At 50.3% G+C, this 57671-nt stretch carries 52 protein-coding genes and 1 riboswitch; of the genes, 13 read left to right on the top strand and 39 right to left on the bottom strand.

The window, feature by feature from the left end:
• Window positions 1-18: 18 nt before the first annotated feature.
• The 6 genes from ABGT74_RS08805 to ABGT74_RS08780 form a co-directional block, all read right to left on the bottom strand.
• Window positions 19-303 carry a co-chaperone GroES gene (locus tag ABGT74_RS08805; RefSeq protein ID WP_110436870.1) on the bottom strand — a complete coding sequence of 95 codons (285 nt, stop codon included), beginning with the start codon at window positions 301-303 and terminating at the stop codon, window positions 19-21.
• Window positions 304-477: 174 nt separating this feature from the next.
• Window positions 478-1617, bottom strand: coding sequence for a class I SAM-dependent RNA methyltransferase (locus ABGT74_RS08800; protein ID WP_346705228.1), 1140 nt, complete (start codon window positions 1615-1617; stop codon window positions 478-480).
• Window positions 1618-1726: 109 nt separating this feature from the next.
• Window positions 1727-3289 (bottom strand): oligosaccharide flippase family protein, encoded by a 1563-nt coding sequence (locus ABGT74_RS08795; protein ID WP_346705227.1) that lies wholly within the window; start codon window positions 3287-3289, stop codon window positions 1727-1729.
• A 93-nt stretch (window positions 3290-3382) separates the two neighbouring features.
• Window positions 3383-4525, bottom strand: a complete 1143-nt coding sequence (gene tgt / locus ABGT74_RS08790; RefSeq protein WP_346705226.1) for a tRNA guanosine(34) transglycosylase Tgt — start codon at window positions 4523-4525, stop codon at window positions 3383-3385.
• Between the two features lie 48 nt (window positions 4526-4573).
• Window positions 4574-5599: a tRNA preQ1(34) S-adenosylmethionine ribosyltransferase-isomerase QueA gene (gene queA / locus ABGT74_RS08785; RefSeq protein WP_346705237.1), complete on the bottom strand. Its 1026-nt coding sequence runs from the start codon at window positions 5597-5599 to the stop codon at window positions 4574-4576.
• A gap of 62 nt (window positions 5600-5661) precedes the next feature.
• A complete protein-coding gene (locus tag ABGT74_RS08780; protein WP_346705225.1) occupies window positions 5662-7299 on the bottom strand; it encodes a SpoIID/LytB domain-containing protein in 1638 nt (545 codons plus the stop codon).
• Between the two features lie 138 nt (window positions 7300-7437).
• A riboswitch (Lysine riboswitch) is annotated at window positions 7438-7620 on the top strand.
• A gap of 135 nt (window positions 7621-7755) precedes the next feature.
• Here ABGT74_RS08780 and asd point away from each other — a divergent pair.
• Genes asd through dapB form a run of 3 tightly spaced genes read left to right on the top strand, consistent with a single transcriptional unit; the run spans window position 7756 to window position 10541 of the window.
• Entirely contained in the window at window positions 7756-8838 is a 1083-nt protein-coding gene (asd, locus tag ABGT74_RS08775; protein WP_346705224.1) for an aspartate-semialdehyde dehydrogenase, read from the top strand.
• A gap of 14 nt (window positions 8839-8852) precedes the next feature.
• Window positions 8853-9743, top strand: a complete 891-nt coding sequence (gene dapA, locus ABGT74_RS08770; protein ID WP_297282601.1) for a 4-hydroxy-tetrahydrodipicolinate synthase — start codon at window positions 8853-8855, stop codon at window positions 9741-9743.
• A gap of 30 nt (window positions 9744-9773) precedes the next feature.
• On the top strand, window positions 9774-10541 hold the full coding sequence (dapB, locus tag ABGT74_RS08765; RefSeq protein ID WP_297282600.1) for a 4-hydroxy-tetrahydrodipicolinate reductase: 768 nt from the start codon (window positions 9774-9776) through the stop codon (window positions 10539-10541).
• Between the two features lie 57 nt (window positions 10542-10598).
• Here the strand turns inward: dapB and ABGT74_RS08760 are convergent, their stop codons facing one another.
• Complete coding sequence (locus tag ABGT74_RS08760) at window positions 10599-11621, bottom strand: tyrosine recombinase XerC (RefSeq protein ID WP_346705223.1); 1023 nt, start codon at window positions 11619-11621, stop codon at window positions 10599-10601.
• Window positions 11622-11753: 132 nt separating this feature from the next.
• Here ABGT74_RS08760 and ABGT74_RS08755 point away from each other — a divergent pair, with 132 nt between their 5' ends.
• Window positions 11754-12278: an O-acetyl-ADP-ribose deacetylase gene (locus ABGT74_RS08755; protein ID WP_346705222.1), complete on the top strand. Its 525-nt coding sequence runs from the start codon at window positions 11754-11756 to the stop codon at window positions 12276-12278.
• Window positions 12271-13269 (top strand): WYL domain-containing protein, encoded by a 999-nt coding sequence (locus ABGT74_RS08750; protein WP_346705221.1) that lies wholly within the window; start codon window positions 12271-12273, stop codon window positions 13267-13269. The genes ABGT74_RS08755 and ABGT74_RS08750 overlap by 8 nt, the downstream gene beginning before the upstream one ends.
• Window positions 13270-13499: 230 nt before the next feature.
• On the opposite strand, the gene ABGT74_RS08745 is transcribed toward ABGT74_RS08750, so the two are convergent.
• From ABGT74_RS08745 to metF, 3 genes are read right to left on the bottom strand one after another with little or no spacing between them, the layout of a single operon-like run.
• Window positions 13500-15872 (bottom strand): homocysteine S-methyltransferase family protein, encoded by a 2373-nt coding sequence (locus tag ABGT74_RS08745; RefSeq protein WP_346705220.1) that lies wholly within the window; start codon window positions 15870-15872, stop codon window positions 13500-13502.
• A gap of 2 nt (window positions 15873-15874) precedes the next feature.
• Window positions 15875-16522, bottom strand: coding sequence for a vitamin B12 dependent-methionine synthase activation domain-containing protein (locus ABGT74_RS08740; protein ID WP_297282595.1), 648 nt, complete (start codon window positions 16520-16522; stop codon window positions 15875-15877).
• Window positions 16519-17379, bottom strand: a complete 861-nt coding sequence (metF, locus tag ABGT74_RS08735) for a methylenetetrahydrofolate reductase [NAD(P)H] (RefSeq protein WP_297282594.1) — start codon at window positions 17377-17379, stop codon at window positions 16519-16521. The genes ABGT74_RS08740 and metF overlap by 4 nt, the downstream gene beginning before the upstream one ends.
• A 102-nt stretch (window positions 17380-17481) precedes the next feature.
• On the opposite strand from metF, the gene ABGT74_RS08730 reads away from it, so the two are divergent.
• Entirely contained in the window at window positions 17482-18390 is a 909-nt protein-coding gene (locus ABGT74_RS08730) for a radical SAM protein (protein WP_346705219.1), read from the top strand.
• Complete coding sequence (gene thiD / locus ABGT74_RS08725) at window positions 18387-19169, top strand: bifunctional hydroxymethylpyrimidine kinase/phosphomethylpyrimidine kinase (RefSeq protein WP_297282592.1); 783 nt, start codon at window positions 18387-18389, stop codon at window positions 19167-19169. Before ABGT74_RS08730 ends, thiD begins: the two co-directional genes overlap by 4 nt.
• A 123-nt stretch (window positions 19170-19292) precedes the next feature.
• On the opposite strand, the gene ABGT74_RS08720 is transcribed toward thiD, so the two are convergent.
• The 9 genes from ABGT74_RS08720 to proS all read right to left on the bottom strand — a co-directional run bounded on the left by ABGT74_RS08720 (window position 19293) and on the right by proS (window position 30123).
• Window positions 19293-21569 carry an S-layer homology domain-containing protein gene (locus tag ABGT74_RS08720; RefSeq protein ID WP_346705218.1) on the bottom strand — a complete coding sequence of 759 codons (2277 nt, stop codon included), beginning with the start codon at window positions 21567-21569 and terminating at the stop codon, window positions 19293-19295.
• A 13-nt stretch (window positions 21570-21582) separates the two neighbouring features.
• Window positions 21583-22833, bottom strand: a complete 1251-nt coding sequence (locus ABGT74_RS08715; protein WP_346705217.1) for an ABC transporter permease — start codon at window positions 22831-22833, stop codon at window positions 21583-21585.
• Entirely contained in the window at window positions 22830-23588 is a 759-nt protein-coding gene (locus ABGT74_RS08710; RefSeq protein ID WP_346705216.1) for an ABC transporter ATP-binding protein, read from the bottom strand. Before ABGT74_RS08710 ends, ABGT74_RS08715 begins: the two co-directional genes overlap by 4 nt.
• A gap of 10 nt (window positions 23589-23598) precedes the next feature.
• Window positions 23599-25533, bottom strand: a complete 1935-nt coding sequence (locus ABGT74_RS08705; RefSeq protein ID WP_346705215.1) for an HlyD family efflux transporter periplasmic adaptor subunit — start codon at window positions 25531-25533, stop codon at window positions 23599-23601.
• A 101-nt stretch (window positions 25534-25634) separates the two neighbouring features.
• Window positions 25635-26147 (bottom strand): hypothetical protein, encoded by a 513-nt coding sequence (locus ABGT74_RS08700; RefSeq protein WP_297282587.1) that lies wholly within the window; start codon window positions 26145-26147, stop codon window positions 25635-25637.
• A 127-nt stretch (window positions 26148-26274) separates the two neighbouring features.
• Complete coding sequence (locus ABGT74_RS08695) at window positions 26275-27186, bottom strand: SPFH domain-containing protein (RefSeq protein ID WP_297282586.1); 912 nt, start codon at window positions 27184-27186, stop codon at window positions 26275-26277.
• 27 nt (window positions 27187-27213) lie between these two features.
• Entirely contained in the window at window positions 27214-27657 is a 444-nt protein-coding gene (locus tag ABGT74_RS08690; protein WP_297282585.1) for an NfeD family protein, read from the bottom strand.
• Between the two features lie 125 nt (window positions 27658-27782).
• A complete protein-coding gene (locus ABGT74_RS08685) occupies window positions 27783-28649 on the bottom strand; it encodes a mechanosensitive ion channel family protein (protein WP_297282584.1) in 867 nt (288 codons plus the stop codon).
• 34 nt (window positions 28650-28683) lie between these two features.
• On the bottom strand, window positions 28684-30123 hold the full coding sequence (proS, locus tag ABGT74_RS08680) for a proline--tRNA ligase (RefSeq protein ID WP_297282583.1): 1440 nt from the start codon (window positions 30121-30123) through the stop codon (window positions 28684-28686).
• A gap of 77 nt (window positions 30124-30200) precedes the next feature.
• On the opposite strand from proS, the gene ABGT74_RS08675 reads away from it, so the two are divergent.
• Window positions 30201-30494, top strand: coding sequence for a carboxypeptidase-like regulatory domain-containing protein (locus ABGT74_RS08675; RefSeq protein ID WP_346705214.1), 294 nt, complete (start codon window positions 30201-30203; stop codon window positions 30492-30494).
• A gap of 3 nt (window positions 30495-30497) precedes the next feature.
• Here the strand turns inward: ABGT74_RS08675 and ABGT74_RS08670 are convergent, their stop codons facing one another.
• The 12 genes from ABGT74_RS08670 to ABGT74_RS08615 form a co-directional block, all read right to left on the bottom strand.
• Window positions 30498-32315, bottom strand: a complete 1818-nt coding sequence (locus ABGT74_RS08670) for an S-layer homology domain-containing protein (protein ID WP_346705213.1) — start codon at window positions 32313-32315, stop codon at window positions 30498-30500.
• 60 nt (window positions 32316-32375) lie between these two features.
• Entirely contained in the window at window positions 32376-34130 is a 1755-nt protein-coding gene (gene thrS, locus ABGT74_RS08665) for a threonine--tRNA ligase (protein WP_346705212.1), read from the bottom strand.
• Between the two features lie 341 nt (window positions 34131-34471).
• Window positions 34472-36208 (bottom strand): serpin family protein, encoded by a 1737-nt coding sequence (locus ABGT74_RS08660; RefSeq protein WP_346705211.1) that lies wholly within the window; start codon window positions 36206-36208, stop codon window positions 34472-34474.
• 95 nt (window positions 36209-36303) lie between these two features.
• Entirely contained in the window at window positions 36304-36840 is a 537-nt protein-coding gene (locus tag ABGT74_RS08655; RefSeq protein WP_346705210.1) for a YcxB family protein, read from the bottom strand.
• 83 nt (window positions 36841-36923) lie between these two features.
• Window positions 36924-38231 (bottom strand): MATE family efflux transporter, encoded by a 1308-nt coding sequence (locus ABGT74_RS08650; RefSeq protein WP_346705236.1) that lies wholly within the window; start codon window positions 38229-38231, stop codon window positions 36924-36926.
• Between the two features lie 162 nt (window positions 38232-38393).
• A complete protein-coding gene (argF, locus tag ABGT74_RS08645; protein WP_297282576.1) occupies window positions 38394-39308 on the bottom strand; it encodes an ornithine carbamoyltransferase in 915 nt (304 codons plus the stop codon).
• The gene (locus ABGT74_RS08640) at window positions 39309-40490 is read right to left on the bottom strand and encodes an aspartate aminotransferase family protein (protein ID WP_346705209.1); all 1182 of its coding nucleotides are present in this window, start codon (window positions 40488-40490) and stop codon (window positions 39309-39311) included.
• Between the two features lie 16 nt (window positions 40491-40506).
• Entirely contained in the window at window positions 40507-41379 is an 873-nt protein-coding gene (argB, locus tag ABGT74_RS08635; RefSeq protein WP_297282574.1) for an acetylglutamate kinase, read from the bottom strand.
• Window positions 41380-41409: 30 nt separating this feature from the next.
• Window positions 41410-42618, bottom strand: coding sequence for a bifunctional glutamate N-acetyltransferase/amino-acid acetyltransferase ArgJ (gene argJ / locus ABGT74_RS08630; protein WP_346705208.1), 1209 nt, complete (start codon window positions 42616-42618; stop codon window positions 41410-41412).
• Window positions 42619-42651: 33 nt separating this feature from the next.
• Window positions 42652-43572, bottom strand: a complete 921-nt coding sequence (gene argC, locus ABGT74_RS08625; protein ID WP_297282572.1) for an N-acetyl-gamma-glutamyl-phosphate reductase — start codon at window positions 43570-43572, stop codon at window positions 42652-42654.
• Complete coding sequence (gene argH / locus ABGT74_RS08620; RefSeq protein ID WP_346705207.1) at window positions 43562-44956, bottom strand: argininosuccinate lyase; 1395 nt, start codon at window positions 44954-44956, stop codon at window positions 43562-43564. The genes argC and argH overlap by 11 nt, the downstream gene beginning before the upstream one ends.
• Before the next feature lie 66 nt (window positions 44957-45022).
• Window positions 45023-46276: an argininosuccinate synthase gene (locus ABGT74_RS08615; protein WP_346705206.1), complete on the bottom strand. Its 1254-nt coding sequence runs from the start codon at window positions 46274-46276 to the stop codon at window positions 45023-45025.
• A gap of 251 nt (window positions 46277-46527) precedes the next feature.
• On the opposite strand from ABGT74_RS08615, the gene ABGT74_RS08610 reads away from it, so the two are divergent.
• Complete coding sequence (locus ABGT74_RS08610) at window positions 46528-47970, top strand: nicotinate phosphoribosyltransferase (protein ID WP_346705205.1); 1443 nt, start codon at window positions 46528-46530, stop codon at window positions 47968-47970.
• A 46-nt stretch (window positions 47971-48016) separates the two neighbouring features.
• Here ABGT74_RS08610 and ABGT74_RS08605 read toward each other — a convergent pair whose 3' ends face one another.
• Window positions 48017-48508, bottom strand: a complete 492-nt coding sequence (locus ABGT74_RS08605) for a small multi-drug export protein (protein WP_297282568.1) — start codon at window positions 48506-48508, stop codon at window positions 48017-48019.
• Window positions 48509-48664: 156 nt separating this feature from the next.
• Here ABGT74_RS08605 and ABGT74_RS08600 point away from each other — a divergent pair, with 156 nt between their 5' ends.
• Entirely contained in the window at window positions 48665-49015 is a 351-nt protein-coding gene (locus tag ABGT74_RS08600; RefSeq protein WP_297282567.1) for a helix-turn-helix transcriptional regulator, read from the top strand.
• Window positions 49002-49325 (top strand): permease prefix domain 1-containing protein, encoded by a 324-nt coding sequence (locus tag ABGT74_RS08595; RefSeq protein WP_346705204.1) that lies wholly within the window; start codon window positions 49002-49004, stop codon window positions 49323-49325. The genes ABGT74_RS08600 and ABGT74_RS08595 overlap by 14 nt, the downstream gene beginning before the upstream one ends.
• 36 nt (window positions 49326-49361) lie before the next feature.
• On the opposite strand, the gene ABGT74_RS08590 is transcribed toward ABGT74_RS08595, so the two are convergent.
• The 3 genes from ABGT74_RS08590 to cls are packed head-to-tail and all read right to left on the bottom strand — an operon-like array spanning window position 49362 to window position 52158.
• Entirely contained in the window at window positions 49362-49820 is a 459-nt protein-coding gene (locus ABGT74_RS08590) for a threonine/serine exporter family protein (RefSeq protein ID WP_297282565.1), read from the bottom strand.
• Window positions 49817-50578 (bottom strand): threonine/serine exporter family protein, encoded by a 762-nt coding sequence (locus ABGT74_RS08585; RefSeq protein ID WP_346705203.1) that lies wholly within the window; start codon window positions 50576-50578, stop codon window positions 49817-49819. Before ABGT74_RS08585 ends, ABGT74_RS08590 begins: the two co-directional genes overlap by 4 nt.
• A 53-nt stretch (window positions 50579-50631) precedes the next feature.
• On the bottom strand, window positions 50632-52158 hold the full coding sequence (cls, locus tag ABGT74_RS08580) for a cardiolipin synthase (protein ID WP_346705202.1): 1527 nt from the start codon (window positions 52156-52158) through the stop codon (window positions 50632-50634).
• 147 nt (window positions 52159-52305) lie between these two features.
• Between cls and ABGT74_RS08575 the strand changes: the two genes are divergently transcribed.
• Window positions 52306-53502 carry a M24 family metallopeptidase gene (locus tag ABGT74_RS08575; protein ID WP_346705200.1) on the top strand — a complete coding sequence of 399 codons (1197 nt, stop codon included), beginning with the start codon at window positions 52306-52308 and terminating at the stop codon, window positions 53500-53502.
• Window positions 53503-53529: 27 nt separating this feature from the next.
• The gene (locus ABGT74_RS08570; RefSeq protein ID WP_297283872.1) at window positions 53530-54399 is read left to right on the top strand and encodes a DegV family protein; all 870 of its coding nucleotides are present in this window, start codon (window positions 53530-53532) and stop codon (window positions 54397-54399) included.
• 108 nt (window positions 54400-54507) lie between these two features.
• Here the strand turns inward: ABGT74_RS08570 and ABGT74_RS08565 are convergent, their stop codons facing one another.
• From ABGT74_RS08565 to tenA, 4 genes are all read right to left on the bottom strand, one after another.
• A complete protein-coding gene (locus ABGT74_RS08565) occupies window positions 54508-55530 on the bottom strand; it encodes an ABC transporter substrate-binding protein (protein WP_297283871.1) in 1023 nt (340 codons plus the stop codon).
• Window positions 55531-55550: 20 nt separating this feature from the next.
• Entirely contained in the window at window positions 55551-56300 is a 750-nt protein-coding gene (locus ABGT74_RS08560) for an ABC transporter permease (protein ID WP_297283870.1), read from the bottom strand.
• A complete protein-coding gene (locus tag ABGT74_RS08555) occupies window positions 56297-57052 on the bottom strand; it encodes an ABC transporter ATP-binding protein (protein ID WP_297283869.1) in 756 nt (251 codons plus the stop codon). Before ABGT74_RS08555 ends, ABGT74_RS08560 begins: the two co-directional genes overlap by 4 nt.
• The coding region (gene tenA, locus ABGT74_RS08550; protein WP_346705199.1) for a thiaminase II at window positions 57053-57671 on the bottom strand (619 nt) is incomplete at its 5' end.

The following is a 57671-nucleotide window of genomic DNA, read 5'->3' as shown; positions in this document are numbered from 1 at the left end:
CTCCTGAATTACTGGTTCTTACTCAACAATTGCAAGGATATCGCTCTGACGAACGATGATATACTTCTCGCCGTCCAGCTTTACCTCAGTACCGGTGTACTTGCCGGTGATGACCTTCTGGCCCTTCTGGACTTCCATCTTGATTTCCTTGCCATCTACCACGCCACCCGGGCCGACCTCAATAATCTCCGCAACCTGCGGCTTTTCCTGCGCAGATGCCGTCAGAATGATACCGCTGGCAGTGGTTTCCTCTGCTTCTACCATCTTGATCACAACACGATCGCAAAGGGGTTTGAGTTTCATAACGGATGCCTCCTATGAAAAATAAAAATTAACAAAGTCATGGTTTAGCACTCATTAAACCAGAGTGCTAACTTGACTATTATATTACATCAACTCATACCAGTTGGCAAGAGGTTTCTTGGAAAAAGCATCAAAAATTTTATGAATTTTTTGTGAATTCACTTTGCAATATCGTTATCGATTAGCATTGTCCCGTTTCGAGTGCTTAAAATACATATGCAACTCACATTTAATCATGCCGTTATAAAGTTTCCTTCGTTTATCGGCCTTTTTGCCAAAGCAACGTTCAAAAAGCGGATCCGAGCTGAGAATATATTGTTTGATGGGTGATTTTTGCATTGCAGCCCCCATTTTTTGATACAATTCCTCCGCTTCCTGCAAATCCAGCAACCGTTCGCCATACGGTGGATTGGCGATAATCACACCGCTTTGTGCGTAATCCCGCTTTGTCGCATCTGCCTGCTCAAAAAACACCGTATTGGCAACGCCTGCTTTGCGTGCATTTTCCATTGATAACTGCACACAAGCCGGATCAATATCGCTGCCGACAATGTCAAACCGCGCGCCGCCATCCGCCATGCCGAGGGCATCTTCTCGTGCCTGACGCCAAACAGAGGCATCAAAGCAATGCCATTTTTCCGCATCAAATGCGCGCATCAAACCAGGTGCGCGCCGCTGAGCAATCATTGCCGCTTCGATCGCTATGGTACCCGATCCACAAAACGGATCGAGGAACGGCTCTCTCCCGCGCCAGCGCGCGAGCTTCACCAACGCAGCCGCCAGTGTCTCCCGCAGCGGCGCTGCATTACTGTTCGCACGATAGCCGCGCTTGTGCAACCCACTGCCCGAAGTGTCCAGATACAGTTCTGCGGTATCACGCATAATGGCAAACTGAATCTGATATTTTGCGCCGCTTTCCTCAAACCAGTTCTGATGGTAATGCGCCTCCAGACGGGATGCCACTGCTTTTTTAATAATTTTCTGACAATCCGGTACCGAATGCAGCGCCGAATTCAAACTATGCCCCTTCACTGGAAAAGCACCGTCTTTGGGAATAAACTGTTCCCATGGCAAAGCACGCACTCCTTCAAACAGTTGATCGAAGGTTTTTGCCGGAAACGCCCCCAACCGGATCAACACACGCTCGGCGCAGCGCAAATTGAGATTTGCCCATGCTAAGATTGTTTCGTCACCCTCGAACAACACTCGACCATTTTCAGCATGCACCTCGCTCAGTTTGCCACCAAAACGCAATTCATCTGCCACAATGCCTTCCAGCCCAAATAACGTCGGGCAACACATGGTCAGTTCCATGTCATGCACTCCCCTCTTCTCCTGCAAAAAGGCTCCTGCCGGAATCGCGGGCAGGAGCCGTCATATCGTGTGTTTATCTTATCTGTTTCATACACATTTGTCAAGCTGTTTACCACATGTGCAAGCGCGGTAAATATGGTTTTTCGATTCGTTTGGATAAGTAATGCAGAAGCCGAATTCCCATCAGACGCAGCACAATGATGTAAAGAAGCCCAACACAAATCACTGTACACGCCAGCATGGTAATATCGGAAGAGCAAATCTGTGAAAATAGCTGATAAAAAATGCGCGTCCAGAAAAACAATGCTGTACCGCAAAAGAGCGGAACGCCGAAGCGTCGAAGCGGTTGCAGAGAAAAACCTACTTTTCGGTACAGAATGATAAAATTCAGGATAAATGCTATCAGTCCAGTCATCAACATGGCAATCAGATAGCCGTAGATCCCCAGCCAAGGCAACGCACACCATCGGTACATCAGAATTACCTGGCACAACTCCGCCCCTACCGAAACCACTACATTCCAATGCTGCAAGCCAATCGCATTGAGCAAGCTGCCGGATGCCATTTGATAATAGCAAATCACTGCGGTCGCTCCTAACAGTGAAACATAGGGTGCACTCAGCGATTGCCCGAAAAACAGCATACTAAGTTTTGGCGCAAGCGGAATCAAAACCGCTGTTGCCGGTACGGCAATCAGCCCTACTGTCGTGATAGCCCTACCTACCAATGCCTGCACCCGTTTGTTATTTTCTGTGGCTTGCGCGGCTGTCACCGCAGGCAGCAATGCTGTACAAACCGAACTGACCAACGCAATAGGCAAAAGCAATAACGGCATTGCCATGCCGGACAGAACACCCAACGCAGATAACGCCTGTTCGTAATTCATGCCGGCAACCATCAGCCGTTTCGGTAACAGAATCGATCCTGCTGAACTGATTGCATTGCCCAAAAGCGCCGATGCTGAAACCGGAAGTGCAATAAAGAAAAATTGACGCACAGTTTCATAATCCAGCCGCACATGATGAATACCCGGTGTCTTCCAATTTCGAAAGAGCAAACTCAAAAAAGCAGCGCTGAATACCTCGCTGACTACCATGCCAACAAAAATCAACATGGCAATGGTGCCGTAGTCATCGCCCTCATACTGATAAAGCAAAAACCATACCGTGGCAATGCGAATCAGTTGCTCGCAAACCTCGGAAGTCGCTGCATATTGCATCCGCTCCAAGCCAATAAACAGCGATTTAAAAATATTCTCTATACCAGTTAGTGCAAGACAAAGCATCATAAACGGAAAGGCGCGCGCGCAGCGGGCATCGCCCAAGATACCACCTGCGATCCAGTTGCCTCCCAACAGCAAACAAGCACCGCAGAACAAGCAGGCGGAAAAGAAAACCACAAATGCCAACCGCAGAACCATATTAATCTTACTTCGTTCTCCTCGTGCTTCGCTTGCTGCGCTCAAGCGGGAACACGCCATTGTGATGCCAGATAAGCAGCCCGCATTGCATACCAAGTAAACGGAATGCACTAACCGGTAAACACCAAGTCCTTCCGCGCCGGCATAATGACTAAGCAAGACACGATAGAGAAATCCCAGTACTTGCAGCACGATATTTCCACAGGCCAAAACGCCCGCCGCATATAGAATCGTTTTTTTCTGAATTCGCACGGCAAAACCCCATTTCAAAACAAAGTATGCCATGAACAGAAGAAATATGAATGCAAAAGCCGGACTCACATAAGGAATCCGGCTTATACCCTATTAAATTCGTTTGCTCATTTTCTCACTATATTCAGCACGGAAATCAGCAAACGTGCCGTTATCCAGCGCATCACGAATTTCCTGCATCAAATGATTATAGAACCAAAGGTTGTGCATTACCAGCAGCCGCTGCGACAGCATTTCTCCGCTCTTTAGCAGATGGCGAAGATAAGCGCGCGAAAACCTGCGGCAGGTCGGACACTGGCAGCCCTCCTCGATCGGGCGCTCATCCGTCTGATATTTGGCATTCATGATATTGAGAATGCCATTATGCGTAAATAAATGTCCATGCCGCGCATTTCTCGTCGGCATGACACAGTCGAAAAAGTCCACACCTCTGGCAACGCCTTCGATAATGTTGGAAGGCGTACCAACGCCCATCAAATAGCGCGGTTTATTTGCCGGTGCATACGGCAGCACAACATCCAGAATGTGATACATCACCTGTGTGCTCTCGCCAACCGCCAAGCCGCCAATCGCATAACCCGGCAAATCCAATTCCGCGATCTGTTGCATATGCTCAATACGCAAATCATCATAGGTTCCGCCTTGATTGATACCAAACAGCATTTGATGCGGATTGATCGTATCCGGTAAGCTATTCAGGCGATCCAATTCCGCTTTGCAGCGTCGAAGCCAACGCGTTGTGCGGTCAATTGAATTTTTCACATATTCTCGCGGCGCCGGATTTTCAATACACTCATCAAAGGCCATTGCAATATCCGAACCAAGATTGGATTGGATGCGCATGCTCTCTTCCGGCCCCATGAAAATCTTGCGACCATCCACATGCGAATGAAAGGTTACACCTTCCTCTTTTATCTTACGCAGTGTCGCAAGCGAAAACACCTGAAATCCGCCGGAATCCGTGAGCATCGGCCCATCCCAACGCATAAAGCGATGCAGCCCTCCCATTTGCTTTACGATCTGATCACCCGGGCGCACGTGCAAATGATACGTGTTTGACAACTCAATCTGACAGCCCAGTTCTTTCAGGTCAAACGCATCGACTGCACCCTTGATGGCACCAGCGGTTCCGACATTCTGGAACACTGGGGTCTGCACCGTACCGTGCGCGGTACAGAACACGCCTCTTCTGGCGTTTCCTTCGGTTTTTAACAACTCAAATGTTCCGATTTGCATAATTCCCTCTTTGTTTTGGCGTAACTCCATTCATCAGTTTTCCTTATCTTAAAAAATCATCATCGAATCGCCGAACGAGAAAAAGCGGTACTCTTCCTCAATTGCCTGCCGATATGCTTCCATAATCATTTCACGAGTGGCAAAGGCTGAAATCAGCATCATCAACGTGCTCTCAGGCAGATGGAAATTGGTGATCAAATGGTCCACCGCTTTAAAACGATACCCAGGATAGATAAAAATATCCGTCCAGCCCGATTGCGGCCGTACCGTTCCATTTTCATCTGCAATTGTTTCCAAGGTTCGGCAAGCCGTCGTCCCTACCGCCCAAATCTTTCCACCATTTTTTCGCGTGCTGTTGATCTGTTCAGCTGTTTGTTCATCCATGATATAGTATTCCGAGTGCATCACATGATCTGTAATTTCCTCTTCCTTGACCGGACGGAACGTGCCAAGACCCACATGCAGCGTGACAAATGCAAGCTTGACCCCTTTCTCACGCAGGTTTTCCAACAGTTCCGGCGTAAAATGCAGTCCTGCGGTCGGTGCAGCGGCAGAACCAGGCGTTTTAGAGTAAACCGTTTGATATCGTTCCGGATCGTCCAATTTTTCCTTGATATAAGGCGGCAAAGGCATGGTGCCAAGCTGATCCAGAATTTCCAAAAAGATTCCGTCATAATGAAAACGGATCAGCCGATTGCCGTCTGGCTGTACCGACTCCACCGTAGCAGTCAGCAATCCGTCCCCAAAAATCAATTCAACACCCTCACGTGTTTTTCGTCCTGGACGAGTCAGACACTCCCAGAGACCGTCCCCCTTGTCGGTCAACAACAAAACTTCTATCGGCGTTGTCTTACCGACAGCGTGCCCCATCAAACGCGCTGGAATAACACGGGAATTGTTGAACACCATGCAGTCCCCCGGCTGAACATACTCCAACATGTCTCGGAAATGTCGATGCGTCACCGAGCCATCTGCACGGTCCAGCACCAATAGTCTTGATGCATCCCGCTGCTCTAGCGGATGCTGTGCAATCAAGCGCTCCGGCAGATCAAAATAAAAATCGCTTTTTTTCATTGCAAAAGCATGGGCACCCATATTGAGCACCCATGCCATACGCCTCCTTTACGGCAGGTTAATCAACCGGCGATTGAAATGCCGGTATAATAGAATTTGAGAATTTCTTCATAGGTAAAGCCTTGCTGCGCCATCGCGTACGCACCCCACTGGCTCATACCAACGCTATGTCCCCAGCCGGTACCGGTAAAGGTATAGCTGACAGGTGGGACAGCAGGGGTTGTGGGTGTTTCCGGCACAACCGGGCCTTCCGGATCCTCTGAGGACGATGGAGCGGAATCAATGACGACCGTCTGCTTGTCCGAATCATAATCCACACCAAACCCTAACGCACTTCCTACATCACGCAACTTATAATAGTTATTGCCATTGACCAGATAGCCTGTCAGAGATATCGTTTTGCCATCCAGAACAATCGTTGCGCTTGACGGCATGCAGCTTTTGATCTGCGCAGACACCGAATCTGCCATCTCGCCGCCTACAGCCTGATACGCCGTGCCACTGATCAGTTCGATGCGGTTCGCATCCGAATCCCACGAAACATTAAACTGGCTGTCTGTACCATTCAATATGTAAGCGATATCACGCAGCTTGTAATAGTTATTATTTTCAATGTTGTATCCCTGAGGCGCGACCGATTTTCCATCCAAAGTCACCTTATGAGTGGACGGACTGATTTTCAGGCTTGCACTCTGCGGCAGCGCAGCAGAAGCTGATTTAGCCGCATTCGGCGTGATGGTATAGCGGATGCTATCCAATCCAAAAACAGTGCGTACGTTGTCGCGCTGAATCGTCACTGTTTTCCCATCCGTATCGGTCACCGTAACCTCGTTGACATTATCCGTGTCCGTGCGCTTCGTTACCTCAACATTGGCAATCGCACCAATCGAATAGCCGGCATTCACCAGTTTTTGGCGAACCTCATCAGCCGTCAGCGTAACACTCCAAGAGCTGTCATAGGTTTCATAAGGATCTTCCTTACCTTGCAAGTACGGATAATCGCCGCCCCAAACATTGGCCGCATCCTCCGTAGCGCCGCCGTCCGAAGAGAAGAAATAACCAATAACCAGTTCGCCGTTGTAAGTTAAATATTCGCCGCGCGTCGCGTCGACCGCTGCGTCCGAAGCAGCCGTAGCAAGATTGGTCCCAAGATACACCTGACAGTTTGTAGTATTACACAAATCATACCCAGCACTCGTATGCTTATGTGTACCCAGCGCAAAGGAGCGTGCACAAACAGCCTGTGCCTTCTGCGCTTCTGCCGGCCAATCTGCGCTAATCTCGTATGGCAGAACGCCCTTCACATAATCCTCCAGACCGACATAATTTATAACCGTAAGGTTATTGCCGGAGGCGCGACGATAGACAAAATCACCGTTCCATTTATAGCCCTTAAACCAAGTCAGCGCGCTATTCGGACGGATTGCGAGATGATCCGCTCCCTGTGCCGACGTGTACAGCACCTTCCCGGTTGCCGTATCGCTCACCTGAAAAGCATCATTCACCAGTTGAATGGTCAGCTGCGAAGAAGAAATCGATGTGCTGCCGGAAAATGTCGTCCCCTGCATCTGTCCGATGGTATATCCTGTGGGCTCTCCCGATACATTTTCCAGTTTGGGATCTGCAAAGCTACTTGCACCGTTGATCGTCAGTCCGACGCGCAGTATAACATTGGTGTCAACCGCAGATGCCGGAACCACACATAAGACTCCAAATGATATGATAATGCAAAGCAACAAGGAAACGATCCTTTTCATTGTTTCAACTCCTTCTAAATTTTTGTGCGTTCTATTGACAAATAAATTGCCTTACCTTACAATAAAAACGAAAAGTTTGTTTTCACAGATAGAGGCGCGGTTTTCATCAGTATCGTCTGGGAGGGTCCGTAAACCCGTTTAAGCAGCCGAGAAAGGGTCTTCCGCCGAAGCCAGTTCTTGTTGCGGCAAGGCTGTGCTGGACGTTCCGGAGAATATCCCTGCGTCTGTCATCAGCAGAAATGCCGGTGGAGAGCTATCCTGTTTAGAAAGCCGTGGCCCGTCCACTCTTTCTATTATAGTATAGATCATACCGGTTTTTCAACCGGTATTTTTCTTTGTTTCCCCCGAGTTGGGAAAAAATCAATTTGTTAGTAAATCTTTTGGAAGGATTTGATGAAAATGAATCACTACAAGGTAGGTATTGTGGGTGCAACTGGTATGGTTGGGCAGCGTTTTTCGCTGCTTTTGGAAAACCATCCCTGGTTTGAGGTGGTCGCACTCGCTGCTTCCGCACGCAACCGCGGTAAAACCTATGCCGAGGCCTGTGAGGGCCGCTGGAAGATGGCTGTTCCCATGCCAGAGAAGTATAAAGACATGGTGATTTACGACGCGACAGCCGATGCTGAGGAAATCGCATCCAAGGTTGACTTCATTTTCTGTGCAGTGGATATGAAAAAGGATGAGATCCGTGCACTTGAGGAAAAATATGCAAAGCTCGAATGCCCGGTTTGCTCCAATAACTCTGCGCACCGCATGACGCCCGATGTGCCCATGATTATTCCGGAAATCAATGCCGATCACGCAAAGATCATTCCGGCACAGCGCAAGCGTTTGGGTACCAAGCGTGGTTTTATCGCTGTCAAATCCAACTGCTCGATTCAAAGCTATGTCCCGGCGCTGTCCGCGCTGCTCGACTTTGAACCGACCGAGGTTGCCGTCTGCACCTATCAGGCAATTTCGGGCGCGGGCAAAACTTTTGAGACCTGGCCGGAGATGGTTGATAATGTCATCCCGTACATTGGCGGCGAAGAGGAAAAGAGCGAAAAAGAACCGATGAAGGTATGGGGCCATATCGACGGCGACCATATCGAACCCGCTACCTCTCCTGTTATTACATCCCAGTGTCTGCGTGTTGCCTGCTCTGATGGTCACATGGCGGCTGCATTCGTGAAGTTCAAGAACAAGCCGTCTAAGGAGAAAATGATTGCACGTTGGCGCAGCTATGAGGGCCGCGCACAGGAGCTCAAGCTCCCCTCTGCGCCCGAGCATTTCCTGACCTATTTTGAAGAGGATAATCGTCCGCAGACTAAGCTTGACCGTGATCTGGAGGGCGGTATGGGTGTTTCCATCGGCCGCCTGCGTGAAGATGTCCTGTATGACTACAAATTTGTCAGCCTGTCGCACAACACGCTGCGCGGCGCAGCCGGCGGTGCTGTCCTGATGGCAGAATTGCTTTGTGCTGAAGGCTATATGGACCGATAAAGGAGGCTGTTTCCATGAAGAATCCTATTTTCACCGGTGCCGGCGTTGCCATTATTACACCGTTCAAGGCTACCGGAGAGGTCAATTATGAAGAGTTTGGTCGTATCATTGATTATCAGATCGACCACGGCACAGATGCGATCATCGTTTGCGGAACCACCGGCGAATCCTCCACACTGCATGACAAAGAACACCGTGAAGCCGTTGCATGGTGCTGCGAATATGTCAACCACCGCATCCCTGTCGTTGCCGGTGTTGGTTCAAACGATACGGACTATGCCATTCAGCTGACCAAGTTTGCCAAGGAATGCGGCGCAGACGGCGGTCTTTCTGTCACCCCGTATTACAACAAAACCACGCAGCGAGGCCTGATCGCACACTATACTGCCATTGCAGACAGCTGCGATCTGCCGATTATCCTGTACAATGTTCCCAGCCGTACTGGTGTATGCTTCACCGCCGACACGCTGTATGAACTATCCAAGCACCCGAACATCAACGGCCTGAAGGCCGCGTCGGGCAACTTCAGCCTGATTGCTGCCGCTATGGCCAAGTGCGGCGATAATCTCAACGTATGGTCTGGCAATGACGACCAGATCGTTCCGCTCATGGCGCTTGGTGGTAAAGGTGTTATCTCAGTGCTTTCCAATGTCGCACCGCAGGAAACGCACGACCTGACGCAGCTTTGCTTTGAAAACCGTTATCCGGAGGCAGCAAAAATGCAGTTTGCGTATCATAATCTGATTGATGCACTGTTCTGCGAAGTCAATCCGATTCCGGTCAAAAAGGCAATGGAAATTCTCGGCTGGAATGTTGGCGCGCTGCGTCTCCCGCTGGTTGAGCCAACCGAAGAACATATCGCACTGATTCGTCAGGAATTGGCCGCAGCAGGCTGCAAAATCTGACCGTTATCCCCTAAAAGGAGTTTTAGAAAGATGTTGAAAATTGCACTTTCCGGCTGCAATGGCCGGATGGGCCGCGTCATCAGCGATATCGTAGCAAATAAAAAAGATATGGAAATCGTCGCTGGTTTTGATATCAACACCGAAAAACACGCCGATTTTCCGGTTTATGCCGACCCGTTCGAATTTCAGGGCGTATGCGATGTCATCATTGACTTTTCCAATGCGTCCAGTACAGAGCACTTGCTCTCCTATTGTGAGCAGCACAATACCCCCATCGTTATCTGTACAACCGGACACTCGCCGGAACAGCTTCAGAACATTCGGACGGCATCCGCAAAGTTCCCGATTTTCCGTTCCGGAAACATGTCGATTGGCATCAACCTGATGATGGAACTGCTCCGCAAATCCGCTTCGGTCCTTGGAGAAAATTTCGATGTGGAAATCATCGAAAAGCATCACAATCAGAAGTTGGATGCCCCCTCTGGCACCGCTCTAATGCTGGCAGACGCAGTAGCAGACGCCCTTCCCTATAAAGCAGAATATGTTTATGATCGCCACGAGCGCCGTGCAAAGCGTCCGGCTCACGAGATCGGCATTTCTGCGATCCGCGGCGGCACAATCGTTGGCGAGCACAGCGTACTGTTTTGTGGACGCGATGAAATCATCGAAGTCAAGCATACCGCACTTTCCCGCGAAGTGTTTGCAGTCGGTGCCGTGGATGCAGCTGCTTTTATGGCAAACTGCAAACAGCCCGGCATGTATGATATGAGTGATGTGATCGCATCTCACAACAACTGACAAACGAAAATAAGGCTGCACTGCCAAAGCAGTGCAGCCTTATTTCTATTTATTGCATTATTGCTTGCTATCCTGTGGTTTTACCGTAGCCAAGGGATTCTTGGCAGCTGCCTCGCGCAAGCTGCTATCTTCAATATGAGTATAAATCATTGTGGTATTGACACTGGTATGCCCCAAAATATTTTGTAACGTCCGGATATCCACGCCGTTTTGATACATGAGCGTCGCGGCGGTATGACGCAGCTTATGGGCGGAATACTTCTGCGTATCCAAACCTGCCTGCTCCAGATGCTTTTTAACCAGCCATTTTACAGTTTGGACATTAATGCGATTCCGGTTTCTGCTGATGAACAGCGCATTTTTGTCTCTCTCATGCGGGGTAAGGCGTTTCGGCAAATAGCGTTCCAAAGCCATCTTACAGGCATCATTCAGGTAAACCGTCCGCTCCTTATTACCCTTACCAAGTACCCGCACCGTATCTCCCTGAAAATCTGTCAAATTCAGCCCTACCAGCTCGGAAACCCGCAGACCGCAATTCAAAAATAGCGTCAGGATGCAATAATCCCTCTCAGCATATTCTCCCTGCACAGATTCGAGTAAATGTATGCTATCGTCCGTCGTTAAGTAGACCGGCAACGTTTTGCGAATCGTCGGAGATTCCAGATTGCTGACTGGATTATGTTCCAACACATGCCGCTTGTCCGTCAGATATCGAAAGAACGCCCGAATCGCAGAAACCTTCCGCGCTCGGGAAGTTCCGCTGAGTCCATACTCGGTAAATGCGCTGTTTTGCTGCGTGGGTCGCTCACCGGACATATATTCCAGATAATCGTACGCGTCCGACAGTGTCACCTGCTCTAAAAAATCAATATCGACATCATCAATCGGGATTTGATCGAGCGGCATATCTTGTGGGACTAACCCTTTATTATGTTTTAGAACCCGAAAAAACAACCGCAAATCCAGATAATACTCATGTGCTGTTTTCGCGGATTTTCCTTGAATCGTCGAGATGTAAGTCAAAAAATCCTTGAGCACACGCGGTGCGTCCGCAGCGTATTGTGACATTGGCTTTTCCATCACGCTGCCTCCTTTTGTGTCTTTATTCGTATTTTTATTATACCGTATCTGTATTTCTCCGTCAAACTTGCATTTTCTCTCGGTTGGACGTATAATGAGTCCAATAAACCACCCTGAAAGAAGGTTTGTCTGATGGAACGGCTTAAAATCACACAAGGCGATATCACCCAATCCCAAGTCGATGCAATTGTTAACGCGGCGAATACATCTCTGCTCGGCGGCGGCGGTGTAGATGGGGCGATTCATCGTGCTGCGGGACCGGAATTGCTGGCGGAATGCCGAACGCTTGGCGGCTGCCCCACAGGCGAAGCAAAAGCAACCAAAGCATACCGTCTCCCCTGTCGTTATGTCATCCACACACCGGGACCTATCTGGCATGGTGGTACAGCCGATGAAAATCGTCTGCTGGCATCCTGCTATCGCAATTGCCTTGCGCAGGCATCCGCATTGGGCTGCAAAACAGTTGCATTTCCGTCGATCAGCACCGGCGTATATCATTTTCCGGTGGCGCATGCCGCACGTATCGCTATTGATACCATACAAGCCTATCTGCAAACACATGATGAAATTACATGTGTAACCATGGTTTGTTTTGATGCCGCTACTTTGGCAGCGTATCAGCAAGCACTTGAGGAAACGGAGCCGAAGCATGCCTAAAAATCCAAACCAAAAACTGAAACTTCTCTATTTATATCAAATCTTACTGCAAAAAACAGATGAAGAACATAAAATGAGCATGGAAGAAATTCTGCAGACACTTGCTCGTTGTGGAGTGGAAGCCGAGCGAAAAAGCATTTATTCGGATATTGCTGCCCTACAGGATTTCGGTCTGGACGTCATGCTGCAGCGCGGCCCGGGAGGCGGCTATTACGTTGCCTCACGTGATTTTGAACTTCCAGAACTGAAACTGTTAGTGGATGCCATCCAGTGCTCCCGATTTATTACGCAAAAAAAATCTGATGAACTGATTCACAAGATAGAGTCCTTAACCAGTGAACCTCAAGCACGTATTTTACAACGTCAGGTTTACATTGCCGACCGCATCAAAACAATGAACGAAAGCATTTATTATAACATTGATGCGCTTCATACCGCCATATCAGCCGGTGTACAGATCACTTTTCAATATTTTGAATGGGCTCTCAATTTTGATGCAAAAGAGAAAATTCAAAAACGTTATCGTCATAACGGCGCTCGATATCAAGTCAGCCCTTGGGCACTGACTTGGGATGATGAAAACTACTATATGATCGCCTATGAACCGGTATCCGACTCAATCCGCCACTATCGTATCGATAAAATGGAGCACATCGTTTTGACCGAACTCCAACGACAAGGCCAGCAACTCTTCCGCGACCGATTTAATCCGGCTGACTATTCCCGCAAAGTGTTTGGCATGTTTTCCGGAGAAGAAAAAATTGTTCGTCTGCGATGCGAAAACCGTTTTATCGGTGTGCTGCGTGACCGATTTGGCGCAGAAATGATGATTCAGCCTTTGGAGGATGGATATTTTGCAGTCAATGTCACTGTTGCAGTCAGTCCGCAATTCTTCTCATGGGTGTTCGGTTTAGGCGGAGGCGTACAAATCTTAGAACCACCAGACGTGCGACAGCAGTTTCAGCAGCAATTAAAGCAGCTGATTGAATAAGTCCATCTTATGGTACTCCTTTTTTGATACACTTAGTGCATCAAAGGAAAGGAGAACCGCATATGAACTGCTCGATGGAATATGTAAACGGACATATTGAGGTATATGATGAAAACGGCGAGTTTCTGTTTTCCGCCGATAACAAGCAAGAAGCGCTCAGCGAGCTTGCTGCTGCCGCATAAACACCAACTATATAAGTAAGGCTGCGGGATTTCCCGCAGCCTTGTATTTTATGCTCCCAATACCTGATCGGCAAAGTGAACAGTTGCCATTGCATCCCGTGCATAGCAATCCGCACCAATAGAATCAGCATATTCCCGTGTCAACACCGCACCGCCGACAACAATCTTTGTATCCGGCTTTTCTGCACGCAGCAGTCGAATAGTCTGTTCCATGCTGACGACCGTTGTCGTCATCAAAGCACTCAACCCTACCAGTCGAACATTCTCCCGTTTGGCGGTATGCAAGATCAATGCAGGATCGACATCTTTTCCGAGGTCAATCACCTGATATCCATAGTTCTCCAGCAAGACCTTGACAATGTTCTTGCCGATATCGTGGATATCTCCCTTCACCGTTGCCAGAATAATCTTTCCACGGCTTTGCTGCGGCGCACCGCGCATGGCATCCTTAACCACTTCAAACGCAGCCTTTGCGGCTTCTGCGCTCATCAACAACTGCGGAAGGAAAATCGTTCCTTTTTCAAATCCTTTGCCGACGCGATCCAGTGCCGGAATCAACTCGGTATTGACGATTGCGAGCGGTTCGGTGTGTTCAAGCGCCTCACGTGTCGCTTGTGTAGCACGCTCGCTCAATCCTCGTTCAATGCTTTCTCCAAGCGTCATGGTCGTACCTATCGGCGTACTTTGCGGCGCCGCAGCAGGTTGATTACCATAGGCAGCAATGTAATCGCCGCATTGTGCATCCTGATCGGTCAGTGCCAAAAAGGCGCGATACGAGCGCATCATCACTTCTGCATTGGGATTGATGATGGCGCACGACAATCCATTCTGCAGCGCCATCGTGAAGAAATTTGCATTGATGATCTCACGCTGTGGCAAGCCAAAAGAAATATTGGATACACCCAAAATGGTGTGTCCGCCCAACTCATCCCGTATCCGGCGCAGCGTTTCCAATGTAACCAACGCCGATCTACTGTCTGATGAAATCGTCATTGCCAATCCGTCGATTACAATATCCTCGCGCGGAATACCATATGCAGCAGCCGTTTCATAAATCTTTCGGGCGATCTGCACCCGGCCCTCTGCCGTATCAGGGATACCGTTTTCATCCAATGCCAACCCGACAACTACGCCGCCGTATTTTTGCACCAACGGGAACACCGCACGCATGCTCTCCATCTTGCCGCTGACCGAGTTAATCATGGGTTTGCCGTTATACAACCGCATGCCGCGCTCCATCGCTTCTGTATTGGAGGTGTCAATTTGTAACGGCAATGCAAGCACACTTTGCAGTCGCGATACAACGGTTGCCATCATCTCCGGCTCATCGATCTCAGGTAGACCAACGTTTACGTCCAGAATATGCGCGCCACTGTCCTCTTGCGTCAAACCTTCAGACAGGATATATTCAATATTATTTTCCCGCAGCGCCGCTTTGAATTTACTCTTGCCCGTGGGATTGATGCGTTCACCGATAATCACCGGTTTTTTCCCAATCTCTACCGCCTGAGAAAAAGAGGAAACAACCGTACGGTGCTTCTGAATCACTGGCATCATGGGTTTGTTTTTGCAGCACTCAATCATGCGGCGAATATGATCCGGTGTTGTGCCACAACAGCCGCCCAGCACCTGCACCCCCATATCTGCAATTTCTGCCATAAGCTGTGCAAACGCATCCGCATCAATATCAAAAACCGTTTTCCCGTTTTCGCTGCGCGGCAGTCCTGCGTTTGGATTAACAATAATCGGCAGCGAACTGACCTGCGTCAAACGCTGCACAATCGGCTTCATCTGCTCCGGTCCCAGACCACAGTTTACACCCAGCGCATCGACACGCAGACCCTCCAGCATCGCTACCACCGAGTCCACCGTGCCGCCGGTCAGCATCTTGCCCTTCTCATCAAAGATCATCGTGGCGAAGACCGGAAGGTCACAGTTCTCCTTAGCCGCGAGCACAGCTGCTTTGGCTTCATAACTGTCGCTCATAGTCTCGATCAGAACCAGATCTGCCCCGGCTGCTGCGCCGATGCGTACAACCTCGCCAAATAATTCGACGGCGCGCTCAAAAGGCAAATCCCCCATCGGCTGCAGCAATCGACCCGTCGGTCCAATATCCAGCGCAATATAGGCATCACTTCGACCGGATAATGCCCGTGCCTTTTTAGCATGCAGAACGGCTGCTTCTACAATTTCCCGCAAATTATCCGGATATTTGAGCGCATTCGCGCCAAAGGTGTTGGTGTTGATGATATCGCTTCCAGCCTGCAAATAGCCGCAGTGCAGCGAAACAATCTCATCTGGATGTGTTAAGTTCCATGTTTCGGGTAATTCACCAGCTGCAAGACCATGTTCCTGCAAAATCGTTCCAGTGCCGCCGTCAAAGAACAGCCATTCCCGACCCAGCTTTTCTTTAATATTCATCTTTATCTCCTAAATGCACAATCGGTTTTTTCGCATTCCTCGCAGCCCTTTCGATGGCATGGCTGCGGTGAGTTGGACAAACCAATCACTGCTGTTACCGACTTGATCGGCACCAGCAAACAGCTCTCGGTAACCGTTAATCCTATTTTTTTGGGGGTGTCCAGCAGGCGACTGAAATCCCGCTGATGTTCGATTTGAAAATCACCGTAACCGGGACTGAATCGCGGTCGACAATACAGGCCCACACGCTCCGCTTCCTGACGCAATGTATCGTTGATCTCATCGCAATAGGCCTCGATCATAGCAGCAGCAATCGCCTGATAAATCACCGCATCGCTCATCCGCACCGCACTGGCACGGGAAATCAAGCGATCCACACCAATGCCCAAGGTCGCTGCCATCAAGTAAACGCTGGTGCAGCCCTTCAGTGTGCGGGATAAGTTTTTGCTATGAACGAAAATATCCGCCAGTTTTAGTGTCCCCTCTACCGGATGTTCCAGCGGAAATGCCTGAAAAACCGATTTTGGCGCCACCACATTCTGTAATTCCTCAGTGCATCGGTCAAGACTCTGCTGTACTGCTTCATCCGGCTGCACATGGTTCCGATATCCCAAGTACCGCAGCGCTTCGCTGCGATCAAATGCGATCACTTGAGGATCTCCGACAGACTAGCCTGAATGCCAGCTGCGACTTCCGGTTTGTTCATCGAATAAACATGAATGTGGTTAACGCCATTCGCAATCAAGTCAATAATCTGTTCAGTCGCATAAATCACGCCAGCCTGCTTCATTGCATCCGGGTTCTCACCAAACCGATCAACAATCGCCTTAAAGCGCTCCGGCAAATACGTTCCCGACATCGAAGTGATGCGCTTGATCTGCTTTACATTAGTCACTGGCATAATACCCGCAATGACCGGCACAGTGATCCCCTTTTCGCGAATTCGATACAGAAAATTATATAGAATATTATTGTCAAAGAACATTTGCGTGGTCAGGAATTCACATCCTGCCTCCACTTTCTCTTTCAGATGCAGGATATCCTCGGTTTTGTTCGCTGCTTCTACATGTCCTTCCGGATAACATGCACCGCCAACACAAAAATCACCCTGTGATTTAATATCGCGCACTAATTCCGCTGCATAGTGATAATCATTCTCCGGTGCACCGCCTGCTGGAATATCTCCACGCAGTGCCAGCACATTTTCAATGCCCTGCTGCTTGAACTTTTCCAGCATCGCAGATACGTGCTGCCGCGTAGAGGACACGCAAGTCAAATGCGTCAGCACCTGAACGCCATATTGCGCATGAAGATCCGATGCAATCTGCACGGTGTGCTCGCTGGTACCACCGCCCGCACCATAAGTAACGCTCATGAAGTCTGGATGCAATGCTGCAATTTCCTGCGTTGCGCGCGCGACCGACTCATAGCTGCTGCTGGTTTTTGGGGGAAACACTTCAAATGACAGCGTAACTTTATCTTGCTTTAAAATATCTGAAATCTTCATAGCGCATATCTCCTGTATTGCTTTTTCAAATAGTATATCACAAATCCTACCTTTATTTCCAGACTTAAATCCGCTATAATAAATTTGATTGGAGGGATATCATTGACGGATCTGCTGAAAAATTGCAAGCTATGCCCGCATGCATGCGGCGTAGACCGTACACAAGCACGCGGTCTTTGCGGCGCAAACGACCAGATTGAAGCTGCACGTGCTTCCCTTCATCAATGGGAGGAACCCCCAATTTCCGGCACAAACGGCTCCGGTACTGTGTTTTTCTCCCATTGCTCACTGGGATGTGTGTTCTGCCAAAATCGGCAAATCAGTCGCCGAGATGGTATTGGACAGACCTTGTCCGCTCAGCAACTAGCAGATACCTTTCTATCACTGGAGAAGAAAGGCGCACATAACATCAATCTTGTAACTGGTGCACATTATGTGCCGCAGATCATACAAGCGCTGTCACTCGCTAAAAGTCACGGACTGCATATTCCCATCGTATACAATTCCAGCGGCTATGAGCGTGTAGAGACGCTCCAGCTATTGGAAGGATACATTGATATCTATTTACCGGACTATAAGTATTACAGCAGCTATTATGCCTCCCGGTATTCTCATGTTGAAGATTATAGGGAAACTGCTGTGGAGTCCATTTCCGAGATGGTTCGTCAAACTGGCCTTCCGCAATTTGATGATGCCGGCATATTAACCCGCGGTACGATTATCCGACATCTAATGCTGCCAGGTCTTCGAAATGACACAGCACAGGTGCTGCGTGATATTGCGTCTAGGTTTGGAGATACCGTTTTAGTCAGCTTAATGCGACAGTATACACCGTTTGACATGCAAAGCTGGCCAGAGTTGAATCGCACCATAACAGAAGAAGAATATACCGATGCCTGCGAACTCTTTTGTTCCCTAGGTCTTGGCGGTTTCTTCCAACAAGCAGGCTCAATCGGTGAAAGCTTTATTCCCGCATTTGATGGATCAGGATTGGAGGTAAACAAATCATGAAAACCGTTCTTTCTATTGCCGGAACCGATCCGACCGGCGGCGCAGGCATTCAAGCTGATTTGAAAACGATAGAAGCACATGGGCTTTTCGGTATGAGTGTAATTACCGTCGTAATTGCGCAAAACACAACCGGTGTTTTCGGTATGCAGCCCGTCCCAGCTTCTTTAGTCGAACAGCAAATTGATTGTGTTTTCGATGATATACGGCCAGATGCCGTCAAATTGGGCATGCTGTATAATGCCGAGAATATCCGCATGACTGCGAAACGGCTGCGCGCCCACCATACACATAATATTGTGCTTGATCCGGTTATGATGTCTTCCAGCGGACATGATTTACTCCGTCCAGATGCTGCAAAAACTCTCATTGAAGAAATTTTCCCTCTCTGCACATTGATTACACCCAACTTAGCGGAGGCCTCAGCACTTTCCGGCTCATACATTTCCACAAAATCGCAAATGGAACAGGCAGCGAAAAAAATTGCATTGCAAACAGGCGGTTCCGTATTGATCAAAGGCGGTCACCTATCGGATTGTGCAGATGATCTGCTATACGCTGAGAATCAAATACATTGGCTCCCAGCCACTCGCATTCATAACCCCAATACCCATGGCACCGGCTGCACCCTTTCTTCCGCTATCGCCTGCGGATTGGCACAAGGCATTTCTCTAGTCGAGAGTGTAAAACGCGCAAAACGTTATCTCACCGCTTGCATCCAATATGGCCTTGATTTAGGGCATGGCTCCGGACCATTACAGCATAAAGTTAACTGGGAATAATCCCCTTTTACATATTTATTTCCTACACGAAAAAGTCCGGCAATAGCCGGACTTTTTACCTTATTTCATTTTAATAGTCAAACGCCGCAGAACCATTGGTTCTGCGGCGTCCTTCATTTTGCTTTAAGAAGCAAGAATCAAACGAATCTTGCCGCCTTCCTCTGCGGACTTATTCGCGTACAGTCGGAAAGAAGTATAATTGGATTTTGCATTCTGCAAAGAGATAAATTCACTCCGTCCAGAAATATACACACCAACATTATCAGCCAGCGCATAATACCCATTCTTTGTTCGTACACCAGCAGATCCATCAAACGCCGAAAGATCAACTGTATCAACCAAATCGAGTTTTTGTGTAGAAAGCGAAGTATTCACAACATTTTCACTTGTCGAATACCCGATCGGTATACCAACAGGAGTACTATTCAGCGATCCTGGCAGTGACAGCACACGATATGTTGCCTCTGTACCAGCAGTGCCATTCCAATATTTCAGCTTGACAAAATTGGTTTCTGAACCGTCATTTTCCTGCCTCTCACCAACAGCAATACCGTATATCCAGCTTTCGCCTGTAACATCACCAAGAACGATATTGGTCACGGTCCCCGCACTATCCGTCACGGTATAACGAATTTGTCCGGACTCTACCGTATCTGTTGTAATATCCGAAGCCTTGATTGCATTCAACGGTGCACCGGAAATCACTTCTTCATAAATCTTAACCTTTGGAGAAACCTTATAGTCACCCAACTTACTGTCTGCAATCGACCACGTACCCGGAATTTTTCCGCCAAGCGTTTTCATGCTTAAAGTAGCCTTACCATCAGACGATTGAGAAACAACAACTACACGGCCAAACATGCTGCCAAGTTCCTCTGCATCTACAGAAAGATCCTGCAGCGTTAAGCCGTTGAACAGTGCAACAGTTGCTGTAGCATTATCCTTCACATTGGTAACGATGCCCTTCATATCCGCACTTACGTCTTTTCTCGGATAAGCCGCCGCAACATTGCCTTCTGCATCAAATAACAGCGTAATATAATCATTCAACTTAAGATTTGCAAAAGTTTTTGCTGCTTGATCCGAAATTGAATATTTTTTACCATACATAGTAATCGATTGCGGATAACTGAATGTCGGTGTTCCGCTGATATATTGGCCGCTGATCTTCATATCCGAAACAAGCGCCTGCTTGTTTTCTGCATCCAACGTGACCACATCATACTTCTTCAGCTTTGTGCGATCAACTACAGTACCATTTTTGACGATTTGATATTCAGCCGGAATATTGATCGAACTTTCGACACCATAGACAAACGAATTACCAGCCGACGACGAAACGCGCGGCAGAACCGCCATCAATTCCAACGCACCATATTCGTTATAATAGCAATGTAAGGAGTCTCCCGCCTGAATACCAGACCACATTTCTGCAAACGTACCGAGCTTTCTGCCCTCTCTGGACACATACACGTTGGTATCGCGATTCAGATGCAGAGTTTGCTGCTCGGTCTGAATGCTATCAGCCGATACCTCGGTTACTGTATACGTTTCTACTTTATTATTATTAGGAATCACGCCCACAGCAACCTTATCGCCTTCTTTACCGACTACAATCGTACCGTACACGCCAATCAAGCTCTTATCCAATGTTCCTGCGGTTTTTCTCGGTGCTTCATTCAACGAGCCGCCTTCATAGAATACAGCTTCGTTATCTGCCAAAGAACTATCCGTTTCACTGGTTTCAAGCAGGATGCTGTCCTTAACCGTTGCGGAGGCCACACGGTCCAACAGGAGGCCGCCCTCATCCCCCTTCATTGGCGCACCCAAAGTATTCAGCAGCATAATCGCTGCATCAGATCGCTTGACCGCAGCCTTCGGATCGGATAACGAGACATCTTTGGTCAGACCAAGCGACTGCGCACGTGCAATATAATCAGCAGGCCAGAACGGGCCGATATCCGCTTCCGTATAACCCAGCATGCGAAGCAGCATCGTGCACACTTCACCATAATTTACAGTTTTATCCGGCCCAAATGTACCGTCCGCATAACCGCGGATAATGGCCTGATCTTTGAGCTCTGGATGCCGAACCGCAGCATTGATGTACGGTGCCGCCCAATGCGTATTTTTCACATCTGGGAAAATCGTATAGCTGCCATAAGCACTCACATCCGAAAAACCCAATGCCGTGACAGCCAGTTTGCAAAACTGAGCGCGTGTCAGCGAACTGCTTGGATCAAAGCGGTTATTCCCCACACCCTGCATAATGCCAAGCGCATCCAATACCGAAGCCGTCTGCGCTAATTTACTGTCTGAAATATCAGAAAAAGCCGCAGAAGCAGGAGAAAAAACAAATAGCAGAACCAGAACTAAGCTCACAAATTTTCTTTTCAACATTGCCCACCTCGCTTTATTGCGTACGCAGCGCATCAACCGGCTGCAAATTAGAAGCCTTATTGGCAGGATAAAGTCCGAAAATGATACCAATCAGTGCAGAGAACAAAAACGCACCGAGGATCAGTCCCAGCGACGGCAAAACCGTAAACTGCTCTATCGTTGGCATATAGCTGCTCGACATCTGCTGCATCAACAACAAGTTGCCTAAGATAGCAGACAAAAAGCAGCCTAAGACAATACCTATAATACCGCCGAAACACGATACCACCGCGGCCTCTACCAAAAATTGTCCAATGATATCCCGTTTGCGTGCACCAATTGCCATACGAATACCAATTTCGCGCGTGCGCTCTGTCACGGAAACCAGCATGATATTCATAATGCCAATGCCGCCTACCAATAAAGATATACCCGCGATACCGCCGCCAAGTAACGCAAACATGTTTGCGGAAGCCTCGGACTGTTCCTGCCACTGGCTATTGGAATATGCGCTGAAATACCCGCCGCTGGACTCGCAGCGGCTCTGCATGAATTCCGGCAGTAACGTATCAGTCAGTTCGGAGATATCTTCTTTGCTCGCTGCCTTGATGACGTATTGCTTATCCGACATACCGCTCATACTCATCATACTGTTCTGAAGCGTATATGGAAAAACAATCAACTGATCTTCCGTATTCAGTTTTCCTTCATATTTTCCTGCATAGACTCCGATTACTTCAAAGCTTTTTCCGCCAACGCGCAACTTTTGTCCCAGAGGACTCATTGCGCCGAAAAAGTACTTTTGCAGTGTTTCTCCAATGACACAGACACGCGCACGGCTGTCGCAATCCTCTTTTGAGATATCGCGCCCAATGGAAATGCTTCGGCTTGTGACCTCGCCATAGTCCTGATTGCCGAAATACATATAAGTCATGCCATTTTCATTGGTCAGCTTTTGTCGACGATACTGGATGCCATCGCTTTGCCAATCATAGTATTGGCTTTGCGGCGACCACGCAGCTACTTTATCCGCAAGCTCTGTATCGAGGTACTCCTCAAAATCCTGCCAATCCCGGCTTTTGGCACCATATCCATATACATCAATACGGTTCACACCCATGGCCTCATATTGTAGACGTTGTAGCTTGGTACCACCCTGAATATAGGCAACAATCGCAATAACCGAAGCTACGCCAATAATGATGCCCAGCATCGTCAGGATAGAGCGAACCTTATTATTCATAATGGACTTAAACGCCATTCGAACGGTTTGCAGCCAATTCATACATCCAATCCTCCTTTCGAGGGAGCATCGGAAATGATATGTCCATCTTGAATGGTGACAATTCTCTTTGCCATTTGTGCCAAATGGTTATCATGTGTAATCAGAATGATGGATGTTCCCTGCTCATTCAACGTGGAAAGCTGACGCATAATTTCCAGACCTGATGCAGAATCCAAATTGCCTGTTGGCTCGTCAGCCATAATGATCGGGGGTTTTGCCGCAACTGCGCGTGCAATGGCAACGCGCTGCTGCTGACCGCCCGACATTTCTCCCGGCCGGTGATCCATTCGTTTTTCCAGACCAACCGAAATTAGGGCATCCGTCGCCAGTTGTCTTCGCTCTTCCTTGCTCATACCACGATAAATCAGCGGTAATTCAACGTTTTCCAGTGCAGTCAGCGCGGGAATCAGATTGAAGCCCTGAAATATGAAGCCAATTTCTCTATTTCGAATGCCGGAAAGAACAGATGGTTTCATATCACTGACCGCTTGGCCATTCAAATAATACGTGCCATAGGTCGGAATATCCAAACATCCTAAAATATTCATTAGAGTGGACTTTCCCGAACCGGACTGTCCCAAAATGCAGAGAAACTCTCCCCATGGAACCTCTAAAGAAATATTATCCAGAGCGCGGACTTCATTTTCCCTGCCCTCGTTATAAATTTTACTCATTTGCCGGACATCAATCAGCAGATCGCTCTCTTCCACTCCCTGCTTTGCTGCATCCGACTGAGGCGCTTTTCTCCAAAACATAGCGCCCTCCTTATCCAACGGCGATAGCAGTGCCGCCGGAATCCATACCCATATCGGCATAAAGATCCTGCGGTCCTGCAAGGAATACCGTCGTTCCCTCATCAATGCCCCAAAGGATTTCCGTATTGGTAGAATCTGCAATGCCTACCTCTACCGGCACCAGCACAAATCCCTCGGGAATATCCTCTGTTCCTTCCGGAATCGGCAAGGTTTCACTGAAAGGAATCTCTTCCCCATTCTCATCGGTCAAAGGCTTAGCAAAAACCGCCGTACCGCTATCCGTATTCACGATTGCGCGCGATGGAACCATCAAACAATCCATGGACGACGCTGTTGTGATTTGGAAATCCACCATCATACCGCTGTAAATAGACTGGCCTTCAATGGGGTCGATTGCAATGACAGCACGGAACGTCGGCATACTGCCCTGCCCACCGCCGCTGCTATCCTGTGTCGGTTCCAATGCAACAGAATCCACCATACCGGTCAACGTAAGCTGAGAACCATCATAGTTGTACATGCTCATGGTTGCAGGCTGACCGGGCTGTACTGCACCGACATCCGTAGACAAAATATCTGCGTTGACAACAATATCATTGAGATCTGCTACAACGACCAAAGCATCCGTTCCGCTTACATCTTGATCCGCTACTGCATTGACACTGACTACAACGCCGTCAATAGGAGATTCAATCGTAGCATTTTCGATCAGCTTTTTCAGTTCCGTGATCCGATCCTGCTTATCCTTTACCAGCTTCTGTGCAGTAGTAACGCCAGTCTTCGCAGTGGTAACACCATTTTGCGCCGTCTTCACTTCATCCTGTGCGGAATCACTGGTCAAGCGCATGATCGTCGCACCACTACTATAGCTGTAATAATCAATTCCGTTTACTGCGCTGATTTCGCCGCTGACCTGCGCCGTAACCGCCTCTTCGCGATTATACTCCAGCGTTCCAGACTCAGCCGGATATACTGTGCCTGCCTCACCGGCAGAAACCGTCGCGGTTGCCACCATGCCCTTGGTCAGCGTTCCCGGATTCTGCATAGAAACCACGACCCGGAACATTTTTACGCCATCCGCTGAAATCTTTTCGGATTTTTCAACCGAAGAGACCGTACCGGTTATTTCGCTCATCGCAGAAGGAATGGACACCGTAGCAGACTGCCCACTTTTGATATCGTTCATGTATGCCGAACTAAAATACAGAGAAAGCGTCATCTTACTGTCATCCACCATATGACCGATGACTTCCCCTTCACTGATCTGCTGTCCTACACGAAATGTCGTCGTATTTCCTTCCGAATCTGTGACCGGGATAATTTTACCGGTAAACGGCGCAGTAATATTGAGCTTATTCAGCTTCTTTTGCGCCGCATTTACTGTATTCTGTGCCTGCGTTACTTCCGCCTGCGCAGCAGTGACCGACCGCTGGGCTTCCGCCAGTTCATTCTGCGCGGTTTCCAATTCCTGACGGGTTTCCGTCGGATTCACCACAACCAGCTTATCGCCCTTTTTAACTTCGTCGCCTACCTCGACCAGAACATCGGTTACCTTGCCTTTCAGGTCACGTCCAAGTTCCTCACGCTTTTTGGCTGCTGTAACGCCGCTGCCTTCAATATAGGTTTCCAGCATACCTCGTGTCGCCACAGCAGTGGTCTCTCCTTGCAACTCGGTACCTGTGTTCCGTGTTTTCCACACAAGGAAAATGCCGGCAGCAAGCAGCAAGACAATCACTGCAATACCGATCCCAATACGCACACCTTTGCCGAGACGGCTTTTCTTTTTATTCATCTTATCCGCATATTTATTGCGCTTGGGTGCAGCCGCACTTTCTTCTGCTGCCTTATTTTCTGGCGAAGCTACCACTGCTTTACCGCCTGCTTTGGCAATATGCGCACCGCCTTTGGCAGCCTGCTGAGACTTTTGCTTGTTTTCTTCGCTCATAACAGTGTTCCTTTCTTTTCTCTATCCTGAGTTAACGAATAGAAATTTTTCACAGAAAAAATGATCCTATCAAATGATTAGCTTCTTGTTTGCGCAAGCATTCAAGATTCCATAAATCGCTTAAAAAAAGAATACACCTTTTCCGGTAATTCCTCTAACGTACCGTCGTTGACAAAGATGCTGTCATATGTATAATTGTCGACACCATCATCCGATCGGTTACCCAGAGCACCACGGGCCTGCTCCAGTGCTGGTCTATGCACCAAAACAGTCTTGCAGTCCCCACCGACCGCCTCGCAGAAGCGTGCAATTGCTTCCGGCTCCCGAATATGAACAAACAGAATTTCTGCATCACTGTGCAGAAACTCCTGATATTGGTTCATACAATACCGGAACGGCAGATCATTAAATTCTGTGCAAATTTCCTTGAGACGGGATAAAAAACGCCTTGCTTCCGGTGTCTTAATCCCATCCCATCCAGCTGAACGTGCGACTTGAAGAATTGGAGTAATGGAAGATATGTTTTTTACTTTCCAAACGGCAGCTGCCAGCTCACAGATCGTATCCTTTCCAACTCCACCGCTGCCATTGATTACAAACACATGCTGATGCATCGCTCTGCTCCTCCAAAGCACACATTTTAACTCATATAGTTTATCATAAGACATATCACGTTGCAAGCCGAGGAAGATAAAATCCAACGAAAAGCAGCCCGCTCAATTCCAGCGGGCTGCCTAATATTCACTTTTCGGCCTTCGGATCGGTGATTACTTCTTTGAAAGAAGTTGCCAAACCAGCAAGAGCCTGAATCTCACTGGGGATGATAATCTTGGTGGCCTTTCCATCCGCTGCTGCACTGAAGGCTTCCAGCGACTTGAGTTTGATGACCTGCTCGGACGGAGAAGCTTGATTGAGCATCGCAATCGAGTCTGCCAGCGCCTTTTGCACCGTCAGCAGCGCTTCCGCTTCACCTTCCGCTTCCTTGATCTTTGCCAAGCGATTTGCTTCCGCCGCAAGAACCGTCGCTTCCTTCTCACCTTCTGCAACCAAAATCGCAGACTGCTTTTTGCCTTCCGCAACCAGAATGGATTCACGGCGTTCGCGCTCTGCCTTCATCTGCTTTTCCATGGATTCCTGAATTGCTGCCGGCGGAATGATATTTTTCAGTTCCACACGGTTTACCTTAATACCCCAAGCATCCGTTGCCTCATCCAAAATGGAGCGCATTTTGGTGTTGATGATATCGCGGCTGGTGAGCGTTTGATCCAACTCCAAATCACCGATGATATTTCGAAGCGTGGTTGCCGTCAAATTTTCTATTGCAGCCATCGGGCTCTCAATACCATATGTGAACAGCTTAGGATCCGTGATTTGAAAATACACAACCGTATCAATCTGCATCGTAACGTTGTCCTTCGTGATAACTGGCTGCGGCGGGAAGTCCACAACCTGCTCTTTTAGTGTCACTTTGCGCGCCACACGCTCAAACAGCGGTACCTTCAGATGCAAGCCGGTATTCCACGTGCACTTGTAAGTTCCCAGACGTTCTACAATAAAAGCCTTTGCCTGCGGAACGATCACAATATTGCTTGCCAGGAACGCAATCAGCAAAATCGCCAGAATAATCCATAATCCATAAATCAAAAACGGCATATTGTTCTCCTTTACTCCACAAAAATCTTATCCAACCTTTTGCACCATGGCTTTCACACCATGAATCGCAACTACTTTAACAGCCATGCCTTCCGCTATGACAGAATCATCTATGCTGCGCGCTGTCCAAGTTGCTCCCATAATTTTAACAGCGCCAGTCTCGTGAATATTATCAATCTGTTCTGTTACAATTGCTGTTTCGCCGATAATGCGATCCGCATTGGTGGGTTCATTCTTCGTTTTGAGAAATTTACGGCAAAACGGACGAACCAATGCAAGCAATGCTGCAGAAAACAAAACAAAAATAACCAATTGAGCAGATACTTCCAACGAAAGGCTGGCGGCAATCAATGCGGCAACACCGCCAACAGCAAACCAGATGGCAGACAGATCTAGGGTGAAAGCTTCTACAGCAACACATAGAATTATGACAGCCATCCAAACATATAGGCTGTTAATTCCAAACAGCATTTATGATCCCTCCTTTTGAAAACAGTATAGCATGAACCTATAAAAAAGTACAGCAAAACCATGATAGTGGATAAGCAGAACGCATCAACAAAAACAGGCTGCCCTGATGGGAAGCCTGTTTCCCATTATTTTTGCATCACGACCATATGGGGATATGCGATATCAATGCCATTTTGTTCATATAGCTTTTTGATATTCTCCAATACCGAACACTTTAGGCTAAACGCTGTACTGTTATCCTTTGCCCACAATGATGCGCGCAGCGTAACCGCAGAATCAGCGAGCTCCAGCACAACCACCTGCACCTGCGGCACACCTGCCGCCTTTTGTTCCGGCGTGCGCACATCCATAAAATCAGGTTGACGCTGAATTTCTTCTGCCAACAGTTTCTTGGCCAGATCAATATTGGATTCATAGGTCACGCCAATCTGCATGAAAACACAAACTTTGCTATCCGCATAGTCAGCATTTTCAATGATTGAGCTGTTCATTTTGCTATTAGGGATAATCACACGCTTGTTTTCCCATGTGCGAATGGCTGTATGATGCAGCGTGATTTCTTCAATGACACCTGAGATGTCATTATCGATATACCGCACCACATCGCCCATGCGAAACGGTTTGAATGCCAATATCATCATACCGCTGACCACACTGCCCAGCGCCTCCTGCGCGGCAAGACCAGCCACTACAGCGATCACGCCGCCAGCAGTCAGAAGTGTTCGCACTGCACTCGACAGCAGGGGGATACTGTATACTACCACCATCACGCCCGCAAAGTATACTGCTGCAACCGCGATATAACGGACAAATCCAAGTATGGTTGCCAAACTGCTATTGCTCTGCCTGTGGCGTTCAACCAGTCGTCGCATCACTCGATTGACAATTCTGGCCAGCAAGTGTGTAACTGCTAACACAACGATTGCAAAGACAATCGAGCCAACCACCGCACCGATTTCCGTGCTTAAAAAGCTCTGCACCCATTCCAACATGGGCCTACTCCTTCCCTATTATCTGCCGAGCAGATCAATACGCGATGCCCCAGACGACCATCTTGTGCGCGGGCTTGCCGCACACCGGACAGACATCCGAGATCTGTTCCTGTTCAAACGGCATACAGCGGCTGGGCATGCCGGTCTCTTCCTTGACTTTTTCCTCACATGCCAGATCACCGCACCACATAGACTTGACAAAGCCAACATGATCTTTCATGATCTCCTTCATCTCATCCAAGCTCTTGGCCGTGTAGGTATGCTCCTCGCGGTTCTTCAGCGCTTTTTGGAACAATGCCTTCTGGATCTCTTCCAGCAGTGCAGGTACCGTGCTTGCCAGATCTTCAAACTTAACTACCGTCTTTTCACGGCTATCACGACGCACCAGCACGCACTGACCCTGCTCGATATCACGCGGGCCAACTTCGAGACGCAGCGGTACACCCTTCATCTCATACTCGGCAAACTTCCATCCAGGGCTGTTATCGGACAGATCGATCTTCGCGCGCACACCGGCCGCCTTGACCACATCCAGCAGCTCCTGCGCCTTTTCGGTCACGCCCGGCTTGTGTGCTGCAACCGGAATGACGACCAACTGGGTCGGCGCGATGCGCGGCGGCAGCACAAGACCCTCATTGTCACCGTGGGTCATGATGATCGCACCGATCAGACGAGTGGAGACACCCCAAGAGGTCTGCTCCATATACTGCAAAGTATTATTCTTGTCGGTATACTGCATATTGAATGCCTTGGCAAAACCGTTGCCGAAGTAATGGCTTGTGCCGGACTGCAATGCCTTACCATCATGCATCATCGCTTCGATCGTGTAGGTCTTTTCTGCACCAGCAAAGCGCTCCTTCTCGGTCTTTTCTCCCTTGAGCACCGGCATAGCCAAATATTCTTCACAGAACGTCGCATAAATGTTCAGCATGCGCAATGTCTCTTCCATCGCCTCTTCCGCAGTGGCATGCACAGTGTGGCCCTCCTGCCACCAGAACTCACGGCTGCGCAGGAACGGACGGGTGGTTTTTTCCCAGCGAACAACCGAGCACCACTGATTATACAGTTTGGGCAGGTCACGCCACGAGCGGACAACCTTTGCATAATGCTCACAGAACAGCGTCTCCGAGGTCGGGCGCACACACAGACGCTCCTCCAGCTTTTCCGAACCACCATGCGTCACCCATGCGCATTCCGGTGCAAAACCTTCCACATGATCGGCTTCCTTTTTCAGCAGACTTTCCGGAATGAAAATCGGCATTGCGACGTTTTCGTGTCCAGTCTCCTTGAACATACCATCCAGCGTTTTCTGAATATTCTCCCAGATTGCCTGTGCATACGGACGCATAATGACACAGCCTTTAACCGAGGAGTAATCAATCATTTCTGCTTTTTTAACAATATCCGTGTACCACTGCGCAAAATCCACATCCATGGATGTGATCTCACTGACCAGTTTTTTCTTATCTGCCATAATAGTGTTTCTCACCTTTTTCATTAAATTTTCATAAAGTGTCAGTAGAACTTTGTATCAGAAAGGGGTTTGCCCCAGTGAATTATTCGCAATCGTTTTTTGTCAAACCCGCAGCCAATGAGGTAGTTGAAACCAAAGTCGCCCTATCAGCCGACCAGCGTCCCGCACTGCTCGGCACCGTGTCCGGCGCGGACGGAAAAGCTGCCTCCGGCGCACTCGTTACCATTTACTGTGCAGACGCGCCGGAAACTCCAGTCGGTGCACTGTACACCGATGATCAAGGACAATTCGCCTTTGGACCGCTTGAACCGGGGCGTCTGTATCATGTCAAGGTATTCCGTCGCTCGGACAATTTTCGCGCGCTTGAGTAGCGGTTAGTCCGCGCCGACACCAACGCCCAGCGCATCGAGACGCGCCTGCTCTGCCGTACATTCTTCTTCCGTATAGCCGGAATATCCCATGCCAGGCGTATGAACCAACGCACGCAATCTGCCGTTCTCCACCGCATATTCATATCGATACGTATCGCCCATGCCCATCACATAGGTATAAACCACCTGTACTGTTCCGTCTTTCGCTTTCGAAATCTCCGAGAAAGTAAGCCCGTGATCCGGCTCATCTGCCAGCAACATCTGACGTGTGCCGTCCTGCGCAATGCGAAGCACCTGCGTCCCTGTCAGGGTAAAGACACCGCCACCAGAAAAGCCGGGACGCTCATCAACCGGAGATGTGAGCAGCACATAACTGCCGTCCGCCGGATCAATTTCGCAGTCATATACCGGCGTATCTATCACCTGCGTCAATACACCGTCCGTCACCCGGTACAAACCTGCTGTACCCCAAACCTCCGTGCCGTTATCGCTCTTCAAATTAGGTGCAAACAGGCTGCACCAATAGGCAATATACTCCGCATCCTCCGACTCCATTCCTTCCGGAACCGGATAGGCATTGTCCACTGTAAAACTGCCGGCCGCCTTGCCGTCCCATGTCCATGCAGAGATCACTGTATGATCTGTCGACACATTTTGTGTCACCAGCAGACCATCCTGCATCACCTTGACCAATTTTTCGCCGGGGGCAAGCGGCAGTTTACGGATACCATCTTCCTCAAGGCAATAAAAAGTACTGTCGTCATACTGGAATACACAGCCTTCCTTGCCTTGTAGACAAGAAAACATCACCAGATTTCTCGTGTCTTCCGACAGTTCCATCACGGCTTCCACCGCAGTGCCGCGTACTGCACACAGGATATTGTTCTCCTGATTCGGTTCCGTCAGCACCAGATAATCCGTCCGGCCAGCGCGACCCAGCGCGACGGTCTGGCTGCCCGATGCGCAGCGCAGCAGCTCGGTCGTTTGCAGCGTATAAGGATCTATCCAAAACAGCTGGTACTCCTGTCCCGCTTCGTTCCGTTCGCCGTATACTCCATTCAGTTGCGACGCATACAGAGCATAGATCCGTTCATCGCTGCACCGTGCCACCGGAACCCCTGCGATCACACAGGACAACACCATATCCGAACCATACGGCGTACTTCCGACCCGCTTATATTCACGGCGCAGTACATTCCATGCCGCGTTTTTTAGCTGCTCCGTAGTGAACACACCTTGATTGATGAGCTTCTGTGCTACCGTAAAACCGTTGGTATCTTCATATTTGGTATAATACTGCTCCAGCAGCCGTACTGACAATGAAACCGCGTCCCCACGGACAAAACCAGCTTCGTCACATGCAGCTTCCTCCGCGTCACCGTCATACAATAGAAGTTCATAGGACGCATCATCTGAGGCGGCACGCGCAAGAAACGTACAGTACTGCCTGCAAGTGACATTCTCTTCCGCACCATAAATAGTGGTGGAGACACCCTTGGTCAGCCCGCTTTCATACAGCCAGCCGACATAGCTGTCCGCCCACTGCGGCACATCGGTAAACGGATGCGCCCAATCACCGGAAAGTGCTTTGTCCTCCGCGCCGAGCAACCGCGTGAGCATTGCGGCGGCTTCCGCACGCGTCATGGGCTTTTCCAGTTCAAACCCCTTTTCCGTGCCGCGAAACAGACCGAGATCACATAGCATCTGCGCCTGTGCTTCGGTATCGCCCGGATAACCGTTGTCAATCGTGCCGACGTTCGCCGCTCCCGCGGCGAATGTCGACAGCATGCAGACAACACAAACAGCAATCAGCTTTTTCATACCAAGATCCCCTTTCGGTATGCGGCCAGCCTGCGAACTACCCTGCCGGAATGCGCTTTCTTACTTCAGTTTTTCCTTGACTTCATAGCTGAGTTTCTCAATGAACTCAGAAAGTTCCATCGGCGTAGTCTCGCCGGTCTTGCGCTCGCGCACAGAGATGATGCCCTTTTCTTCGTCCTTGTCTCCAATGACGATCATATACGGTACCTTGTGCACCTGCGCCTCGCGGATCTTGTATCCAATCTTCTCGTTACGGTCATCCATAGACACACGGAAGCCCGCTTCGGTCAGCTGGCGCATAACTTCCTGCGAGCACGGCACGTTGCGGTCGGTCATCGGCATGACGCGCACCTGCTCCGGCGCAAGCCACGTCGGGAATGCACCGGCAAAGTGCTCAGTGATAACACCGATGAAGCGCTCGATCGAACCGAGCACAACGCGGTGGATCATGATCGGGCGATGCTTCTCGCCGTCCGCACCAATATACTCAAGCTCAAAGCGCTCCGGCAGCTGGGAATCCAGCTGGATCGTGCCGCACTGCCAGGTGCGGCCAAGGGAATCAGCCAGATGGAAGTCGAGCTTCGGGCCATAGAACGCGCCGTCACCTTCATTGACGACATAGTCCTTGCCCATCTCCGTGATGGCTTCCTTGAGGATATCCTGATTGTGCTCCCACTGCTCAACCGTACCGATGTGATCCTCCGGCATGGTGGACAGCTCAATCTTATAGGTCAGGCCGAAGACCGAGTATACCTCATCAAACAGCTTGACGGTATTCTTGATCTCGTCCTTCATCTGCTCCGGGGTCATAAAGATATGCGCATCGTCCTGCGTGAAGCAACGCACGCGGAACAGACCATGCAGCGCGCCAGACAGCTCGTGACGGTGTACCAGACCCAGTTCGCCCACGCGCAGCGGCAATTCGCGGTAGGAGTGCGGCTGAGACTTATAAACCAACATGCCGCCCGGGCAGTTCATCGGCTTGATCGCAAAATCCTCTTCGTCAATGACCGTGGTATACATATTGTTCTTATAATGATCCCAGTGACCCGAGCGCTCCCACAGCTTACGGCTCAGGATAACCGGCGTGGAAACCTCCACATAGCCGTACTTCTTATGCACCTCACGCCAGTAATCGATCAGCGTATTCTTGAGTGTCATGCCATTGGGCAGGAAGAACGGGAAGCCGGGACCTTCCTCGGTCAGCATAAACAGGCCAAGCTCCTTTCCAAGGCGACGATGGTCGCGCTTCTTGGCTTCTTCGAGCATGTTGAGGTATTCATCCAACTCGTCCTTCTTCGGGAAAGCCGTGCCGTAAATGCGCTGGAGCATCTTGTTCTTGCTGTCGCCACGCCAGTATGCACCGGTGACGTTCATCAGCTTGATACCGTTGCCCTTCACACGTCCGGTCGAATCCAGATGCGGACCAGCGCACAGGTCGGTAAACTCTCCCTGCTTGTAGAACGAAATAGTCGCGTCCTCCGGCAGGTCATCAATCAGCTGCACCTTATACGGCTCTTCCTTTTCCTCCATCAGCTTGCGAGCTTCGGCACGCGGCAGCTCAAAGCGCTCGAGCTTGAGCTTTTCCTTGCAGATCTTCTTCATTTCTGCTTCAAGCGCGTCGAGGTTTTCCTGCGTAAACGAAAACGGTGCGTCAAAATCATAATAGAAGCCGTTTTCGATCGACGGGCCGATCGCGAGCTTGACTTCCGGATACAGGCGCTTGACCGCCTGTGCAAGAATGTGTGATACCGTATGACGATAGGTATCGCGGTATTCCGGGTTTTCAAACGTGTACTTGTTGTCTTCGGACATAATGGTGTTCCTCCTTTTTGTTTTGCGGGGAGAACAAAAAAAGCCCACCCCCGACATCAATCAGGGGTGAGCTTATACTAAACCCACGGTTCCACCCTGCTTGCAAGCCTGCTTATAGACTTGCCGCTCTGGAGTCCGTAACGTGGACGAAACGCCGCGACATACTGTGTTTTCCGCCGCGGAGCTCAGGAATCGGTGCCACTATACCAGCGCCTGCGAACGCTTTCAGCCGCGTCGTCCGCTCTCTGACAGGTGCTTAGGAGTATCTATGGGATTTCCGTCATCGCCTTTTGCAACTATATGTGACTATATTATACCCCAAAGCACGGTTTGTCAACCAGTTATTGTGCCATTTCATACCGGCCGACAAACAGAATCTCCTTATTTGCGTTATCACGGATCACAAACCAGAATGGACAATCGGCAGTGAATTCACGCACCAGTTTCGGACGGGTCTGCTCGGCAGAGCCTCCAGCGTCTACTGCGGCAGTGACGGCCGCCGCCTCGGTGCCCTTTTCGTCGACAGAGATATACACCTTTTGCAGCACGGTATCGAGGAAGTGCTGTTTGCCGGGCAAGCCAGTCGAATCAAGCATAGCCGTCAAATCGGCCTTTTCCGCATCATAAGCTGTTTCAACACCAAGCGCCTTCAGAGCATCATCCAGCGCCGCGCTGTATTCAACCTTGAATTTAGGAATAGAGACATTAACATCGCCGTAAACGAATTCCGCCTGATCGAGCAAATGCTGCACGTCGATCTCCTTATCCGCTTTGATCAGATACATGCTGAAATCTGCGTCGCGGAAGTATTCCCAGTTGTCACCCTCGGCATTATCCACCGCATATTTGCGATAGTCCATTTTGAGCGCTTCAACGCCCGGCGTGGCATAATAACCGAAGCCATCGGACTGGTGCATCATATCGACGGTTCCGGCTGTACCATCCGCATTTTCAAAGTCAGCCTTTTCCGTATTGTGTTCATAAAATTCGTTTGCCCACGCTGCCTTAAAATATACGGCATTAACCAACGCCGTGACAAATTCGCGGTTATCTTCGGTCAGGATAGAAGGAATTTTGCCGTTTGTCTTTTCGTTTGCCCATGCATTGACCCGCTCGACCGAGTCTTTGTTTGTGACTTCCTCAACCGTCGCGCGATAGTCCGCCTCCATAGTTTTCAAAAAATCCGACAGAAATTCGCCCTTACCGTCAAACCAGCTTTGGTTGATCCAAATAGAGTTTGCCGTATCCAGCGACATAATGCGAGCATAGCTGTCATACGTTTCCAGCAATTCCTTCACACTCTGGTTAAATGCTTCCAGATCGTCGATCTGCAAAGCATCCAGCAGTTCAGCTTGCGTTTCGCCCTTGGCACCGTTTGCCAGCATGGCAAGACACAGCCGCGCGGAATAAGGCGACAGCACCCAATTCCCCTCCGGCGCAGCCGCACGCACCAGCGCGTCGGCAAATATACCAGCCTCTTCCGGTGTCCAGTAGGCGCTTGCTGTCACGGCATTCGCATTGGTGATCCAATCTGCCGCCTCTTCACCAGATGCCAAACCATTTGGCTGAAAATCAGACATGCCCTTTGTGTCGATCACACCATACAGCCAACACTGCATCACCCCATGCTTCGCCCAGTCCGCGACGTTATCCATCGAAGGGGAACCAGTACCGCAGCCAGCCGGCAATTCCGTATAGCGATAATCCAAATACCGCCCGAGGAACGCCGCAGCTTCCTGCCGGGTGATATCATCATCAAGCCGCAGTGTACCGCGGTCTTCTCCCTTACCATCGCCGTTCAAAACCCACTTGGCGAACGCCCACTTAACGCCGTCAGACGCTTCTGCACCGTCCACAAAGTAATCTGCCATGTCGATCCACGCACTGTCTGCCGGATTTTCACCAGATGCGATTGCCAGCGCTTCCAGAAACTCTCCACGTTTAACCGTTTTGGATAATTCCTGCATAGTTTGCTCTATTGGATACCCACATACTGCCTGCTCCTGTGCTGCACCGGCGGTCACCGGTAGCAATAAGCACAGGCTGAGCACCACCGCCAGCATTCTTCGTTTCATCATGATCCCCTCCATTCGTTTCATTTATTTGGTTAGACGTACCATATCACACGCTGTTCCCCTCTCAAAACAAAAAACTCCCCCTTAGGGGAGTTTTTTCAGCACTTAAGTGCTTCATCTTGAATATGCGCGGTGATGCGTTCATAAAACGCTTTCTTCTGCGTCTCATCCTCAAACGCAGAAAACGGCACAATCACAGCAGAAAACTCATCGACAAAAATATAATAATGCCCAGCATCCGTTGCAGTGCGCTGCACAGCTTCATATTGGTAAACTGTATCCTCGTTTTCGCCAGACAGCTCAAATTCGTCCTCGCGCAGTGTCAGTGTTTTCGGACCGCACAACTGCTTGTTATTGGCATTTCTCAGGATGCGCTCTGTGTTTTTGACTACCTTACGCTTCATATACCACGGCGTTCCGAAAAAGCACAGCGCCGCCAATGCCAAATACACGGCCACCGATAGAACACTAAGCCCCTTGACCCAGTACATCAGCACTGTACCGCCCACAACGACAAGTACCGCCGTAGCAATGCGCGTCATCAGGATGCTACGCTGTATCATCGCGTTGTTGACGAAATAATTCAGGTTAAAATCAATATAATCCTGCTTGGTAATGTCGTAATGCAGTTCCATGTATTTTCTCCTTTTCCAAGCCCAGCGGGCTCTCTCGCACACATTATACCGAAAAGAATCTGCAAAAGCAAGTCAAAGACATGCTAAGATGAAGTTTCCCTTTCGTCTTTTTGTTTCAGCTGCAAGAGAACAGTAAGCCGCATCGTTACATAACACAAAAGGCCGCCAACGCAATTGGAAATTGGTTCAGCAAGAAATACACCATTGACGCCCAGCCCACAAATGTGCGGCAGCAGCAGCGTCAGCGGCACAACAATAATCACCTTACGAAAAATAGAGAAGAAAATAGCCATGCGCGCGCGTCCCAGCGATTTGAACACACACTGTCCGGCAAACTGAAACGCCATCATCACAAAACCAAAGAAATACAGATGCAATGCAGGAACAGCCGCGTGTATCAATTCTGTCTCGTGATTGAAAATGCGAATGAAAAATGTAGGGAAAGCGGAAATTAGTCCCCAAATCAGCAATGTGTATCCAAAACCGAGCTGTGTCATAAAACGGATAGCTTGCCGCACCCGTTTATAGGCACGCGCCCCGTAATTGAAACTAATAACAGGCGAAGCACCGTCTGATATGGCCATAACCGGCGTTTGCGCAATCTGCCTTACAGAATTGATAACGGTCATCACACTGATGTACAAATCACCGCCAAACTGGCGCAGCATAGCGTTGCACACCCCTTGCACCAGAGAATCTGTAAACGACATTACAAAGCTGGCTGTGCCCAAAAGAGTAATTTTTCGAATGCAACCGAAATCCGGCCGAAATGCACGGAAGTTCATACGCAATTCCGTCTTTCGTCCAGTCAAAAAGCGCAACACCCATGCAGCCGACAACAATTGCGACAAGATGGTAGCCACCGCTGCACCACGTACGCCCATATCCAACACGAAAATAAACACGGGATCGAGCACAATATTTGCCATAGCGCCCAACAATACAGTCAGCATGCCAATGCGTGCGAAACCTTGGCTGTTAATGTATGGATTTAACCCAAGTGAGGTCATCACAAAAATCGTTCCCAGCAGGTAAATCGTCAGATAGGACGCGGCATATGGATAGGTGGCATCACTCGCCCCCAACAAATACAGAATCGGTTTATGCAATGCAATTCCTAAGGCAGTCAACACAATTCCTGTCAAAAGCAGCATGAAATAGGCATTGGTCATGATTTTGCGGGCGCCTGCTTCATCCTGTTGACCACGCGCAATGGAGCACAGCGGCGCGCCACCCAATCCGAACAAATTCGCAAACGCTGTCACCAGCGTTATCACTGGAAAACACAAACCCACACCTGCCAGTGCGATTGTTCCATCTTCCGGAATTTTCCCAATATAAATCCGATCAACAATGTTGTACAGCAGATTCAGCGCCTGCGCTACCAGCATCGGCGCCGCAACTGCCAGTGTGCTTTTCTGCACACTTCCTTTGGAAAAATCGATTTGCTTCGCACTCAATCTGTTACCCCCATCATAAGGCCACATCCTTCTAAGCGAAACAAAGGAGGAGCGCACTGCCCCTCCCTCGTTTGTTCGTTTTGTGTTCTGTCTTTACGCGTCCTGATTACCCATCAATGTAACCATAACCGCTTTCTGCGCATGCAGACGGTTCTCCGCTTCCTCAAAGATCTCATCCGCATGTGCCTCAAACACCTTGGTGGTGATCTCCTGCTCACGATATGCCGGCAGGCAGTGCTGCACCATGCAGCCGGGCTTGGCCGCGGCCAGCAGTTCGTCGTTCACCTGGTAGCCCTTAAACGCCTTCATGCGCACCTCCTTCTCAGCCTCCATACCCATGGATGCCCAAGTATCGGTGATGACTACATCTGCATTCTCGGCTGCCTTCATCGGATCGTCCGTGATGAAGAAGTCCGGATTCCCCTCGGCAAACGCCATAACGTCTGCGTGTGGGCGATAGCCTTCCGGCGTTGCAACCGACACCTTCATACCAGTTTTCAGGCCGCCGACAATCAGCGAGTTCGCCATATTATTGCCGTCTCCAATGTAGCACATCTTGATGCCCTCAAGTACCGCAAACTTCTCGCGGATGGTCATCAGGTCGGCCAATACTTGGCACGGATGGCAGAAGTCCGTCAAACCATTGATAATCGGAATAGAGCCGTAGTTGGCAAGATCCTCCACTTCCTTCTGCTCGTAGGTGCGGATCATGATGCCGTCCAGATAGCGGCTAAGAACACGTGCCGTATCCTGTACCGGCTCGCCGCGGCCAATCTGCAAATCCCGGTTGGACAGGAACAGCGCCTGACCGCCCAGCTGGTACATGCCGGTCTCAAACGAGACACGCGTGCGAGTGGAGGACTTCTGGAAGATCATGCCGAGGCTTTTGCCTTCCAGATGACGGTGGGAAATATTATGCTTTTTTTCATACTTGAGCTGGTCGGCAAGGTCGAGCAGACCAATGATCTCCTCAGTCGAGCAATCCAGCAGTTTGAGTAAATGCTTCAATCAAAACACCTCTTTCATGATATGGAGCGCTTCGTCCATCTCTTCCTTTGAGATGGTCAGCGGAGGCAGCAGACGAACAGCGTTTTTGCCTGCCGTGATCGCCAACACGCCTTTTTCTATCAATTTATTGGCAAAAGCCGCATGCTTGCCTTCATCCACAATGATGCCCAGCATCAGGCCCATGCCGCGCACACCATGGATATTGGGGGAACCAAGCGCCAGAATCCCGTTTTTCAAATACTCGCCTTTTTCCCGCACCTGAGACAGGAATTGTCCGTCTCCAACGGTATCGAGCACAGCATTTGCTGCAGCACATACGATCGGTGTGCCGCCAAAGGTCGCGGCATGTGTGCCGGGAGTCAATACCTTGGAACAGCTTTCTGCCGCCAGCACTGCGCCGATCGGCATACCGCCGCCAAGCCCCTTTGCCATAGTCACCACATCCGGACGGATGCCATACTGCTGGAAGCAGAACAGGCTGCCCGTGCGGCCGATGCCGGTCTGCACCTCGTCAATAATGAGAAGCAAATCCTTCTCGCGACACAATGCTTCCACCTGTTTGACAAAATCCGGGTCAAGCGGCAGCACACCGCCCTCACCCTGTACCAGTTCCATCATCACTGCGCAGGTCATGTCGTCTACTTTTTTGCGCACGGAGTCAAAATCATTGGCTACCGCATAATCAAATCCCTCGGTAAAGGGGAAAAAGTAGTTGTGGAACCGATCCTGTCCAGTCGCCTTGAGCGTAGTGACCGTACGACCGTGAAACGAATTGATGAGCGTTACAATCTTGTAGCGTCCTTCACCGTATTTATCATACGAATATTTGCGAGCCAACTTAATTGCGCCCTCGTTCGCCTCCGCACCTGAATTTGCAAAAAATACTTTGCCATTCAGATGCGTTTTTTCTACCAGCTTTTTGGCCACCTGCACCATCGGCTCGGTAGTAAACAGATTGGAGACATGCATCAGCCTGTGTGCCTGCGTGGTGATTGCGTCAATAATCTTTGCGTTGTTGTATCCCATGCAGTTGACACCGATGCCGGATGCCAAGTCAATGTATTTTTTACCTTCCACATCCCACACAGTCGCGCCCTCGCCATGGTCGAGCGCAATCGGGAAACGGCCGTAGGTGTTCATCACATATTGATTTTCCTCGGCCTTAAGTTCTTGATATGTCATTTATTTCGCTTCTTTCTCACTGGAACATCGTGCCAACGCCAACCTTGGACAACAATTCAATCAAAATCGAATGCTTAACGCGACCGTCCTGAATATTCGCCTGATCGACACCCTTGCGGACCGCTTCCACGCAGCAATCCACCTTCGGAATCATGCCGCCTTTAATGATGCCATCGCGCATCAGACGCGGCACCTCGGAAACCTTGAGATTGGTCAACAGCGTCGATTCGTCATCCGGATCAAGCATCAAGCCACGCACATCGGTCAGCAGAATGAGTTTCTTTGCGCCCAGCGCGACCGCAAGCTTGCAAGCCGCGGTATCCGCGTTAATGTTGTAATTGGTTTCATCGTCAATGCCTTGCGCCACCGTCGAAACAACCGGGATATACCCCTGCTCGAGCACGTCGATAACCGGCGCAGGATTCACATCGACGATATCGCCAACATAGCCATAATCTGTGCCGGTGCGATCGGTCAGGCGCTTCGCCTGAAACATACCACCATCCATACCGCCCAGACCGATACCGCGTCCGCCCGCCTTCTCAAGCAGCGTCACAAGATCCTTGTTGACCTTGCCGCACAGCACCATTTGAACGATATCCATAGTTTCGCGATCGGTATAGCGCAGGCCGTTGACAAAGCGCGACTCCTTACCGATCTTCTTGAGCATTTCAGAGATTTCCGGCCCGCCGCCGTGTACCACAACAACCTTAACGCCGACCAGATTGAGCAGCACTAGGTCGTGAATGACCGCGTCCTTTAGTTCTTCATTGATCATGGCATTGCCGCCATATTTGACCACGACGGTCTGTCCGTAATACTTCTGGATATAAGGCAGTGCTTCAACCAGAATCTTGGCTTTGAGCTCTGCATCAAGTTGTGTATCCATATTGCCTCTTCCCTTTATTTCGTAAGTTCATCAGGTCCGGTAATCACCGTTGATTTTGACATAATCATAGGTCAGATCGCAGCCCCACGCCGTCGCGCTGTCCTCGCCTTCATTGACGTTCACTGCAATGACGACCTCATTTTCGGACAGGATTTTCTTGGCCAGATCCTCGTCAAAATCAACCGCTTCTCCCTTTTCACAGACCGTGATATTGCCTGCGGTGGAGGAAAACGCGACCGTTACATATTCCGGCCGAAACGGCGCCTTGGAATAACCCATTGCGCACAGCACACGCCCCCAGTTAGCATCCGCGCCGAACATGGCCGCCTTGACCAGATTCGAACCAACGACCGCTTTAGCCAGACGCTCCGCTGCCTCTTCCGAACGCGAACCGCTCACCGTGCAGGTGACCAGCTTGCTGGCACCCTCACCATCCGCCGCGATCTGGCGCGCCAAACGCGTGTTGACTTCGTTCAGCGCCTTGCAAAACGCCTGATAGTCCTCGTCCTGCCAGTCGATCAGTTCATTGCCTGCCTTGCCATTTGCCAGTACCACGCACATATCGTTGGTCGAGGTATCGCCGTCAACCGTGACGCGGTTATACGTCTTGCGCACGTTTTCCTGCAAAGCTTCGGTCAGCATTTCATGCGTAATCGCGCAGTCGGTCGTAATAAAGGACAGCATTGTGCCCATGTTGGGATGAATCATACCGCTTCCCTTGCAAATGCCACCGATACGGCAGGTCTTGCCGCCGATGGTAAATTCAACCGCCGCTGTTTTAGTGCGCGTATCGGTTGTCATAATAGCAAGGTTCACCTTTTCCGATCCATTCTCTTCCAGTTTGATTTCCGGCAAATGCTTCTCAATGCACTCAACCGGCAGACGCTGACCGATAACACCGGTGGAAGCGACGACAACATCATTCTCATCCACGCCAAGCAGCTTGGATGCCGCCTTTGCCATGCGGCGGGCGTTTTCCATGCCATCCGGTGCACAGGCATTGGCGTTGCCCGAATTCGCAATAATCGCACGCGCGACACCGTTTTCCAGATGCTCCATAGTAACATAAACCGGTGCCGCCTTGACACGGTTCATCGTATAAGTTGCCGCAGCGGTGCATTCGCACGCGCTGAAAATAATCGCGGTATCGTCATTGGTACGGCTTTCCTTGATGCCGCAGCGAATGCTGCCCGCGGTAAAGCCTTGTGCGGCGCACACGCCGCCTTCGATAATTTTCATCGTTTCACTTCTCCTTTGCGCACAGCGAAATGATTACAGGGTCAGCCCAGTCGTTTCGTCCAACCCGAGCATAATATTCATATTCTGCACCGCCGCACCCGACGCACCCTTACCGAGATTGTCAAACAGCGCGGTGACGATAGTCTGCTTCTCGTGTCCGTTCACGATCAATCTCAGCCTGTCATGCCCAGCAAGCGTATTGGCATAAATGACAGACGCATCACCGCCGAGCGGCGCAACCGTGACCAATTTCTGACCCTCATAATGCGCGGCAAGCGCTTCATGCACATGTGCAGCATCCAATCCGGGCAGCATAACGGTCGTCGCCATGCCCTTATAGAAATCACCCACCACCGGCACAAACACCGGCGGCTGCGTCAGCCCACAGACATACTCCATCTCAGGCAGATGCTTGTGATGCAGATTCAGGCCATATATGCGTTCAGAATTATGGCAAGCATCACGATTTACGTCCTCATATTCTGCGATCATCTTTTTACCGCCACCCGAATAGCCGGTCAGCGACGAACAGGTGAATGCAAAATCCGCGGGCACGACATCGCTCGCCACCAGCGGATACACCGACGCAATAAAGCCGCTCGCGTGGCAGCCGGGATTGGCGACCCGCTTGGACTCCGCAATCGCCATGCGATGTGCTTTGGACAACTCAGCAAAACCGTAATCCCAATCAGGATTCGTGCGGTGTGCGGTGGAAGCGTCAATGACGCGGGTATGATCGTTTTCGATCAGCGTGACCGCTTCTTTCGCCGCCGCATCCGGCAGACAAAGGAACACAATATCTGCAGCGTTTAGGAACTTACGGCGCTCTTCAGTATCCTTGCGCTTATCCTCGTCGATCAGCAGCAGTTCAATATCAGCCCGACCAGAAAGGCGGTCGTAAATCTGCAAGCCAGTTGTGCCTTCTTTGCCGTCGATATATACCTTAGGCTTCATCGCCTTCTACCTCCGCGATGAAGTGCTCGATCTTGTCGATCTGACGGGTAACCTCCTGCGGCGCCGGACCACCGACTACCTTTCTGCCGGCAACACAAGTGCGCAGATCAAGTGCATCATAGATATCATCACCAAATTTGTCCGAAATCGCGGCAAAGTCACGCATGGTCATGGTTTCAAGCGTTTCATCCGCCTTGATGCACTGGTTGACCAGACGGCCGACCGTCTTGTATGCATCGCGGAACGGCATACCCTTCTTGGTCAGGTAGTCCGCGCAATCGGTTGCATTGATAAAGCCGCCGGATGCCGCCTTGCGCATGTTGTCGCGACGCAGCGTCATGGTGGAGAACATAGGCGTGAATACCTCAAGGCACTGCTTGACCGTGTCGATCGCGCCGAACACAGCCTCCTTGTCCTCCTGCATATCCTTGTTATATGCCAGCGGCAGACCCTTGAGCACGGTCAGCATTGTGGTCAGCGCGCCGTACACACGGCCGGTCTTGCCTCGGATCAGCTCGCATACGTCCGGATTCTTCTTCTGCGGCATGATGGACGAGCCAGTGGAATACGCATCGTCCAGCTCAATAAACTTAAACTCCCAAGAGCACCACGAAATGATTTCTTCAGACAGACGCGACAAGTGCATCATCAGGATAGACAGCGCTGAAAGCAACTCGACACAATAGTCGCGGTCGGAAACACCATCCAACGAGTTATCAGTCAAGCGAGCAAAGCCCAGCTGCTGACGAACAAACTCACGGTCGATCGGATAAGTAGTCGAAGCCAGAGCGCCAGAACCAAGCGGCATTTCATCCATGCGCTCAAAACAATCCTGCAAGCGGCCAATGTCACGCTTGAGCATGTTGGCATAGGCCATCATATAATGCGCAAACGTAGTCGGCTGTGCACGCTGCAAATGCGTATAACCCGGCATGACTGCATCCAGATTTTCACGGCTCTTCTTGCAGAGCGCCTTCATAAAGGTGCAGATCATAGAAATGATTTCCTGAATCTCTGCCTTGACATAAATACGCATGTCGAGCGCTACCTGATCGTTACGCGAGCGACCGGTATGCAGGCGCTTACCGGTATCACCGATGCGCTCAGTCAGCAACTGCTCGATATTCATGTGGATGTCCTCGTAATCGAGAGAGAACTCCACCTTGCCATCCTCAATATCCTTGAGGATACCCTTCAATCCTTCTACGATCTTTTCCGCTTCATGCTCTTCGATGATCCCCTGCTTGCCCAGCATGGTTGCATGCGCGATTGAACCTGTGATATCTTCTTTATATAACCGGCAGTCAAACAGGATCGACGAGTTAAAGTCGTTTACCACCAGATCGGTTTCCTTCTGAAACCGTCCTGCCCATAATTTTGCCATAATGCGTTACCTCACAAAACACCCGTAGGGCGGCACGTTCGGACATGCCGCCCTACAACACTTAGATTACTTTTCTACCGACGGGAAATGCTTGCCGGTCTTCTGATACAGAATCTGATCATTCAGCGCACGAACCTTGAGCGGCAGACCGAACAGGTTGATGAAGCCCGCGGAATCCGCCTGATCGTAGCAGTCGTCCTCGTTGAAGGTTGCCATATCCTCAGAATACAGGCTGTACGGCGAAGTGACGGATGCCGGAATGATATTGCCCTTGTACAGCTTGAGCTTTACATCGCCGGTAACCGTTTCCTGCGTGGAGTCGACAAACGCGGACAGCGCCTTGCGCAGCGGAGTGTACCACTGGCCGTTGTAAACCAGATCGCCAAACTTCATCGCAACCTGCGCTTTGTAGTGCGCAGTCTCCTTATCGAGAGTGATCTCCTCGAGCTTCTGATGCGCTGCATACAGCACCGCACCACCCGGAGTCTCATACACGCCGCGGCTCTTCATACCGACCAGACGGTTCTCGACGATATCCAGAATGCCAACGCCGTTTTCACCGCCAAGCTTGTTGAGCTTTTCGATAATGGCAACCGAATCCATCTCTTCACCATCGACCGCGGTCGGAACACCCTTTTCAAAGTGGATGGTGACGTAAGTCGGCTTGTCGGGTGCCTGCTCAGGCGATACACCCAGCTCGAGGAAGCCCTGACGGTTGATCGGCGCTTCGTTGGACGGCAATTCAAGATCCAGGCCCTCGTGGCTCAAATGCCACAGGTTCTTATCCTTGGAATAGTTGGTTTCCTTATTGATCTTAAGCGGAATATTGTGCGCCTCCGCGTAAGCAATCTCCTTTTCGCGGCTGTTCAGCTCCCAGAAACGCCACGGCGCAATAATATCCATCTGCGGCGCAAAGGCGTGGATTGCCAGTTCAAAACGAACCTGATCATTGCCCTTGCCTGTGCAGCCGTGGCAAATCGCGTCCGCACCTTCCTTGAGTGCGATCTCAACGATGCGCTTTGCAATGATCGGACGCGCAAACGAAGTGCCCAGCAGATATTGTTCATAGGTTGCGCCGGCCTTCATAGTCGGAATGATGTAGTCATCCACGAACTCCTTGGTCAAGTCTTCAATGTACAGCTTGGACGCGCCGGTAGCCAGTGCCTTCTCCTCAAGACCGTCCAGCTCACCGGCCTGACCGACGTTGCCGGAAACCGCGATAACCTCGCAGCCGTAATGCTCCTTGAGCCACGGAATGAGCACCGAAGTGTCCAAACCGCCCGAGTATGCCAGAACAACTTTGTTATATTTCTTTTCCATGTCTGTTGACCTCCATGCCTGTCATTTTTTCGACTGTTTCATTATACTCCCTCTCCCATCGTTTGGCAAGAAAAATTTATAAATATTTTATATTATGCATATTTATTCATTTTGTGGATTTTTGTTACCAAGAAATACTTGCACTTTTGCCCAAATCGTACTATGATATCTATAAATGTACTGTGTCAAGACAGTTACATGAAATGAATAAAAAGCGCACGACCCGCGTGCGCAAAGGGGCGTTTTTCGCAATGACAGACAAGAATTTGACCATGTTGACCGACTTTTATGAGTTTACCATGGCGCATGGCTATTTTGAAAAAGGGATCGCGGATCGCCGCGCATATTTTGACATGTTTTTTCGTCGTGTGCCGGATGGCGGCGGCTATGCCATCATGGCCGGCGTTGAGCAGCTGATCGACTATTTTAAAAACCTGCACTTTACCGATGAAGATATCAAATACCTGCGCGGCCGTGGCTGTTTCTCCGAAGCATTTCTACACTATCTCCGACATTTCAAGTTTGAATGTGATGTCTGGGCTGTGCCGGAAGGAACCCCCGTGTTCCCCGGCGAACCGCTGGTCACTGTTGCAGGGCCGATGATTCAGGCGCAGTTTGTGGAAACCATGGTGTTGCTCACCATCAACCACCAAACCCTGATTGCCACCAAGGCCAACCGCATTACACGCGCGGCGCAGGGCCGTACGGTGCTGGAATTTGGCTCGCGCCGTGCGCAAGGCTATGACGGCGCGATTTACGGTGCACGCGCTGCCTATATCGGCGGCTGTCAGGGCACAGCCTGCGTGCTGGCTGACCGCGATTTCAAAATTCCTGCTGGCGGTACGATGGCGCACTCATGGGTGCAAATGTTTGACAGCGAATACGAGGCATTTAAAGCCTATGCGGATATTTATCCGGATAACTGCCTTTTTCTGGTTGACACCTATAACGTCCTCAAATCGGGCGTTCCGAATGCACTGCGAGTTGCCCGAGAAATGGTTGAGGAAAAAGGGATTCGTCCGCGCGGCATTCGTCTGGATTCCGGCGATATTGCCTATCTTTCCATCGAAGCACGCAAAATGCTGGATGAGGCAGGTTTCCCTGATATGCAGATTATGGCATCCAACTCGCTCGACGAATATCTGGTGCGCGATTTGCTGGTACAGGGTGCATGCGTCGACTCTTTCGGCATCGGAGAGCGTCTGATCACCTCCAAATCCGAACCGGTATTTGGTGGCGTCTATAAACTTGCAGCGGTTGAGAACGCTGAGGGAGAGATCATCCCCAAGATCAAGGTTTCGGAAAATGTAGAGAAAATCACCACACCGCACTTTAAGCAAGTCTATCGTCTGTTTGATAATAAGACCGGCAAAGCACTGGGCGATGTGCTGACGATTCACGACGAAGTGATTGACAGCAACCAGCCCTATACCCTGTTCCATCCGATCCATACGTGGAAGAAACGTGTCGTTACTGATTATACTGTTCGTCCGCTTCGCGTTCAGCTGTTCAAAGCAGGTCGCTGCGTATATACCAGCCCAGATATCAGCTCGATCCGTAATTACTGCCTATCTGAAGTGGATACGCTTTGGGAACAAATCAAACGTTTTGAAAATCCGCAAACCTATTTTGTGGATTTGTCTCAAAAGCTGTGGGACTGCAAGCATGCCTTGCTGGAAGCCTGCCGCATTTAAGTTAATATCAAAAAAATGCGTCCGGAGTGTTGTCCGGACGCATTTTTTAAAACAAATTGACTACACCAATCACGCTGTGGGATGCCATCAACATAATGATACCTGCCGTAATAACGCCCGCCAGAATGGATAACAGCGCCTTTGTTTTCGGCATTTTCAAAATGGTAGCAATCAGTGCCCCCGACCATGCTCCAGTACCCGGCAGCGGAATTGCCACAAACAGGAACAAACCAATACGTGCATATTTTGTAACCTGATCGGTCTTGGAAAGCAGCTTTTGCTTATAGGCAGTTGCAAATTTGGTCAAAGGCGGCAGTGTGCATACCCAGTCCAAAATTTTTTCACCAAAAAACAGCAGAAACGGAATGGGAAGCATATTGCCAAGAATCGCGAGCGGAATCAATGTCGCTTCCGGCATACCAACCGCAACGCCAAGCGGGACTGCACCGCGCAGCTCCACCAACGGCATCATAGAAATAATCACAACCGCAAGCTCACGCCCCGCGCCAAGCAGCCAGTTGAACAAATCGGTAAACATCGTTCTCTCATCCTCCATAGTGAATAGATACTTGATTATTATACAGGAAATATCCTCATAAAGCAAGGTTTTTTGGTAACAAAGCGTTTGACACATTCCATTTGCCGGGATATACTATGGATACATCGACAATCGAGGTATTGGGAGGTGTTTCTTTTGTCACGCAAGAAAAATGATTCTGCTTTTCCAGGAAGCAACACATTGCTTGTCCTCGCCCTTTTAGAAGATGCCGATAAGTACGGCTATCAGATCATTCGCGAGCTGGAATGTCGCTCAGATCAGACCTTCTCCATGAAAGAAGGCACACTCTACCCCATCCTACACAGCCTGGAAGCACGCGGCGAGGTTCGCTCTTACGAACGTGCGTCCGACGCGGGACGTCGCCGTCGCTATTATCAGCTCACTCGCCAAGGCGTTAAAACACTTGCGCGCTGCCGCCGCGAATGGGAATCCTTCTGCAAGCAATTCGGCAAAGTCGTCGGAGGTGAAGCATGTGTCCCCGGATGAGCGAATTGCCCGTTATCTCAATCAGGTGTGCCGCCACTTATTTTGGCCACCCTATCGCGCACGCATACGGCGTGAATTGACCGATCACATCCTATCCCATGTGGAATATCTGGAGCAGGATCGTGGCGATACGCATGAGCAAGCTGTTTCCACAGCGCTTCGCAGCATGGGAGACCCAGATGAGTTGGGCGAACAACTGCGTTATGCCCGCTTTCCGGTCAGCTATTTATTTTGCCTGTTCCTGACCTTTCTCATTTGGGCTGCAATTGCCGGCTGTCTGACCTATCTTTTATCCTATTTCCTGTTTTAAAAGCGTTCTGCAACATTTCTATCGTGCAGAACGCTTTTATACTTTTCGCTCCCGAAACAGCATCCACAGACGAAACGCTGTCTGCACGACACATGCGACCAGAATGATCCCAAAAGAAATGGCGCCTGCTTCACGAATGAACATTCCACCATACTGTGCGAAAGCTTCCATATCTCCTTGTACCAATGCAAGCGTAGTATAGTATAAATCGCCGCCCGGAATCAAGGGGACAAGCATCGGTACCAAGAGCGTAATGACCGGTGTTTTCATGAGACGTGCCATAATTTCCGCCAGAACTGCCGTTGCCAATGCAGCAACGAAAAACGCGATTACGCGGTCATGGTAAACTTCCATGCCTATCAGATAGAAAATCCAGTTGGCTGCACCGCCCAACGTAATTGCTAACAGCCGCCCGCCTGACATATGAAACAGCAATCCAAATCCCATGGCACCAATTGTTGCCATCGCTACCTGTAATACCATTTGCGTATTCATCCTGCGCCTCCCAACTGCATCAGCACCAAAGCACAGCCGGCAGCAATCGCAATCGCTCGTAAAAGAGCTTCGCATGCACCGAGCAAGCCACTGATGGTATCGCCTACAATCATGTCGCGCAGCGAAGTTACCAGCGCAATACCCGGAATCAACAGCATGATATTACCGATGATGATATAATCCAGTCCTTGTCCCAGACCGGCTTTGACAGTGATCAGCGCTGCAAGACACATCAGTGCAGCACTAATTACCGTCAATACGATAGGCTGCAAACGGATACGCACTCCAACACGCCCAACGGCATATAATACCATGCTGCACAGCATCGCCGCGATGCCATCCCGCCACGAGCCGCCAAAGAACACCGCAAACGAGCCAGCAATCAGCAGATACGCCGCAGGCAACCGCCACTTTGAACCTTCCGGCATACTGCGTATCTCCTCGATCCGCATGCGCAGCTCATCCAGCGGCAAGGTGTTCTGACAAACTGTCCTTGATAATGCGTTGATCGCTTCGATCCGCCGCATATCGGTTTCTCGTCTCAGGATACGACGCGTCTGGGTGAACACCTCCCCATCCGCCGCCTGTACCGTCACGACCATGCTGGCTGTAATCGTGAGCACGTCGGTGCGCACAAAGCCGTATGCACGCGCCATACGGCGAATGGTATCTTCCACACGGGCTACCTCTGCTCCCGCAGTCAACAGCAGTTCCCCTGCATCCAATATTGCAAACAAAGTCTGCTCTTGCTGCTGCATCGTTTTCATCCCTCCCGATACCTTCTCGGGTCGTCACCACTTACCCCAACCAATTATAGTAAGGGAGCAAACAAACGCAGTACACTTGCTGCGATCGAGCGCAACCAACGAATCCTGTGCAGCCATTCATCTGTAATTTGACGGCTGACATTGATCGTTTCCAAAATATCCTGTTTGACTGCACCAACGACTGAGCTGTTATAAAAGCAAGTGGCGCATTCAAAATGCAGAAAGAATGACCGAAAATCCATATTGATCGTGCCAACCACTGCGGTTGCATCGTCCGACACAATACTTTTTGCATGCAAAAAACCCGGACGGTATTCATAGATTTTCACTCCGGCGCGATGCAGCTGCTGGTAATACGAACGGGTAATCATATAGACCAGCTTTTTATCCGGAATGCCCGGCGTCAGGATGCGCACATCCACACCGGATTGCGCCGCAATGGTCAGCGCCGTAATCATCTCGTTATCCAGCACCAAGTAAGGCGTCGTAATATAGACATAGTCGCGTGCATTATGAATGATTTGCAAATAAATAGATTCGCCAATGTTCAAATCATCCAGCGGAGAATCCGCGAAGGACTGCACATAGCCATCCGGCGGCAATTTGGTCGTCGGCAGATAGGCGTCCAACGGCGGCACGGTCTCCCCTGTCACATACTCCCACATTTGCAGGAACAGAGAGGTCATGTTTGCTGTTCCTTCACCGCGCAGCATGATGCCGGTATCTTTCCAGTGTCCAAAGCGGACTTTTTTATTAATGTATTCATCCGCCAAGTTGATGCCGCCCATGTATCCGACGTTTCCATCAATAATCATCATTTTTCGATGATTGCGATAGTTCAAATAAGTGTTGAGCGTTGGAATGAACCGGTTAAAGCGCACCGCACGAATACCCAGCGAGACCAAATATCTGTCATAATGCTGCGGAAGCGTAGCAATCGAACCCACATCATCATAGATGACACGTACATCGACGCCCTCTCGCACCTTTTGCTTAAGGATGTCCAGAATGGTGTTCCACATGATGCCTTCTTCGATGATAAAGTACTCAAAAAAGATAAATTTATGCGCCCGTTTCAGTTCCTCACACATGGACGCAAACATTTCTTCTCCCAACCGGAAGTAATGTGCCTCTGTATTGGTCCATGCAGGCATACCATCCAAAGATGCAATATATCGCGCACGAGAAGCGTGGCGCGGATACCGCTGCGCCAATTCTTCCGTCGCCGGCGTGCGCATATAGTCTCTAAAATCCGGCGGATTCGGCTCATATTTGTGCTGTGTGCGCGCCCGGTTGAGCGGTGTGTTTCCCCAAAGCAGATAGAATAGCCCACCAAACAACGGCAACAGCAAAATGACAATGATCCATGTAATCTTATAGGTCGGATTATCATATTTACGAACCAGCCAGATCACAATAATCACGCTTAGCACAGTCAACGCGCGCGGCATCCACTTGGAAGTTTCGCTCAGCCATCCCAGTCCATACATCACAATTAACAGCTGCAGCGCCAACAAAAAGCCGCCCACAACCCGACGGTCACCCAACAGGCGGCCAACCAGTCTACGCATAACCCGACTCCTTTCATCAAAAACTTTCACGTATATCATGATAGCGCACCAAATCATAAAAGTCAATGCGCATGCATTGCCCTCAGTTCGAATCTGTGATAAGATAAAGTATACAAATTTCAAATTCTTTACCGGAGGACGATAGCAATGCCCCATACCCCTGTTCCTGCCGATGAACTGTCGGCACGTCTTGACCGCCTGCGCCATGCCATGACCCAGCGAGACCCCGCATGGTCCATGATGATTTTGGATAACAAAATTGATCTATACTATTTTACAGGAACAATGCAGGAAGGAGCGCTCGTCCTTACGCCCGGACAAGCTGTCCTGTTCGTGCGTCGCTCCTACGACTGTGCACGACAGGAATCTCTCTTTGAGGATATTCGCCCGCTAGGAAGCTTCCGCGGCATTGCAGAAGCCTTTCCCAGCATTCCGGAAACGGTTTATGTGGCAACCCGCACAATGACGCTGCAAAAGCTGACCATGCTGAACAAATATCTTCCCTTTACTCCAAAATCCGCAGACGATGTGCTTGCGCAGCTGCGCTCGGTAAAGAGCCAGTACGAGCTGGACTGCATGCGTCAGTCCGGACGCCTGCACCAACAGGTCATCGAACAGATCGCGCCTGCCCTGCTGCGTTCCGGTGTCAGCGAAGCACGGCTTTGCAGCGAGGTCTGCACCGCGATGCTTGAGCGTGGCGCAATGGGTATTTCCCGCTTTAACCAACCGGCGGCAGAAGATGTGTTGGGCGTTGCCAGCTTCAGTGAAAACAGTCTGCGCGCCGCAGCACTCGACAGCCCCTCCGGTACGGTCGGCACCTGCATCGCTATGAAATCCATCGGTTCTTCCGAGCGCCGCCTGCGTGAAGGCGATGTCGTTTTGCTTGATATTCCTTGCGGCATGCACGGTTATCACACTGACAAGAGCATTACCTTTTACTACGGAGAACTTGCCCGCCATCCGCAGGGCGATTTGATCCGTGCCGCACGAGAGCAGTGCATTTTTCTGGAAAACGAAGCAGCCGCTATGATGAAGCCGGGCGCGGTGCCGGCAGAAATCTACGAAAAACTGCTCACCTGTGTCGATCCCGTTTTCCGCAGCGGTTTCATGAATGCTTGCAAATTTCTCGGCCATTCCATTGGACTGACGATGGACGAAACCCCGGTTTTGGCCAAGGGGTTCACTACTCCACTTGTATCCGGCATGACGCTCGCCGTCGAGCCCAAAATTGCGCTGGATGGCATCGGCCTGATCGGCTGCGAAAACACCTATGAAATTGTGCCGCAAGGTCCTGCACGTTCCCTCACTGGTGCGTGCGATACCTCTTTTGAAATCATCGGCTAAGTCTATCCATCCGAAAGGAGTATGCCCATGTATCCGTTTACACTTGTCACCGATTCCACCATTGACGAAACCGCTTCTTATTTCTCTCAGAACGATATCAAATGTGTGCCGCTCGCCTTTACCATTGATAACCGCACCATTGAAGAGGACTGCGGCCAAACCGTTTCCTTCCATCAGTTTTACGATTTGCTGCGGCAAGGCAAACAATCGAGCACCTCACAGGCAAAACTCGATACGTTCCTGACCGTGTTCCGCGAAGCATTGGATGCTGGGCAGGATGTACTGTATATCGGTTTTTCATCCGGTCTGTCCGGCACTTTCCACGCAGGCTGTATGGCACGCGACGAGTTAGCTCCGCTCTACCCAGATCGAAAGATTTTTTGCGTGGATTCGCTTGCCGCTACCGGCGGCGAATATCTGCTGGTCGATAAGGCCCGCGAAATGCGCGACAGCGGATGCAGCGCCGAAGTGACGGCTACTGCGATTGAGCAAATGCGTCTACATGTCATTCATCTGGTCACCGTGGATGATTTGGGACATTTACACCGCGGCGGACGACTCAGCAAAACCTCCGCAGTTGTCGGCAGTCTGCTTGGTATCAAGCCACTCATCTGGGTCGATAACGAAGGCAAGCTTAGCGTATGCGGTAAGGTACGCGGACGGCAGAAAGCCATCCAGTATCTGGCTGACCGCACAATACGTGAAATGTCTGACAAAAAACAAACTGTCCGCATTTGCCATGGCGACTGCCCGGAGGACGCGCAAAAGCTGGCAGATCTTCTGAAACAAAGCGGCGTACAGTCGGACATCCGTTATATCGGCACGGTAATCGGTTCTCATACCGGCCCCGGCGTGCTGACTACATTCTTCTTTGGCGGCGACCGCAAGCCAGAATAACTTGTTTAGGAGAAGAAGCAAGCTGCGTCAGACTTTCTCTTTTCTAGCTATAAAAAAGCTCCCTCTATGCAAGCATAGAGGGAGCTTTTTTTTGATCTCATTTGGAGATTAATAATCAATCGTCGCCATGACTTCGGAAACATCGGGCTTTTCCGAGATCAAGCCCTCGTCATACATCCAGTCGATATTCTCCTGCCAACAGTCTGCGCTCTGGCTGAGGAATGGCGCATCCGTCGTCTCCATCAGCGGAAGAAGCGTCTGACAGGACTGCTTTTCCACATCCGGATCAAGCGGGAAATTGGACTCATCCTGATTATCCAGCAACACCTGCAACACCGTGTCTGTGTCGTTCTTGAAGTCCTCGAAGCCCTTCTGGCAGGCGCGCAGAAAACCAGCCAATACATCCGGCTCATTTTCAATCATTTCATCGTTGGCAAGGAAAATGCCTTCATAGTATTGCGGCACACCAAAATCATCCGGGAAGAAGTAGTTGACTTCAAACCCTTCCTTCTCCATCTGCGGCACCTCATGATTGACCAAGCACCCGATCGTTGCATCGACATTGCCCGTCACCATCGAGCTCATCAGGTCAAAGCCGACATCAACCATCTCCACGCTCGATGGGTCCTGACCGCTGTTCTTCATGATGCTATGTACCAACGCTTCGGACAGTTCGGTACCCGCGTAACCAATGGTCTTGCCGACCAGATCGGCCGGCTCAGTAATATTCTTTTCCTTGAGCGACAGAATGATGTTCAGCGGCGCCTGCACCACTGCACCAATCGACTTGACCGGCACGCCCTGTTCCACGCGTGCCTGAATAACATCCTGCTGATAGTACAGACCAATATCTGCTTTTCCTGCCGCAACCATGCTCATTGCGTCATTAACGCCCGCGGGCGGCTGGATATTGACCGTCAGTCCCTCCTCAGCAAAATATCCAGCTTGCTCTGCCTGATACAGAAACGCATGCAGGGCATTCGGATACCAGTCGAGCACAACGGTCAACTCACGCAGATCACCGTTACTATTTTCTGCGTTTTCTGTGTTATTTCCGGCCGTCTGACCACCTGCACAGCCGCTCAGAAGCAGTGCGCACGCCGCCAGTGCGGCAAAAGCTCTCTTTTTCATCTATATTCCGTTCCTTTCTGTTATAAACTGCCACGCCAAGTGATAACCTTTTTCTCGACCCACGACACAATGGCAACTGCCAGCATGGCAACAACACTCAGCAGCACAATGGGCGCAAACACGCCCGCGCCGTCAAGCTGGGTCATCATGCGACGACTGAAATATCCCAGTCCTGCCTGCGCCCCTAACCACTCGCCGATCGCTGCGCCGATGATGGACAGCGGAATCGCCATTTTGATGGACGAAAAGAAATACGGCAGCGCAGCGGGCAGCTTGAGCTTGCGAAAAATGTCCCACTTACCCGCGCCAAAGGTTTTCAGCATGTCAATCATATCCGTGCTGGCCGATCGGAAGCCATCAAACACCGTAATGGCAATCGGAAAAAATGTGATCAGCACAGTAACCAGCACCTTGCTCCAGATGGTATATCCAAACCAGAGCACAAACAGCGGCGCAAGTGCAGTCGTCGGAATGGTCTGCGATGCCACAATCAGCGGATAAAGCATCTTCTCAGCGATCGGGCTGGCATCCATCCATACCGCGAGCAGCAGGCCCAGCACAATAGAGATTGCAAGACCGATGCCCGTGCATAAAAGCGTTGCGGGCAGGTGTGCAGTCAGCAACGGCCCCCTCAGTTCCCACATGCGTACCAGAATCTGTGTTGGCGACGGCAGGATATAAGCCGCATCCATGCCCATTGCGCCCGCCTGCCATAGAACGAGCAGTACAAACAGAAACAGCAGTGCGGGCAGATTGGCGTTTTTCCTCATGCCGACACCTCCCGACGCAGCAAGTCGATCAGCTGCTCTCGCAGAGCAAGCATGCTCGGCTCAGTCAAGCATGCGCGCGTGCGCGGATATGGCGCAGGCACTTCAAACGATTCCAGGCGACGGATCGGCATTTCTTCCACGACCAGCACACGGCTGGACAAGAAGATCGCTTCCTCCACATCATGGGTGATGAACAGCACGGTCTTGTGATCGCTCTCCCACTGATCGAGCAGCCACTCTTGCATATTGATGCGCGTGAGGAAGTCGAGCGCGGAAAACGGTTCGTCCAGCAACAGCAGTTCGGAGCCGGTCAGCAACGTGCGGGCAAAAGCCGCGCGCTGACGCATGCCGCCGGACAACTCATCCGGACGCTTATCGCCCCAACCGGACAGTCCGACGTGCGCGAGTGTCTCGTCTGCACGCTGCACCATCTCCGCACGACTGATACCGCCGCGAATCTCCATGGGCAGGCACAGGTTGTCCCGCACATTGCGCCACGGGAACAGCAGATCACGCTGCGGCATATAGCCGCAGTAGCCGCGCCGACCGTCGATTTTCTCTCCGCCGACCAGAATCTCGCCCGACTTTTTAGACAGCAGTTGATTGGTCAGTCGAAAAATGGTTGATTTTCCGCAGCCAGACGGGCCGATGACCGACACGAACTCGCCTTTCTCAATATGAAACGACAAGCCATCTATGATATTAAAATCCTCGCTGTCATACTGGAACACAACGTTTTGAAACTCAAGCATTTACATCGCCTCGTTCCATGCCATATCCCAGAACATCGCCTCATAGCGTGAGCAAGTGACAAAGATATCCGTCAGCCGCTGGAGCTGTGCTTCGGTGTAATCTGCGCTCAGGCGTTCCATCAGTGCGATCAGACGCTGGTTTTCCGCAGCGTAGCTTTCGCTGGCGTAGCCGCGTACCCATTCGCCGTAAAAGTCGTGCTTATCGGCATCCGGATAGTTTTTGACGATCCACTTTGCGATGTACTCATAACTAATCGCGCACGACAGCACCGCCGCCATGATCTCCGCTGGGCCTTCCTCCGCCGCGACCGCACGCATATAAGCAGTATACGACTGGTTGCTCAGCGAGGGCTTGACGGACTCTGCCTGCGCCTCGGTGATACCGAGCCGCGCCATATATCCGCGATGGATCTCCATTTCGCCGTTTAAAATACTGGCCACATAAGATGCGTAGGTGCGCATGATCTCAGGCTCGCGGGACTTGACCACACCCTGCGCGAATACCTTGGCGTAATCGAACAGATACAGATAGTCCTGCAACAGATAGAAACGGAATTTGTTTACAGCAAGGCTGCCGTCTGCAATGCCCCGGACAAAGGGATGGGTCAGATAACCCGCC

Origin of the sequence: uncultured Agathobaculum sp. (genome assembly GCF_963927765.1) — a bacterium.
In the GTDB taxonomy this organism is placed as follows: Bacteria; Bacillota; Clostridia; order Oscillospirales; family Butyricicoccaceae; genus Agathobaculum.
The sequence above is the reverse complement of the archived record's forward strand: the minus strand, read 5'-3'. Positions and strand labels throughout refer to the sequence as shown.

Excerpts from the sequence above, each read along its gene's own strand:
- ABGT74_RS08805 (WP_110436870.1), bottom strand. The coding sequence starts at position 303 with ATGAAACTCAAACCCCTTTGCGATCGTGTTGTGATCAAGATGGTAGAA.
- ABGT74_RS08800 (WP_346705228.1), bottom strand. The coding sequence starts at position 1,617 with ATGGAACTGACCATGTGTTGCCCGACGTTATTTGGGCTGGAAGGCATT.
- tgt (WP_346705226.1), bottom strand. The coding sequence starts at position 4,525 with ATGCAAATCGGAACATTTGAGTTGTTAAAAACCGAAGGAAACGCCAGA.
- queA (WP_346705237.1), bottom strand. The coding sequence starts at position 5,599 with ATGAAAAAAAGCGATTTTTATTTTGATCTGCCGGAGCGCTTGATTGCA.
- asd (WP_346705224.1), top strand. The coding sequence starts at position 7,756 with ATGAATCACTACAAGGTAGGTATTGTGGGTGCAACTGGTATGGTTGGG.
- dapA (WP_297282601.1), top strand. The coding sequence starts at position 8,853 with ATGAAGAATCCTATTTTCACCGGTGCCGGCGTTGCCATTATTACACCG.
- dapB (WP_297282600.1), top strand. The coding sequence starts at position 9,774 with ATGTTGAAAATTGCACTTTCCGGCTGCAATGGCCGGATGGGCCGCGTC.
- ABGT74_RS08760 (WP_346705223.1), bottom strand. The coding sequence starts at position 11,621 with ATGGAAAAGCCAATGTCACAATACGCTGCGGACGCACCGCGTGTGCTC.
- ABGT74_RS08755 (WP_346705222.1), top strand. The coding sequence starts at position 11,754 with ATGGAACGGCTTAAAATCACACAAGGCGATATCACCCAATCCCAAGTC.
- ABGT74_RS08750 (WP_346705221.1), top strand. The coding sequence starts at position 12,271 with ATGCCTAAAAATCCAAACCAAAAACTGAAACTTCTCTATTTATATCAA.
- ABGT74_RS08745 (WP_346705220.1), bottom strand. The coding sequence starts at position 15,872 with ATGAATATTAAAGAAAAGCTGGGTCGGGAATGGCTGTTCTTTGACGGC.
- metF (WP_297282594.1), bottom strand. The coding sequence starts at position 17,379 with ATGAAGATTTCAGATATTTTAAAGCAAGATAAAGTTACGCTGTCATTT.
- thiD (WP_297282592.1), top strand. The coding sequence starts at position 18,387 with ATGAAAACCGTTCTTTCTATTGCCGGAACCGATCCGACCGGCGGCGCA.
- ABGT74_RS08720 (WP_346705218.1), bottom strand. The coding sequence starts at position 21,569 with ATGTTGAAAAGAAAATTTGTGAGCTTAGTTCTGGTTCTGCTATTTGTT.
- ABGT74_RS08715 (WP_346705217.1), bottom strand. The coding sequence starts at position 22,833 with ATGAATTGGCTGCAAACCGTTCGAATGGCGTTTAAGTCCATTATGAAT.
- ABGT74_RS08710 (WP_346705216.1), bottom strand. The coding sequence starts at position 23,588 with ATGTTTTGGAGAAAAGCGCCTCAGTCGGATGCAGCAAAGCAGGGAGTG.
- ABGT74_RS08705 (WP_346705215.1), bottom strand. The coding sequence starts at position 25,533 with ATGAGCGAAGAAAACAAGCAAAAGTCTCAGCAGGCTGCCAAAGGCGGT.
- ABGT74_RS08700 (WP_297282587.1), bottom strand. The coding sequence starts at position 26,147 with ATGCATCAGCATGTGTTTGTAATCAATGGCAGCGGTGGAGTTGGAAAG.
- ABGT74_RS08695 (WP_297282586.1), bottom strand. The coding sequence starts at position 27,186 with ATGCCGTTTTTGATTTATGGATTATGGATTATTCTGGCGATTTTGCTG.
- ABGT74_RS08690 (WP_297282585.1), bottom strand. The coding sequence starts at position 27,657 with ATGCTGTTTGGAATTAACAGCCTATATGTTTGGATGGCTGTCATAATT.
- ABGT74_RS08685 (WP_297282584.1), bottom strand. The coding sequence starts at position 28,649 with ATGTTGGAATGGGTGCAGAGCTTTTTAAGCACGGAAATCGGTGCGGTG.
- proS (WP_297282583.1), bottom strand. The coding sequence starts at position 30,123 with ATGGCAGATAAGAAAAAACTGGTCAGTGAGATCACATCCATGGATGTG.
- ABGT74_RS08670 (WP_346705213.1), bottom strand. The coding sequence starts at position 32,315 with ATGAAAAAGCTGATTGCTGTTTGTGTTGTCTGCATGCTGTCGACATTC.
- thrS (WP_346705212.1), bottom strand. The coding sequence starts at position 34,130 with ATGTCCGAAGACAACAAGTACACGTTTGAAAACCCGGAATACCGCGAT.
- ABGT74_RS08660 (WP_346705211.1), bottom strand. The coding sequence starts at position 36,208 with ATGATGAAACGAAGAATGCTGGCGGTGGTGCTCAGCCTGTGCTTATTG.
- ABGT74_RS08655 (WP_346705210.1), bottom strand. The coding sequence starts at position 36,840 with ATGGAACTGCATTACGACATTACCAAGCAGGATTATATTGATTTTAAC.
- ABGT74_RS08650 (WP_346705236.1), bottom strand. The coding sequence starts at position 38,231 with ATGCTGGTAGCGCAGGCGCTGAATCTGCTGTACAACATTGTTGATCGG.
- ABGT74_RS08640 (WP_346705209.1), bottom strand. The coding sequence starts at position 40,490 with ATGACATATCAAGAACTTAAGGCCGAGGAAAATCAATATGTGATGAAC.
- argB (WP_297282574.1), bottom strand. The coding sequence starts at position 41,379 with ATGGATACACAACTTGATGCAGAGCTCAAAGCCAAGATTCTGGTTGAA.
- argJ (WP_346705208.1), bottom strand. The coding sequence starts at position 42,618 with ATGAAAATTATCGAAGGCGGCGTGTGCGCCGCACAAGGCTTTACCGCG.
- argC (WP_297282572.1), bottom strand. The coding sequence starts at position 43,572 with ATGAAGCCTAAGGTATATATCGACGGCAAAGAAGGCACAACTGGCTTG.
- argH (WP_346705207.1), bottom strand. The coding sequence starts at position 44,956 with ATGGCAAAATTATGGGCAGGACGGTTTCAGAAGGAAACCGATCTGGTG.
- ABGT74_RS08615 (WP_346705206.1), bottom strand. The coding sequence starts at position 46,276 with ATGGAAAAGAAATATAACAAAGTTGTTCTGGCATACTCGGGCGGTTTG.
- ABGT74_RS08610 (WP_346705205.1), top strand. The coding sequence starts at position 46,528 with ATGACAGACAAGAATTTGACCATGTTGACCGACTTTTATGAGTTTACC.
- ABGT74_RS08605 (WP_297282568.1), bottom strand. The coding sequence starts at position 48,508 with ATGTTTACCGATTTGTTCAACTGGCTGCTTGGCGCGGGGCGTGAGCTT.
- ABGT74_RS08590 (WP_297282565.1), bottom strand. The coding sequence starts at position 49,820 with ATGAATACGCAAATGGTATTACAGGTAGCGATGGCAACAATTGGTGCC.
- ABGT74_RS08585 (WP_346705203.1), bottom strand. The coding sequence starts at position 50,578 with ATGCAGCAGCAAGAGCAGACTTTGTTTGCAATATTGGATGCAGGGGAA.
- cls (WP_346705202.1), bottom strand. The coding sequence starts at position 52,158 with ATGCGTAGACTGGTTGGCCGCCTGTTGGGTGACCGTCGGGTTGTGGGC.
- ABGT74_RS08575 (WP_346705200.1), top strand. The coding sequence starts at position 52,306 with ATGCCCCATACCCCTGTTCCTGCCGATGAACTGTCGGCACGTCTTGAC.
- ABGT74_RS08570 (WP_297283872.1), top strand. The coding sequence starts at position 53,530 with ATGTATCCGTTTACACTTGTCACCGATTCCACCATTGACGAAACCGCT.
- ABGT74_RS08565 (WP_297283871.1), bottom strand. The coding sequence starts at position 55,530 with ATGAAAAAGAGAGCTTTTGCCGCACTGGCGGCGTGCGCACTGCTTCTG.
- ABGT74_RS08560 (WP_297283870.1), bottom strand. The coding sequence starts at position 56,300 with ATGAGGAAAAACGCCAATCTGCCCGCACTGCTGTTTCTGTTTGTACTG.
- ABGT74_RS08555 (WP_297283869.1), bottom strand. The coding sequence starts at position 57,052 with ATGCTTGAGTTTCAAAACGTTGTGTTCCAGTATGACAGCGAGGATTTT.